The sequence below is a fragment of the Desulfovibrio sp. ZJ200 genome, from assembly GCF_011039095.1.
Classification (GTDB): Bacteria; Desulfobacterota; Desulfovibrionia; order Desulfovibrionales; family Desulfovibrionaceae; genus Desulfovibrio.
Window position 1 is genome coordinate 1 of record NZ_JAAKEH010000009.1, and the last position, 57671, is coordinate 57671.

Genomic DNA, 57671 nt, shown 5'->3' on the forward strand with positions numbered 1-57671 from the left:
ATATGCGGAGTGCCCGTCTTGCTGGTGGTGTAGCGCCACTCGCAGGCGTCAAAATCAATATCCGCCCACCTGGCCTGTTGGAGTTCGCCGGGACGCACAAAGACGTATGGAGCAATTTTCAGGGCGCTGGACACCACAAGGCTGCCGGGATAGGCGTCTATGGTTCTCAGAAGCCTGCCCACTTCTTTTGGGTCGGTCATGGTCACAAAATGTTTCGTCTTGTGCGCCCGCAGACAGCCGCGCACGGATGGCAAGGGGTCAATCTCGGCCCGGCCTGTCGCCACGGCAAAGCGCATGATCATTCCGCAGAGAATGACGATACGCTTGGCGGAGTAAAGCTGGCCTTGGGCCTCAACACCGCGCAACAGTTCGAGAAAATCCGGCCCCTTCATCTCGCCTATGGGCCTTTTGCCGATAATCGGGAAAACGAACTTGTCCAAAAGCACCTCATAGATGTGCATGGACTGCGCCTTGATTTTTGTGGAGTGAATCTCAATCCATTCCCGCGTTACGGCTTCAAAGGTATTGCGGGCGGATTTGACACGCTCCGCCTTTGCTTCCTGTCTGGCGATTCCCGGATCAATGCCAACCGCTTTCTGCGCTCTGGATTCGTCGCGCATTTTCCGCGCCTGCTCCAAAGAAATGGCCGGATAGCTGCCGAAAGTCAGCAAGCTTTCCTTACCGTCGTTTTTACGGTATTTCATTTTCCAGTGCTTGCCGCCGGACGGGTTGACCTGCAAAAACAATCCGCCGCCATCGAAAAGTTTGTACATCTTATCTTTTGGCTTGGCATTGTTCACCTGTGTGGCCGTCAGCGGTTTTATCAATCGTGCCAAGACGTTACCCTCCTCAAAACAAACTCCCACAAGAAACCCCTGAAAAATTTTCCATGACTCCGATATAAACCCCTATAAGGGGTTCATGTCAAGGGTTTTCCGTGGACTTCGCTGGACGGCTATTTTTTGAAATCTCTGTGCTATTACTGGATTTCAGGATATAGACGGATAAGAGTGGATGCCTTTGAGTTGGTCGAGGTAAGTTGCCCATTTCTGCATAAGCTGCCGACGTTCTTCCATGTATTCCGCACGATTGTAGGCCAGCCGCACGGTATCCGGCTCCTTGTGGGCAAGCTGCGCTTCAATAACATCCGCCCGGAAGCCAAGTTCATTGAGGCGTGTGCTGGCCATTGCCCGGAAGCCGTGCAGAGTCATGGTTTCCTTGCCGTAGCCCATGCGCCGTAACGCGGCCAGGGGAGCGGCATCGCTGATGGGAGTAGTGAGCGCGCGGGCGCTGGGAAACAGCAGTTCACCGTTGCCTGTGTAGGTGTGAAGTTCTTTCAGCAAGGCCAGCACCTGTTTTGACAGCGGCACCACATGCTCGCGCCGCATCTTCATGCGCGAAGCCGGAATGATCCAGACAGCGTTTTTGCAGTCAAACTCGCTCCAGTGCGCCAGTCGTAATTCCGAAGGGCGAGTAAAAACGTAGGGCAGGATCTTCAGGCAATAGACAACGGAGGTGTAGCCGACATAGGCATCAATATCCCGCAAAAGCTGGCCGATGTCGTCCGGCAGGGTGACGGCGGCAAAATGCGTTGTCTGCACGGGTGTCAGAGCCTCAGTCAATCCAGCGGCCACATCATATTTCACGCGGCCGGTGATACGGGCATAGCGCGTCACCTGTCCGCACAGACGCATGAGCTTGTGGGCTGTTTCGTGATGGCCGAGACGCTCCGAGGGCTGAACGATCTGCAAAAAGTCGGCAGGCTCAAGCCGGGTGACGGGTTTTCCACCAATGACCGGGAAAATCGTGCTTTCCAGATAACGCCGCAATTTTTGGGCGTGCTTTTCGGAGAGTGTCGGCTCGTACCTGGCGAACCACTCCCGCGCCACAAACTCGAAGGTATCCCGCTCCTCCCGTTCCTGGGCGAGCTTGGCTTCCCTGGCCTGCTTTTTCTCCTCGCCGGGGTCAAGCCCCCTGGCCAGCAGCTCCCTGGCTTCATCGCGCCGATGGCGGGCATCTTTCAGGGAAACGGCCGGATACGCGCCAAAGCTCAACAGTTTCTGCTTGCCCTCAAAGCGGTACGCAAGCCGCCACAATTTGCTGCCGGTTGCCGTCACATGCAGGTACAGGCCGCCGCCGTCAGAAAGTTTTTGCACCTTGCCGCTGGCCCTGGCGTTCCGCACAGCGGCATCGGAAAGCTTCATGTTGGTATCCTCCAAAACAGTCCGGAAATGTGCGGCGAAAACCGGAAAAATCTACCTCCATCCATTTGAATTCAAAGAAGATTTGTAGCGTGCTGGTATTTCGCCGCGCCGAAATGGCGTCGTGGTATTGGTACCTGCGAATCTACCAACGATTTTTGTGGGTGTCCACGTGGGTACTTGGATTTTGGTGGACAAAAAGAGAAGGCCGAAACCACGTTTTTCTTAGTGATTTCGGCCTTCTATGGACTATTTTGGACTTCTTTCTGGTGCCGAAGGGGAGACTCGAACTCCCACTCCCTTGCGAGAACTAGACCCTGAACCTAGCGTGTCTACCAATTCCACCACTTCGGCGTGGAGTGTTATCTAGCCTAAGGTCTGAGGCTTGGCAAGCTTTTTTTCAGGGATCTGGCAAATTTTTTATCTTCCAGCCGCGCCGCGTCCGGCCTGCGAGCTGCCCGGCAGTCTCCGGCCTGGGGCTGAGCTCTCGAACATGACAGGGGCTGCCCATGCGTTCTCTTTTGCCCGGCACGAGATGTCTTGCCGAGTCGTTTGCAACACTGAGCGCGCAAGGGGATCAGCTCGCTGAAAATCAATGCAGCGCCACGATGCAAGCTTGCGGTGGACGCCATTGTGGCATTGGCAAAAAGATTCATCTGCCTGAATATATTTTGAATACTACTTCATTATTTTTACGATAGCTGGTATTTTATATAGAATAAATGTATCATAAGTTTATTTATTATGAATAAAAGATAAAAATAGTTATGCCTAATTCCCAACAACAAATATGAACTTTTCTCTCAAGAGAGAAAATCTGAAAATAAGCCGGCATACCTATTGAAAGATGCGGTAAAGTAATATGCGCTATTTGTGGACTTGCCTGTTGAGCTTTCATCCCTATGGTATGCAGCAGGAGAAGGAGAGACTTTTTTGAGTTGAGCGGAGCCGCCATAGAGTCCGGGCCCGACCAGAAGCCGGATGAGAAGAACCCCGCAGGGAGAGTGGGCGCACAGGGCAGGGCGGGTCCTGTCTTTTCTTGCGGAAAAAACCTGATCTCCGCAGTACGCATCAGCAGCGGGTCTGGTTTTTACGTGGCAAAGGATCTACCCTGGAGTCCGTCGCAAAGGGCAGCTCGCCCCGCCGCACGACGCATCTGGCCAAAGCTGCGATGTCAGGGCTGACGCAGCGTATGCGTCAGCCCAGGCCGCGACGCTGTGGACCCGGGGCTTGCAAAAGCGAGCGGAATGCCTAGTATGCTGCCAGTCGTGCCGTGGACCGCGCACCAGCGGCAAAGCGGGCCTGTCTGTCGCGCGTTGCCTGAAACCGCATTTTTCGCGACGGCTTTTTTATGGCAAGGAGAACCATGCCCAGAGCGCTGAATGTCCTCTTCCTGATGGAAGATCTTTGTTTCGGCGGCACGCAGCGCCAGACGCTGGAGCTGGCTCGCCGTTTGGATCGCGCATGTTTTGTTCCGTCCATGCTCACGCTCACCGGCGAAACCGATCTGGACGCCCAAGCCCGCGAAGCCGGCATTGCGCTCAACCATCTGGGCACGTCGCGCCGCGTTGCGCCCTTCTTTTTTCTGCGTCTCGGGCGGGCGCTCTTGCGGGCAAAACCGGATATTCTGGTGCCCTGCACGGCCCTGCCCAATATCTGGGGACGGCTGTGGGGCAGGCAGGGGCGGAGCCGGAGGCCCGTCATTGTGGGAACCTGCCGGGGAGGCGGTTCTCTCAAGCGCCAGCATGAACGTTTTCTCTGGCGCTTGACCGATCATCTGATCTGCAATTCCCAAGCGCTGCAACAGTCTCTTTACGCTCTGGGCGTGCCAGCGCAGCGCGTGAGCTATATCCCCAACGGCGTGGATACCGGCTTTTTTACGCCGGGGCCGGACGCGCCTTCGCAACGGCAGCCGGTTATCCTCTGCGTGGCCCGGCTTGCTCGGGACAAGGATCATCTGACCTTGTTGCGGTCTTTTGAGCAAGTGCTGCGCGTGACGCCGCAGGCGCGGTTGCGTATTGTGGGGGACGGCCCGGAGGAATCGCGCTTGCGCCAGTGGGCCCGCAGCAGCGCCGCGGGCAGCCGGGTGGATTTTTTCCCGGGCGGGCCGGATATGCGGGAGCATTATGCCGCGGCCCGGATTTTCGCACTTTCCTCGTTGCGCGAAGGCCAGCCCAATGTCATTCTGGAAGCCATGGCCTGCGGGCTGCCTGTCTGCGCCACTGCCGTGGGCGGGATTCCTCGCCTGGTGGAGGAAAATGTGGACGGCCTGCTTTCCCCTGCCGGGGATGCCGGGATACTGGCGCGCAATTGCAGCGAGCTCCTCGCAAGCCCGCAGCGTTGCGACGCTTTTGGGCGCGCCGGGCGGGGCAAGGTTGAGAGGGATTTCGCGTTTCCCGTCATGGTGGAGGCGCATCAGCAACTTTTTCTCCGTCTGTGGGAGCGGAAAAGCGGCAATGCCCGGCGGAGCGCGGGTGCATAAATGAGGACTTGGTTGCGTTGTGTGCCTGCCGCCGTTTTCATGGTTGTCGCAGTGGCCGCCTGGATGTGCGCGGGATCGGCCTTTGCCGCGGCAGAGGCCGCGGACCGCGGCGCGCGCGCAAGCCACGCGCCCCTGGAGGCTTCAGGGGCTGCGGGTACGGCTGCGCCCGCAGCCGGAAAAGAGGGTCAGGCGCCAAGGCAGGCAGCGGCGGCTCCAGCGGCAAAGCCCAGTGAGGCCACGGAACTCTGGACAGGCTCCCTCTACAGCTCGACCTTCCGGGCAGCCCTTTGTTTTTCGGCTCAGGGCGCTGTGCGGGGCGTGCTGCATCTGCGTCTTGCCAACGGCAAGACAGATGTCTATCACATCGTGGGCACAGTGAAAAATAATGAGATTCAAGCTTCGCACTCTTCCGGCCATACCTTCAGGGGGCGTCTGCTTGCTTCAGACAAGGTCCAGGGTGTGATCAGCCTGAAAAACGGAATGAAGATCAAGGTTGACGGCAAGCGGCTTCAGGATGTGCCGGTGACGGAAGACTGCGCGCCTTTGCCGCAATAGGGCTGAGGCCGGGCGAGCCCCGCTCGTCTGCTGCTGTGCGCCGGGGGGCTTGCGCGTACCGGCAGCTCGGGCAGGTCTTTGGCCGGAGTGTACGCTCTGTTTTGGGCGCACAGTTGCTTTCCTGCGCCTGATCGGGTTCTGCGCGCGATGCAGTCGGATGGCTCTGTAAAAATGTGCGTTTCTGCAGAAGACGATCCCAAGGGGCTGGCGCGCAAAGAGGCGGGCGCCCGTCAGGGTGCACGGACCGGACGCCATCGCCGTTTTTTAGAGCGGTTTGCTGTTGAAAACGGCAACCGCTCTGGCGGTCGCGGGAGCGGACGCCCGCGCCGGCGGTAGCCGTTAGCAAGCTTTGCTTGCTTGCGCCAGCCGTTGGCGAGTCTGCGAGCCTTACGGATGGCGACAGCGGTTTCGTTGAATGTTTTTTGTGGTAACTCATTGCTGTCTTCATCCGTAGCTTCCTTCGTCGCAACGGCTGAAGCAATGAGCCTGAAAACCACGCTTTTCAGGCGCTTGTCCCGCTTGCGGGGGCTTGTCCCGCTTGCGGGGAAATGATGGCAGCGCCGCTTTTGAAATTGAATACTTTCAAAAGCAAAATGCTCTAGAAAACCGTGAGGTTGCGTGCGGCAGCGCGGACGCTGCGGCGACCGTAACGGCTGCCTGACCCGGTGGCAGATATATGCCGCCGCTGCCGTGCGATTCTGTACAGGTTTTTTGCGATAGCGGGATTCCGCGGAACAAAGAAGATGTGCTTTTTCGGCAAAAGCCTCTGCAAAGGGTGTTCAAGGAGCGATTATGATCTGGTTCTGGCTGCTGGCGGCAGGTGCGCAGTGCGGTCTTTTATACCTTCTGGCCCGTGCCGGCCGCGCGCTGCCGCAAAGAGAAGCAAGGCAGGCGGCTGAAAATTGTACCGTTCCTGATGAAAAGTGGCCCAAGGCGGCGTTGATCATTCCGGTTGCCGGCGAGCATCCCAATATGGCCGCGGCCCTGAAGAGCCTGCTGTGTCAGGATTATCCCCGTCTGCTGCCCATTCTGATCACGGCGACTGCCGAAGAACCGGCTGCCCGGCTGATCCGCGATTTGCAGAAGGAATATCCGGCCGCGCGGCATGTGGTGGCCGGCAAGGCGCAGCAGTGCGGCCAGAAAAATCACAACACGCTGCAGGGCGTGGCCGCGGCGGGCAAGGAGGCTGAGGTCTATGTTTTCTGCGACAGCACGCATCTGGCCCGCCCCGATTTCGTCCGTTGCCTGACGGGCCCCATTGTCCGGGGCGAGGCGGCGTTCAGCACCGGCTATCACATGGTGGACGCCAGGGATGAGCAGACCGTCACCCTGGCCTATGCGTTTTGCGTCCTGCTGCTGCGTCTTTTGCAGGCGCTTGCGGTTTTCACCCAGCCCTGGGGCGGGGCCATGGCCATGAGCCGGGCCGCCTTTCGGGAGTACGGCGTTGCCGAGCTCTGGGCGCGTAATGTGGTGGACGACTGCTCGCTTGCCGGATTGTTGCTGGGGCGCGGCGTGCATGTCTGCCTTTGCCCGGGCGCGCTGCTGCGCACCGAGGCTGCGGGCCATGCCTTGCCGGTCTGGCGGGACTGGATGGAACGGCAAGTGCTTTTTCTCAAGTTTTGCGTGCCCGGCCAGTGGCTGCTGCTGGGACTGCTTGCATTGCTCATGGCTTTGCCGCCGCTGTGCGCCGGTCTGGCCCTGCTCGGGGGCCTGCTGAATGTGGGCAGCGCCGCGGCGGTATTCACTGCCTTGCTTTACCTTGCCGCCTTGGCGGCCGTGCTGTATGTCTGGCGGGAATTTCTGCCCGCGCCTCCCCCTCTCTGGCGCTGGATATGGGCGTACTTCTGCGCGTCGGCCATGTTCGTCCGGGTTTATTGCCGCACTATTCCGGCTAGGGGCATTATCTGGCACGGGCTTTCCTATACTGTGGGGCAGGGGGGAACAGTGCTCCGCATGCAGCGCTGAGCGGCGCTGTCCTGTTTTTTTGACACTTGCCCCGGCCCGGAGTACATTTATACATGATACTTGCCGTCGATTGCGCAGGCTCCCGACGATCGCCCTGCGCGGCGGTTTATTGATGGGCAATTTTTCAATGGTAGCTTTATGATCGCCATGTCCGATCTTTTTCGCGTCAGCCTCAGACAGGTTGTGCGCCAACGCGGCTTCGGGGTAATTATATCCATTGCCCTGGGCATCACCGCCTTTATTGTCCTTTCCGTGCTGGGGCGCGAAATCCGCTATAAAGTCGGTCAGGATATGGTGCTCATGGGCGGGGTCAACGTGATTCAGGTCCTCATGGGCGACAGCCAGTACCCCGGCCAGCCCAGGCGCGAATTTTTTCCGGCAGCCGTGGAGGCCCTGCGCCGTCTTCCGGGCGTGGCTCTGGTCAGCCGCAATGTGCGCGAGGGCAAAAGGTTTGCCTTGCGCGGCGAAGGCGAACGCTCCCTGTCTGTGGGTTTTATCGGCGTGGATCAGTATTTCTCCGAGGTGTATTCGCTGACGCTGGCGGCCGGGCGTTTCTTCGACAGCGCAGATATTGAGGGGCGCCGCAGGGTCTGCATGCTGGGCAGAGAAGCGGCGAAAAACCTTTATTCCGAGCCTGAGCAGGCCATAGGCAAACTGCTTTTTCTGGAAAAAGACGTTTTTGAAGTGGTGGGCGTGGTCAGCGGCGTGATGCTGGGCAGTTGGGGGCAGGGCGGTTTTTTGCCGTACACCACCATGATCGATCGCAACTGGGGCGACGGCAAGGTGACGCGCCTCTTTGTCCGGGCCATCGGCTGGGAAGACGTCTCTCCGCTGGTCAGGCTGATTCCCACGGTGGTGCGCGAGCATCAGGCCGCGCCCTACCTGGTTGTGCGCACGCAGGAAGAACAGCTTGCCCGGATCAAGGGGACCTTCCTCTGGGTGGAGGCTTTGCTGTGGCTGGGCATTGCCGCATCGCTCATGCTGGGCGGCTTCGGGATCTGGTACGGCACTTTTGCAGCCGTGCGCGCCCGTACCCGCGAAGTGGGCCTCAAAAAAGCCATGGGCGGCTCGGACACCGACATTATGGCCCAGTTTCTGGCCGAAGCGCTTTGCAAATCCGTCGCCGGCGGCATTTTGGGCATTGTGATCGGCGTTGTGCTGGTTGAGGCGGGAGCCTGGGCTCTGGGCACAGGCATCTCTTATCCGTTGCTGATCGCCAGCAGCCTGGGCAGTATTGCTTTTTCCGCCGTCATTGGCGTGGCAGGCGGCTTGTATCCGGCCATTCAGGCCAGCCGCATGGATGTTGTTTCGGCCTTGCGCTTTGAATAGGCCGGCCCGGCGCAGCTCCGCAGCCCGGCGCGCCCAGGCCTTGAGGCAAGAGCCCCGCAAACGGCAGGCGCGGTTTTGCGTTTGCCGAAAGCCTGCATGCGGCCGGGGAGCGTCTCTGACCGCTGACGGCCCCGAAAAGAACTGCCGCCGCCGCGCTGAGGCAAAACAGGGCGGCGGATTGGAATGGTAATCTGTTTTTGAGAGCGTTTCGCTCATGAAATGAGCTAAACGCTCTGGCAGGGCGAAGCCATGCCCGCCCGCGAGCGTCAGCCGTTGGCGGCTGTGCCGCCTTACGGATGACGACAGCAGAGACAGGCGCAGGCGCAATTTACTTTTGTCGTGAAGCGCCGGAGCGAGCGCTTCAAAAGCAATATACTCTAGGATGCAGTATGGCTCCGGTTATCGTCGCCAAAGATTTATATAAATGCTATGCCGGTTTCGCGCCCGTGCTGCGTGGCGCAAGCATTGAGCTGGAAGCCGGCGAGCTTGCGGCCATCATGGGGCCGTCGGGCTGCGGCAAATCCACCATGCTGCACATTCTCGGCATGTTGCATGCCCCTGATGCGGGCTCGCTGGAGATCCTCGGCGCCAACGTGCTTGCCCTCAACCGGGAGCAGACCGCCGCCTTCCGGCGCGGCAACATGGGCTTTGTGATGCAGTCCAGCAATCTTTTCGAGCACTCCACCGTGTTTGAAAATGTTGAGTTTCCACTGATTTATGAAGGCGTGCCGCCCCAGGAGCGCTGGGAGAGGGTTATCCGCGCGCTGGAACTGGTGCGCCTTTCAGCCCGGGTGCATTATCGCAGCAACCGCCTCTCCGGCGGCGAGCAGCAGCGTGTGGCCATTGCCCGGGCCATGGTCAACAATCCGCGCATTTTGCTGGCCGATGAACCGACCGGAGCTCTGGACGCCCGCACCAGCCGGTTGATCATGGAAAATTTCTGCACCTTGTGCCATACGGGGCGCGTTTCCATGGTCATGGTCACCCATGATCCCAAAATGGCCGAGTATTGCGACAGCGTGTACACCCTGGAGGACGGCATCCTGCATCGCCGCAAGCGTGAGCTGGCGCCCATTGCGGCAGAGGAAGCGCACGATCTTTTGCAGGGTCCCCGGCCGGTGGTGCGCGGCGCGTTTGTGGCCCGGCGTTTTCCCGAAGTTTCCGGTCAAAATCTGATGGAAGAGGCGCACCGGCTGCATGCCGCCGGGCTGCTTTCGCGCATTTATGCCCTTCAGGGCAGCGGGCTTCTGGGCAATCCCGAGGGCTATGCGCTTCCCCTGGCGGTGCGCAGAATCGGAAAGTTGCGTTTTTTCAGCGTTTGCGCCGCGCTTTTCCGGCAGTTGCGCGGCACGTCGCACCCCCTTTGGGAGCTCTGGCACAAGCTGCCCGTGCGCTCTCGCTGGGGCAGGGAGCTTTTGAGTCATCTCTGGGCCTTTGGCTGCGGGGCCTTGCTTGCCCGCTGGGGCCTGGAAGAGAAGATTGAAATCTTTTATGCCGATGGCGGCCACAGCCCGGCTACGGCCAGTTGGGTGGCTGCGCGGCTTCTGGGCATTCCCTTTGCTTTTGCGGTGCGCTCGGCGGATTTGGCCCTCCCGGGCAAGGATTGGGCGCGTAAAGCCTCACAGGCCGCTTTTGTGCGTTGCGACACCGAGGCGGCCCTGCGCGCTCTGCGTCAGCTTTTGCCGGATCTGCCGGAAAACAAACTGGTTTTGCTGCGCGATCCTCTGACGCTCGCCCCGGCGGATGACGAGGCGGAAATGTCCCCTGCCTCAGGAAAAGCCGCGTCCACGCTTAACATCCTGGCCGTGGGCAGCATTTGCGCGCGCAAGGGCTATGACCTTCTGCTGCGGGCTTGCGCGCATCTGCGCGATAACGGGCTTGACTTTCATCTGAAAATTGTGGGCCAGGGGCCTGAACGACTTTATTTGCGCTGGCTCGCCTGGCGGCTGGGTTTGCGCAAAATGGTGGATTTTCCCGGTCAGGTGCCGCACGAGAATATGGCCGATCTGTATACAAAGAGCGATATTTTTGCGGCCCCGGGCCGCAGAACCAAACATGGCGATGAGGATGGCCTGCCTTCAGCCCTGGCGGAAGCCATGAGCTTCGGGCTGGCGGTGGTGGTCAGCGATTTGCCGGGTCAGACCGAGGCCGTGCAGAATCAGGAAAGCGGCCTGGTTGTGCCCCAGAACGATCCGGCCGCTCTGGCAAAGGCTCTGGAAACTCTTGCCGCCCGGCCGGAAGAGCGCCGCCGCCTTGGCAACAATGCCCGCTTGCGCATCCGCGATCTTTTGGATGAAAGCGCTGCCGAGGCCCGACTGCGCGAGCTCCTTGCGGCGGCCTGCCGAAAAGCCTGAAGTGGGACGGCGCTTGCCGCCGAGGCGCGTCTTTCGTTTGGCCCGGGGGATGTTATGGATTTTAACGGCATACGCGTGCTGGTTGTGGGCGATGTGATGCTTGATCACTACATTGCAAGCCGGGTGGAGCGTATCTCGCCGGAAGCGCCGGTGCCCGTGGCCCGCGTCGGAAAACGCTGGTCCGCTCCGGGCGGCGCGGCCAATGTGGCGCGCAATCTGGCGCGGCTCGGGGCGCAGGCGCGGCTTGCGGGTCTGGCCGGGCAGGATGAAGCGGGCAAGGCCTTGCGTCAGGAGCTGGCCGCCGAGGGCGTTGAGGAAGGCCTGACGCTTTCCGCCACGCGGCGCACCACATGCAAGACCAGAGTTATTGCCCAGGGCCAGCAATTACTGCGTCTTGACGACGAGCAGTGCGACGCCCTGCAGCCGGAGGAGAGCGCGGCCCTGCGGGAAAAGGCGCTGGCGTTGCTGCCCGGCTGCGGCGCGGTGGTTCTTTCCGATTACGGCAAGGGCGTTCTGCTCTCGCCCTCTGAGGGCGAGAGTCTGTGCGCCTTGCTGATCGCGGCGGCCAGGCGTGAGCATATTCCCGTGCTTGTGGACCCCAAGGGCGCGGACTGGGGGCGGTATGCCGGGGCGCAGTGCGTTACGCCCAACAGCGCCGAATTTGCGGCCATCTGCGGACGTGACCATCATGCGAGGCTCCCGCGTCGCGAACGTGAAGATCTGGCCGGCGAGGTGCGTGAGGAATATGGCTTTGAGCGGCTTTTGCTGACGCGCGGGGCCAGGGGAATGATCCTGTTTGAAAAAGACAAGCCGCCGTTTTACATACGCGCCGCAGTGCGTGAAGTGGCCGATGTCTCCGGCGCGGGCGACACCGTTGTGGCGACCCTTGCCGCCTGCGTCGCCAAGGGGCTGGATTGGGAGCGGAGCGCGCGCATCGCCAATGCCGCGGCCGGCGTGGCTGTTGGCAAAATGGGCACCGCGCCGGTCAGCCTGGCCGAACTTAATCAGGCCTTGCGCGAAGAGGCGGACAACCCCAAACTCTATGCCCGCCCCGCGCTTTTGGAGAAGATTGAAGACTGGCGGCGACGCAATGAGAGCATTGTTTTCACAAACGGCTGCTTTGATCTGCTGCATCCGGGCCATGTTTCATTGATCCGCCAATGCGCCTCTCTTGGCGATCGCTTGGTCGTGGGATTGAACAGCGATGCTTCAGTGCGCCGTCTCAAGGGCCCGGGCCGTCCAATTCAGAATGAAGAGAGCCGTGCCTTACTGCTGGCCGCGTTGCAGGGCGTGGATGCGGTCACGCTTTTTGACGAGGACACGCCCCTGGAGTTAATCCGCATGGTCCGGCCCGACGTCCTGGTTAAAGGCAGCGATTACACCGAAGATACGGTGGTGGGAGCGGATTTTGTGCGGGCCTGCGGCGGCCGCGTGCATCTGGCGGATCTGGTCAAGGGATGCAGCACCACCAATCTGGTGCGGAGCATGAATAACAACGAGGCTTGAGACAAGGCTTCTCTGTTTCAAAAGCCGCGGCTGCGGCCTGCCTTTGCCGTGCATGCCCAGCCTGACGGGCTGGCGGAAGCGTCTCGCCTCTCACTATATTTTTTCTGGAGGCCGTATGCAGCGCATACTTGCAGCCGATATAGGCGGCACCAACTGCCGCTTCGCCCGTTTCAGTCTGGAGAGTGAGCGCTTGACGCTGGAGCGCGTGGTCTGGATCAAAAGCGCCGGACTTTTGGACACGGATATGGTGCTCACGGCGCTGAGCCGCGAGCTGGAAACGCCCCTGGACACGGCTGACGCGTTCGTCCTGGGGCTGGCTGGCCCGGTGAGCGACGGTCTGCACGGCAAGCTGACCAACGGCTCGCTGGAGGTGGACTTTTCCGATCTCAAGGCCCGCTACGGCATTCCACGCTGTAGAGTGCTCAATGATTTTATGGCCGAAGCCTATGGCTGTCTGACAGAGATCGGCGATCAGGCGCGCTGCATCGTCACGCCGGCGTTGGAGGCCACTCCCCCGGCCACCGCAAGCCGGGGCGTGCTGGGCGCGGGCACGGGTCTGGGCACGGCCTCTCTGGTGCATGACGGTCGCGGCGGCTGGTTGCCTGTGCCGGCTGAAGGCGGCCACACCACCTTTCCCTTTGTGGGCGACGAGGAAAATGATTTTCATAAATTCGTCTGCAGCGAGCTGGGGTATCCCTATGCGCGCGGCGACGACATCCTCACCGGCAAGGGCCTTTCCCTGCTGCATCGGTATCTCACCGGCGAACGCCTTGAAGCGCGGGAAGTGGGCGAAAAGGCTCTGAGCCGCGACACGCCTACCTTGCGCTGGTATTCCCGCCTGTACGCGCGGGCTTGCCGCAACTGGATTTTGACCACGCTCTGCCGCCGGGGCCTGTGGATCGCCGGGGGCATAGCCAGCCGCAATCCCTTGAGCGTCACCAGCGAGTATTTTCTGGAAGAGTTTTACAGCACGCCGCATTTTGAAGCCTTGATACGCAGCGTGCCTGTGTACCTCATTGAAAACAAGAACAGCGGCCTTTGGGGCGCGGCTCAGGCCGGATTTGAGCTGTTGCGCCGCGAAGCCGCCTGAAGCGGGGCCGTCTCAGGCAAAATCCGCGCGAGACAGGCAAGGCCCTGCCGCATGTTTCGGCGGATCTCTGTCGGCTTGTGAAAATGTTGAATTTCTGAACTGCCAAAAGCGAATTGCCATGCAAGCCAGGCCACACGCCAGGAGCACGCCGCAACGCCCGCGTTTCTCGCCGGATTTTTCCCGGATTATCGGGGAAAATATTCCGGATGCTCTTCTTGTCTACCATCTCGCGCCAAACTATCAGATCTGCTATGCCAATGAAAAGTTCCTGAGTTTTCTCAACTGCGATTTCCAGGACTTTATGCGGCAAACCGGCGGCTGTCTTCTCAATGTGGTGCATCCTGAAGACAGGGAGCGCGTTCAGGCCGCACTTGAGGCCTTTTGCCGGCAGGGCGAGACCTGGTCCGTCGAATACAGAGCTTTGCAAAAAGACGGCGGCTTTCTGTGGCTGCGCGATGTGGGCAAAAAAACGCTTTCAGAGGACGGCACGCCCCTTGCCGTCAGTGTTTGCGCGGACATCACGGAGCTTGTCGGCTTGCGGCAGCAGGTAAAACCCGAAACCGTGCCGTTGCAGACCCTCATCGACTCTTTGCCGTGCGGGATCTGCAAGGTTAAGGCAAACGACGATCTGGAGCTTGTCCACGCCAATGCCTTTTTTTACGATATGCTGGGCTATACGCGCGCGGACGTGGAAAAACAAGGCTTCAACAACGTGAAAGCCTGCATCTATCCGGCTGATCTGGAGATGGTGCGGCAAGTGGTGCGCGAGAACGTGCAGCAGCGTTGCGCGTTTTTTGAACTGGAGCACAGGCTTTTTCATCAATCCGGCAAAGTGCTCTGGGGCCGGATCAGTTGCAGTTATGATCCCGCGGAACCGGATATGCTGACCTGCGCGCTTTTTGATATCACGCTGCGCAAAACTATGGAGGAAAAGCTGCGGATCAGCGAGGAAGAGAGCCGGATTGCCTTCCAGCACACCGACAAGGTCATGGTTATTTACGATCCCGGCGTCAGGGTGCTCTTTCAGCCGCAAGAAGCCGCAAGCGCGCTGGGGCTGCCCGCGGTGGTGCACGGGGTGCCGGAAAGCGTCGTGGCCAGGGGCATCGTGGCTGAGGAAAGCGTGGAAAACTATCTGAAATTTTTTCACGCCATGCAGCAGGGCATCCCGCACGGCAGCGCGACCCTGAAACTGAAGTGCAAGGGGACATTTGAATGGTTCAGCGGCCGGTACACCTTGATTTTCAGCAAGGAAGGCAAGCCGCAGCGCGGGATCATCTCTTATGAGAACGTGACGGAACAGCGTGAAAAAGAGCTGGCGTACCAGAAATGGATACAATCCTTCAAGGCGCAGCAGGAAAACAGCATCGGATACTATGAGTTCAACTTGTCCAAGAATACCTATGAGGGCAATGAGCGCCGCAATTCCGGAGCCCTGCCCCCGGATGTGAAATCCTTTTCAGGCATGGTGAACCATATTGCGCGCCATTATGTGTATGAGAAGGATTTGCCCGCCTATCTCAGCGTCTTTGACCGTGAAAAGCTTCTCGGCAAGTTTTACAGCGGCCAGTGCGAAACCCAGTTGGACCATCGTTTCATTGGCGCGCAGGGCGTAGTGTATTGGGTGGCGGCCAGGATTCAGCTTGTTCCCGATCCTTTCACCCAGGACGTCAAGGCTTTTATTCTGATCAGGAATATCGACGCGCAAAAGAAAAGAGAGCTGGAACTGCAAAGCCTCATTGAGCAGGACGATCTTACAGGCCTGCTGAACCGCGGGACCGTGGTCAAGCGGGTTTCCGAAACCCTGCGGCTGAGCGGCGCCGGCGCGTGGCATGGCCTGATTATGCTGGATGTGGACAATTTCAAGCTCGTCAACGACCGTCTCGGGCATCAGTACGGAGATCAGGTGCTCAGGGACATAGCCGATTCCCTGAAACAGGTCCTGCGCAAGAATGATTTGTGCGGCAGGCTGGGCGGCGATGAGTTTGTGGTTTTTTTAACGGATATTCCGCCCGAGCTGGCGCTGGAGAAAAAACTGGAAGTTCTGCGGCGGGCTGCCGCCAGGTACTGCCAGGCGGGTTTGAAAATTACCGCCAGTCTGGGGCTTGCACGCTACCCGCAAGACGGAAAAAGCTTCAGCGATCTCTATGAGAAAGCGGATATGGCGCTTTACGAGGCAAAACGGCTCGGACGCGATCGCTATGTGATCTACACTCCGGCTCTGGAAGCGCAGCGCGCAAGCGCCGGCCTTTTTACCCGGCCTTGAGTGCGAACCCGCTGTGCCGGCTCTTCTCCGGGCGGGCAGGGCTTCGCCCTGCCAAAAAAACGCGGTTTTCGGCGCGTTTCCGGCGGCTGTGCCGCCGCGTCAGGCTCTCGCCTGACGTTGCAAGTCATTTCATAAATGACTTCCAGTTTTTCAGACTGCTTTACCCGCAGCGCTCTCGGGTCTGGCCATGAGCCGGGGCTTTTGTTTTTTCGACCCTCTACCGGCGGAGAGAATATGGAACGGCAGCGGCAGACCTTGCAAGGCATTTTTGACGCCGCGCTGGCTGCCGTGTCCCCTGACGGCGCGCTGTTGCGGCATCTGCGTCTGGAGGGCGACAGCCTGGTGGCCGACGGCCGCCCCTGGAACATTGCCAAGCGCAGGATCAGCGTGCTCGGGGCCGGCAAAGGGGTCGCGCCCATGGCCCGGGCCCTGGAGGATATGCTCGGCGGGCGGCTGGATGCGGGCTTTATTGTGGTCAAGTATGATCATGGCCTGCCCCTGAAGCGCATCACTCAGGCCGAGGCCGCGCATCCCGTGCCCAATGCCGCCGGGGTGGAGGCGAGCCGCCGCTTGCTGGAAATGGCCCGCAAGGCAGGGGAGCGGGATCTGCTGATCTGTCTGCTCACGGGCGGGGCCAGCGCCCTGACGCCTGCGCCCGCGCCGGGCCTGAGCCTGGAGGATGTGCAGCGCGTCACGGATCTGCTTTTGCGCTGCGGCGCGACCATTCAGGAACTGAACGCGGTGCGCAAGCATCTTTCCGTGTTCGGAGGCGGGCAGCTCGCCCGGGCTGCCGCGCCCGCCGCAATGCTCAGCGTCATAGTCTCGGACGTGGTGGGCGATCCCCTGGACGTCATCGCCTCCGGGCCCACCGCGCCGGATGTGACCAGCTTTGAGGACTGCGTAAAAATTCTCGCGCGCCACGATCTGACAGAACGTCTGCCCCTGGCCGTGCGTCAGCGGCTGACAAACGGCTTGGCCGGACGCGTCGAGGAAACGCCCAAACCCGGCGATCCTCTGTTCTCGCGCGTGCAGAATATTTTGTCGGCCACCAATCGCCAGGCCCTGGACGCCGCGGCCCGGGCCGCCGAGCGCCTCGGCTGCGCGCCGTGCATCCTCACGGATCGGCTCATGGGCGAGGCCCGGCACAAGGCCGCGGAACTGGTGGAAGAAGCCCTGCGCCGCGCCTCGGCTCTGCTGCCCGGCGACAAGCCGCTCTGCCTCCTGGCAGGGGGGGAAACCACGGTGACCATCCGGGGCCGGGGAAAAGGCGGCCGCAATCAGGAAATGGCCCTGGCCGCGGCCCTTGCCCTGGAAAATACGCCCCATGTCTGCGGCTTGTTTGCCGGAACGGATGGCACGGACGGCCCCACCGAGGCCGCGGGCGGCTTTGCCTTTGCCGGCAGCGTGGCGCGCATGGGCGGCCGCCGGCAGGCCCTTGCCCTGCTGGAGGACAACAACAGCAACGCGGCTCTGGCCCGAAGCCGGGATCTGCTGATCACCGGGCCCACGCGCACCAATGTCATGGATCTGGCCGTGCTGCTGGTGGAGCGGCCGCGCTCGCCGCATAACATCATTCAAAAATGAGTATTTTATCACTTCTGAAATATTTTTTTCGCCCAGACTTTTTTCGGGCTTGACAGCGTTCCACGATAACAGTAATCTTTACTGAATTATGGAGGCGGCTATGGCTCAGGCTCAAACTCGAATGACACGGCAACGCGCCGTGATCCTGGAAGAATTGCGCAAAACCAAAAGCCATCCCACTGCGGACGAGCTTTACAGCATCGTGCGCGAGCGCCTGCCGCACATCAGTCTCGGCACGGTGTACCGCAATCTGGATTTTCTGGCGGACAGCGGCGAAATACGACGCCTGGAGGCCGCAGGCTCCACGAAACGCTTTGACGGCGATATTTCCTGGCATCAGCATGTGCGTTGCGTGCATTGCGGGCGCATCGGCGACGTCATGCAGCCCCTGGCCGCTCCGCCCGTGGACGGCATCCAGGTGCGCGGCTTTTCCGCCATTGTGGGGGCGCGCATTGAATTTGACGGCGTGTGCGAGGCCTGCGCGAGCCGCCGCGAGGCCGGGCAACAGGACTGATGCGACGCGAGTGAACTCTGCAAGTGGGCCGCAGAAGGCAGGCAGGGCGAACTTCGCGCACAGGCAAAAACGCTACATGCGTAAAAAACGGCGGACCGCGGAAAATTTTTACCGCGGCCCGGAACGCGGCTTGTTGTTTCAGGAAAATAAGGTTATCTACTTAAAAGTTTCCGGGCTTACCCCAAAAATCGCCAAGGAGTTTAGAACATGGCAGAGAATAAAGAAGATCGTAAGGCAAAAGTGATTGAAGTACTCAATAAGGCCCGCAGCAGGGAGCTGAACGCCATCCACCAGTATATGAATCAGCACTATAGCCTTTCCGACAAAGACTACGGCGAACTGGCCGCCAGCATGAAGCTGATCGCCATTGACGAAATGCGCCATGCCGAGGATTTTGCCGAACGCATCAAGGTTCTGGGCGGCGAGCCCACGATCCACAGGGAGGGCACTGTGGAGATGGGCCAGGAAGTTCCCGCCATTTACGAATGCGACGTGGATATGGAAGACAACACCATCGCGGCGTACAACGAGTTTATCAAAGTCTGCAACGAGAATGCCGACGTTGTGACCGCCCGCCTTTTTGAGCGGATCATTGATGAAGAGCAGGCTCATCTGAGCTATTACGAGAATATTTCCAGGCATCTGAAAACCCTGGGCGACACGTATCTGGCCAAAATCGCGGGCACGCCTTCCGATACCGGGCCTTCCAAGGGCTTTGTGACGCCCGAGCCCGCGGCTGACTAGAGCATATTGCTTTTGAAACGCTCGCTCCGGCGCTTAACGGCGAAAGTAAATTTCGCCTGCGCCTTCGCGGCGGGCATGGCTTCGCCCTGCCAGAGCGTTTAGCTAATTTCATTAGCAAAACGCTCTAGCGCGCGAACTGCACGGAGATTGTCATGTCCGACCCTGAGAATATCTGGCGCTGCCAGGTGACGAATTGCGGGTATATGTATGATCCCGATCGCGGCGACAAGCGGCACAAAATTCCGCCGGGAACCGCATTCGAGGATCTGCCGGAGGACTGGCGCTGCCCGGTCTGCGGAGCCGCGAAAAAGAGCTTCCGGCGTTTGAGTGATGAAAAATAGGCCTTGTTTCTGATGTGAGGCGCTTTGCCTTTCCGGCAGGGCAAACAGGCTTTTTGCGGGAAGAGTGCGCTCCGGCCTCAGCCGTTGGCGGCATAGCCGCCTTGCGGATGCGGGCAGAGAGTTATGGGCCGCTCCTTTTGCAAACAGCGCGGCCTGACCAGGCAGAAAGCAAAAGAATCCGTAAGCAAAGCCCCTAGAGCGGTTTGCTGTTTTCAACAGCAAACCGCTCTAGCTCATTTCATGAGCAAACCGCTCTAGAGCAGATTACCTTTGACTTTTTATGAAAGTCAAAGGTGGCATTCAGGCGAAAAACGCGGTTTTCGCCTGAATGTACGCCGCGTTGCGGCGGCTGCCGCTTTCGCGTCAGCAGAGCATTTTCAAAGTGAAAATGCTCTAAAAAAGCGCAGGGCAGCATTGGCGCGCATCCGCCGCAGGTCAGGGCTGAAATTTTTTTGATCGTAACTAACCTGTTGAAATAAAATATTCTTTTATTTTTATAGAAAAAAAATTAAAAAAAATCCGCCTTACCCCCTTTTCAAGATGCCAGATTGTCTTATTTGTATGCCGGTGCGGGGCCGTGCAACGGAACTATGCCCGCTGCGGCCCGACACGCGCAAGAGTATCGGCGCGCCTCACTGTTCGGCCGCCGCCTATGCCCCTGAGGGCAATAAAAACTTTTCCGGGAGGATTTGACGTTATGAAGCTGAAACCCCTTAACGATCGTGTGCTGGTCAAACGCCTTGAGTCTGAAGAAAAGACCGCCGGCGGTCTGTACATTCCTGACACGGCCAAAGAAAAGCCCTCCAAGGGCGAAGTTGTGGCCGTGGGTCCCGGCAAGATCGCGGAAAACGGCTCCCGCATCGAAATGGCGGTGAAAAAGGGCGAGCAAGTGCTCTTTAACAAGTACGCCGGCACGGAAATCAAGCTGGACGGCGTCGAACACCTGGTCATGCGCGAAGAGGACATCCTCGCCATCATCGACTAATGCGGGATCGTGTTCCGCCACGCGCCGGATGCCGTTTCCGGCCGTGCAGGCGGGCAACACCCGCGTACTGCCGACGCAGGAGCATGCATCAGGCGCTTTTGCAGCCTGCCGCTCCGAAGTAGCCGAATCACCACTCAGGAGGAAATCTGAAAATGTCTGCCAAAGAAATCTTGTTTGATGTTAAAGCCCGTGAAAAACTTGCCCGTGGCGTGGATAAGCTTGCCAATGCCGTTAAAGTGACTCTCGGCCCCAAGGGCCGCAATGTTGTGCTTGAAAAATCTTTTGGCGCGCCGGTCATTACCAAGGACGGCGTGACTGTGGCCAAAGAAATCGAACTGGACAACAAGTTTGAGAACATGGGCGCCCAGCTCGTCAAGGAAGTGGCCTCCAAGACTTCCGACGCCGCCGGCGACGGCACCACCACGGCCACCATCCTGGCCCAGGCCATTTATCATGAAGGCATCAAGCTGGTTGCCGCGGGCCGCAATCCCATGGCCATCAAGCGCGGCATCGACAAGGGCGTGGAATCCCTGATCAGCGAGCTGGCCAACCTTGCCAAGCCCACCCGCGATCAGAAGGAAATCGCCCAGATCGGCACTATTTCCGCCAATGCCGATGCCACCATCGGCAACATCATTGCCGAGGCCATGTCCAAAGTGGGCAAGGAAGGCGTGATCACGGTCGAAGAAGCCAAGGGCCTGGAAACCACCATGGACGTGGTGGAAGGCATGCGCTTTGACCGCGGCTACCTCTCCCCCTATTTCGTGACCAACGCGGAGAAGATGATCTGCGAGATGGACAATCCCTACATCCTGTGCACGGAAAAGAAAATTTCCAGCATGAAAGACATGCTGCCCGTGCTGGAGCAGGTCGCCAAGGTCAACCGTCCGCTGATGATCATTGCCGAGGATGTGGAAGGCGAAGCCCTGGCCACCCTGGTGGTGAATAAACTGCGCGGCGCTCTGCAGGTGGTGGCCGTCAAGGCTCCCGGCTTCGGCGACCGCCGCAAGGCCATGCTTCAGGATATCGCCGTGCTGACCGGCGGCCAGGTGGCTTCCGACGACACCGGCTCCAAACTTGAAAACATGACCCTTTCCGAGCTCGGCACTGCCAAGCGCGTGGTCATTGACAAGGAAAACACCACCATTGTGGACGGCGCCGGCAAGAGCGATGCCATCAAGGGCCGCGTGAAGCAGATCCGTGCCCAGATTGAAGACAGCACTTCCGACTACGACCGCGAGAAGCTTCAGGAACGCCTGGCCAAGCTGGTGGGCGGCGTGGCCGTGGTGCATGTGGGCGCTGCCACTGAAGTGGAAATGAAAGAAAAGAAGGATCGCGTCGAAGACGCCCTCAATGCCACCCGCGCCGCCGTGGAGGAAGGCATTGTGCCTGGTGGCGGCACCGCTCTGATCCGCGTGTCCAAGGTTCTTTCCGACATCAAGCCTGCTGACGACGACGAGCTTGCGGGTGTGAACATTATCCGCCGCGCCATTGAAGAGCCGCTGCGCCAGATCGCCCACAATGCGGGCTTTGAAGGTTCCATTGTGGTTGAGAAAGTGCGCCAGGGCAAAGACGGCTTTGGCTTCAACGCCGCCACCGGCGAATATGAAGATCTGATCAAAGCCGGCGTCATCGACCCCAAAAAGGTGACGCGCACGGCCCTGCAGAACGCCGCCTCCGTGGCGTCCCTGCTGCTGACCACCGAATGCGCCATTGTCGAAAAGCCCGAGCCCAAGAAAGACGCCCCGGCCATGCCCGATATGGGCGGCATGGGCGGCATGGGCGGCATGTACTAGAACCTGTTAACGCCATAGAATTTTTGCTCGCCTGTCAAGGAAGATAAGCTTGCTTTGAGAGTGTACTTTTCGTACTCGACCGAAAAAACAAGTGAATCTGACAGAGCAGGCGGGCAAAAAGGATAGCGTTCAGGCCGTAAGCCGTTTTACGCGCTCCAAGGCCGAAAGCGCCTTGGGCTGCCTTCTAAAAGCAAAGCCTCCGCGAAACCCGCGGAGGCTTTGCTTGCGTCAAGAGACAGGCGCAGGCGAAATGTGCTTACGCCGTTACGCGTCGGAGCGAGCGTTTTAAAAGCAATATGCGCGAAAGGAAGGAGACAAATATGCCTATCTGAGCACAATCGGCAATATTGCTATAAGGAGGGCGGTACAGGCAACCACAATGCCGCCAAGCCTGATAGTAAGACGCAATTCCAGCTCCTTAAGATCACGCTTGGTCTCTAAGGAATGTTCAATGACGCCGCGCAACGCAGTAGCCTGGATTTTGGCTTGCTCTTCCGGCACTCCAGCGGGCTTTAAGCTGTTCAAAATAATCAAGGCTGTCAAATGTGGTGGTGGTCATACGGCCTCCTGTTTTCACGAGTCATAGATAACCATTTTCCCGGCCTCTGTCCAACGGCCCGTCAATGGGAGAAATTCACGTTTTCAATGAAAGCGATATACTAGAGCATTTTCACTTTGACAATGCTCTGCTGACGCGGAAGCGGCAGCCGCCGCAACGCGGCGTACATTCAGGCGAAAACCGCGTTTTTCGCCTGAATGCCACCTTTGACTTTCATAAAAAGTCAAAGGTAATCTGCTCTAATTTCAACAGCAAACCGCTCTAAGATACTACTTAGAGAGATAGGATTTCTGTCAAAATCCGTTTGGATGCACCTTGTTGTGCAGGACAGTATTATCTATAAGCAGTTTTTTGTTTTCAAGCAAAAGATGCCGTCTGTCTTCTTCCATTTTGTCAATCAGCTTTTCCATCCACATGCAGTGTGGGCAGCCCGGTAACTGGATGGGCGGTCCATCACTGTCACGGGGAGGAACGTCGTCGGCTCTTTCTTCCACTCCCCCCTGATATTTGGCGCCTTCTCCCGTAAGGAGCCATTTGATTTCAATACGCTCCAATACGCAGATCGTCATCAGAATTTTTGCATTGGGCGAGCTTTTGTCATGTTCGTAGCTGACCAAGGTCCCTTTGCTGATACCCAAAAAATGGGCAAAGACGTTTTGAGAGCGGCTGCCACGAACAGCGCGAATGCGTTTTCCAAGAGTCGCCATATCATTTTCCTGTATTGGGGGTAATTCTCATGCGTCGCAGGGATGCGCCCACAGTATCCGTACTGCCTTCGCGGGAATAGAGCCTTTTCTCTTTGAAAATGCTCTACTGACGCGAAAGCGGCAGCCGCCGCAACGCGGCGTACATTCAGGCGAAAACCGCGTTTTTCGCCTGAATGCCACCTTTGACTTTCATAAAAAGTCAAAGGTAATCTGCTCTAGTTAAAAAAGAATGGTTCCAGTGTGCCAGGGAGCCTTGCGGCCCAAAAAATCCACAGTTAACATTGAATAAATATATTGTTTTTTAGTAACCACGTTAGTGCAAGATCATGAACAGAAAGACATTGTGCAGTGCTCAGTATCGTTGAATCGTAAGATGCTTGTTGTGTAATATCGTGAGCGCATTGGTTTTTCCATAATATATACGGCACGTCATCTGGATCACGGAGATCTTTATATACATCTGGCATGATAGGAACGTGATCGCCGTAAAAACAGAGGGAAACAGGGAGCGATAATTTATTAAATGTTGTATGCAGCATGGATAACATCGTATCTACATTTTTGAGATGATAAAGATACGTATCGAGATCGCTATATATTTTATCTGGGAGGGTTGAATAAAATTTTTCAATTTCCATGTCTGGTATATGATCAAGTTGCAACGGGCCATGATTTTCCATAGTAATCGCAAATATGAAAAGAGGCTCTGTAGATTCTTTCAGGAGAGCAAGCAGCTTTTTGGCTACTTCCATATCACTGATGTAGGCGCTTGTCCGCAATGCTTTCTGAAATGTTCCGATATCAAGAAAGGCGTCAAAGCCCAGACGTGGCAGAACACATGTCCGCCCATAAAAATTCCCCCAATAGGGATGGATACAGATAGTACGGTATCCCAGGCTTTTTAAGAACAGAGGCAGAGCGTCCACTGACCATCCGCGTAGTACGGCCCGGTAGGGGTTGAAGCGGTGGACGCCCAGAGACTGTGCGGCAATCCCGGTCAGAAAGGAAAATTCCGTGCGTATGGTGTTGGCGCCCCAGGCAGGTACATCCAGGGGGCCCTGACAGACAGCTTCCATGCGTAAGGCGTCAAAATTCTGCAAGACGTCAGACCGGATGCCCGCAAACAGGTTGCGGGCATCGAAAAAGGATTCGCTCTGTATGGCGATCAGGTGAGGAAGCGGACGCGTCGCCGCCGCGGTCGCGGCGGTAAAGGGCGATCGTGCGTGCGGCAATGTGCGTGAGGCCAGGGCATAGAGCCAAAGCGATGGCAGGAGCCCCAGGGCCTGTAGATTCTCTTTTGGGTCAAAGGCCGCAAGTGAAATATGATTGCGCTGGCGCCAGAGCAGAGTCGCTGCGCTCAGCAGCAGGAGAAGGGCGCCGCCGAGCTGGCTCTGAAGAGAAAAACGGGATGCGGGAGGCTCCTCACTCCAGAAGCCCAACAGCGCCAGAGCGAAAAACAAGGCCGCCAGACAGAACTTTTTTAGCCCGAGAAAGGGCAGAAAAAGGCGAGGAAAGCGCAATGCATCAAGAAAATAGTCATAGTCCTGGGCGATAAAAGGCTCTCGCAGATTTTTGTATTTGGCGTTGCTGACGATTGTCAGCGTTATCAGGATGGCCGATACCGCGACAAAGGCGCACCAGGGCCGGCCAAGAAGTATGACAAAAATCGCATAGCAGAGACTCCACAGGCAGATATGCAGCAACCATGCCTTGACAGGGCGAAAGAGCCGGGGCCTGGGATGTAAAAATCGCTCTATTGCAACAGAAAGAAGAAGTCCCGCAAGGCCTGTCGCCCACACCTGCAGGAAGGCACGATCAACGATCATAACCAAAGATCCTCGCCAGGGGCATGGCCAGGCAGGCAGGCAGGAGGGCAAGCCCCCATATCCCGAGGTTGAGTGGGAAGGGAAAAGAGATTCGCGCGCGATCGAGGGCAAGACCACGCCTGATATGCCGGGCAGCGCGTTTCGGTTGCCAGAGGAAGGGTTTTGGACCCGGCATGGCGGAACACATGGGTGAGGCCACATATCCCGGCAGAATGACATTGACGTGGATGTTCTCAGAACGGAGCCAGCCGCGCAGGGAGTTGCCATAGGCTTTCAGGCCAGCCTTGGTAGCGCAATAGGTGGGCGTTGCGGGCAGACCATAGTAGGCGGCAAGGGAGCTCACGATGGCCAGCTGGCCGCCGCCTTTTTTGCGGAAGGCAGGCAGGGCGCTGTCCACCAGGGCCATGACAGAGAGCAGGTTGACTTCTACCAGGCTTCTGACATCCTCAAAAGGTTCTCCCTCGCCACGGGGGCCGATATTGGCGTTCAGGCCCGCATTGGCGATGATGAGATCCGGGGTCTGCTCCGTACAGCAGGCGGCCATCCACTGCCGCACGTCGTCGGCCTTGCGCAGATCCATGCAACAGGTCTGGACATCGCTCCCCCTGGCCCGGCAGCGCGCGGCAAGGTCTTCCAGAGCATCCTCTCGCCGCCCGAGCAGCACAAGCCGCATACCGGGAGATGCATACTCCAGGGCCAGCGCCGTGCCCAATGCCCCGGTCGCCCCGGTGATGAGCACGCTCCCGGGCTGAAAGCGCTTCCGCTGGTCACTCCATGAAAAGAAGAGCGTGAGGGAAAAGCCGGAGAAGGCAAGACCGCTGTAGAGGGAGATCCAGTAGTTTTCATTCCACAGTCCGGCACTGAAAGAGGCAAGCGCATAGCACAAAGAAAATACTTCCAGCCAGACGAGCCGTCTGTTGATGGCGGGGTGACGTATCTTTTGGCGACCGCAGCCCTTGGGGGTCCGGTGGAACGCGCCGTCGATCCCCGCGGCTACCTGGACGGCGGCACTGAAGTAGTAAAGGGAAAGGGGGAAGTGCATGATGACATAGCCGAAGGCGCTGCCAAGACGCCGGATCAAGGACGCCCCCTGGCTGCCGTTGGCAGTATTATACCAGGCCCAGACAAGGGCCGCCCCCAGGAAGAGACTGCAGCAGAGGTGGAAGAACGGACCAGGCTCGAACAGCAGGCCCACCGGCAGGCACAGCAGCAGAATGCAAAAGAATGCGGCCAGGAGCAGCGCGGAAAACATGAGCGAGCACGCGTACAGCCGTGCCAGCAGGGGCATGGGCGTCGCGAACATGCGCCGGATATGTCTTGCGGCATTCTGGATCAGGCCCCGGGCCCAGCGCTGCCGCTGTACGCGGAACGCTGCCATGGACTCCGGGAATTCGGCCCTGGAGGTCACATCGCCCAGCCAGATATATTTCCAGTTTTTCAGTTGGGCCGAGTAGCCCATATCCACATCTTCCGTAATGGTGGCGGCGCTGATGCCTCCGATGGCGTCGATACAGCTCCTGCGCCAGACACAGGACGACCCGGTCAGCGAGGCCATGAGGCCCTCCCGGGAAAGTCCGGACGTCACATCTTCCTTGTGGCCGGCTTCCATGGCCTGAAAACGCGTCAGGAAGCTCGCATCCCGGTTGACATGTTCGATGCCTGTCTGCAGAAAGCCCACCTTGTCATCCTCAAAACAGGGCATGACTTTGAGCAGGAAGTCGGCAGGGGGCAGGCAGTCGGCATCGAAAATGGCGATGAAATCTCCCCTGGCCAATGTCAGGCCGAAGGCAAGGTTACCGGCCTTGTAGCCGATACGCCTGTTCCGCCGGGCGTGTCTGACGGGGACGCCCGGCGCTTTGTACCGGGCGAGATGACGGTCAGCCAGCGCGCAGGTCTCGTCTGTGGAGTCGTCCAGCAGCAGGATATCCAGACGTTCCCGGGGATATTGCAGGGCGCAGGCGGCGTCGATGATCTTATGGACAATCCGTTTTTCGTTGTAGACAGGCAAAAGCACGCTGACCATAGGCCACTCTGTGGTGTCTGGAGCAGGGGAGGAAAACATGGTGATAAAGCGCACTGCCTGATCCTTGCCGGCATTGCGCACGGAGCGGGCCTCAAGAAGCGCATGGAGGAGGAACAGGACTGCCAGAAGAGCGAGAACTGCCTGCACGATCAGAAAAAACATGTCTGTACCTGAAAAATTTTAAAAGTTGACTGTGTCTGCCAGCTGTTCAAGTCTGTGCTGCCAGGTATGGCGGCTGCGGACGTAGGCCGCGCCAGCCGCTGCCCGCTCTTTGTCTTCATGGGCAGGGCCCGCGGCCAGTCGGGCAAGAAGCTCCCGCGCCTGGGGGGCATCGCGCACGATATGGCAAAAATCCCGAAAAGATCGCTCCACGACCGGGCTGCTGTTGGTGACAAGGATGCCGCCGCAGGCAAGGATCTCCAGCAGGCGCCGTGAGTACATGGTCTCGGAATCCGTGATGGAATTGACATTGAGCGAGATCGCGTAGCGCTTGTACACCGCTCCTGTTTCCGTATAGGGCACTTGCGGATGCAGATGCAGACCGGCATCGGCGGGAAAGCGGAACTCAAGAAAATGGGACAGCCTGTTGCTGTTTCTGTCATACACATGCAAGGGCAGAGTGATGCTTTTGCATGCCTCGAAGATCATGCCCAGGAACTGACGCCTTTCATTGAGGATGTGCCGGTAATAGCTGCCGACGAAACAGGCCTCGTTCCTGACAAAGGAAAAGCCCGTGAAGTGGTGGAATGCCGGTTGATAGGGCATGGACAGGAGGCCGACCGTCGTATCGGAGGGAACTTCCTGCCGGTAGCGTGGCAAGCATCTGCTGTCGGTTGTAAAGACATACTGAAAATTGCGCGCCACATCGATAAAGGCATCAAAAAAAGCGCCGTCATCCTTGTTCCAGAAGAGCGTGGGGAGCCCCCGATCCCGGGCATACCTGACCAGGGCGAAGATGGCGCCGGGCCTGTGCCAGTTGATAGAGCGGGGCTGTTTGGCAAGCATGTAGCGCCATTCCCCCCCGACGCCATGAAAGGCGGACTCCACGAAGACAAGGTCAGGACGCCAGTTGCGGAGGATATCCTTGTAGTTCCGCGGTGTCATGCAGCGGACACGGGCATCGGCAGACAGGCTGACGGCCGTAAAGAAATCCGTCACAAGCGCGATTTTGAGGCGGCCGAAGGGACCTGTGCGGGGGGTGTCCTGCGGGACGGCAGGGGGCTGATAGACAAAATGCCCTATGGTACGGATCAACGCGCCAAGCATGTCTTTTCTCCGAGGATGGACGGGACAAAGTGTTGCCACTGGCGGCATGAGACGATCCGCTCCCTTCCCTTATGCGCCATAGCTGCGCAGCGGGCAGGAGCCGCGAATGCGGCGGCCAGCACTTGGGCCAGATGGGCCGCGTCCCCGGAGCGGAAGAACCAGCCGGCAGATCCGGCCTCGTCACGAAAGACCGGCAGATCCGGCACGATAACAGGTTTTTCCAGAGCCATGGCTTCCGCCAGCTTGAGCGGCGGGACGATTTCGCAGACAGTGAACGGCTTGCGCGGGATGCAGATCAGGCTGCAACGGGCCAGGCGGGCGCGGGCCTCTTCTGGCGAGAGCCTGCCGCCAAAACGCACGGCGGCATCAAGGTCAAGCTCCGTTGTCAGGCGTTGCAGCTCTTCGCGGGCTTCCCCGTGTCCCGTGATCTCCAGACGCGCCGCCATGCCGGACTGCCGCAGCAGTCGCAGGGCATGGAGCAGGGTATCCAGCCCCTCATAGTTGATGAGCGAACCGGCATAACCGATGGTGAGCGGCTGTGCGGGCAGATGCGCGGGGCAGATGCGCCCGGCATCCACGCAGTTGGGCAGCAGATGCAGGCGGTCTTCGGGTATGCCCCAATGTTCCCGGGCATAGCGGCCGAGCTGGGCGGAAATGACGAAAACCCTGTCGGCATGGGCCGCCACAAAGCCTTCCAGCGCGAGGCCGAGCCTGAAGTTGCGCGACTGCGCAAAAGCCGGTTGCCGGGCAATACGGGTCAGCTCCCACAGGCCGCGCATTTCGTACTGGAAGGGGATGCCCAGACGCCGGGCGGCCAGAAGGGCGGGCAGGGCGTTGACATGGTTGGATGCGGCATGGATGCGGGCCACGCCCTCCTGCCGGGCATAACGCTCCAGGACAGTGGCCGCCTGCGCCGCATAGATCGCCGTGAAGCGGTTGTTGCGCGGGGCGGGGGCATGGACGTATGTCACCCCGTCCAGCAGGGTGCATTCCCCTTCGGGCAGGCAGAGACTGTCGCGCCTGTCCCGGGGATAGCCTGTACGGGTGGCGGCACGCAAATCCGCGCCACTGTTTTTCAGGGCATGCAAAAGTTCCTGGGTGCGCGACGTATAGCCGCTCACATGGTAGGGCAGACAACTGGCCGCCACATAGAGGATGCGCCCGGGCACAGCTGTCACAGGACGCCCTGGCTTTGCCCTGTGCAGCAGCAGCTGGAGCAAGCGCTCTGTCAGGCAACTGTGCAGCCGTGCGAAGGGGTTTTGCATAATATCAGGCCTTGTTGCCTGCCGGGAGTTCGGCTTTGGCCATGGACTCGGTATGCGTGAGGGCAATTTTGCCGCTATGGATCAGATCCAGCAGTTCCGCCGTGGTGATGACGTCACAGTCCTTTGTCAGGCGCTTCAAAAAACTGCGGTAGCCTTCGATGCGCGCGTCATCCTTGTAGACGCCGTGGCCGTTCTCGTCCCAGTACATCAGTGACCAGGAGTGCAGCAGAAAGACCATGAACGGCGTCCGCCGGCTGACGCTGCCCGGCAGAAAAGACGCCCACCACGGACGGTAGCGAAAGAACTTCGACTGCGGATACTGGAGCCTTGCCCACCAGTTCTTTTGCAGGCGGGGCAGGATGTATTTTTCCGACATGGGGATTTCTATCACGCCGTTTTCCCAGCGGAAGGGGGCATTGGTGGGCAGACTGTGCAGACACTGCGCATTGGAGACAGCGCACATGGAGTTGTTGAAGGACAGGGGGATCTTGTGCTTTGCCAGCGCGCGGAGGGTCCCGGCGTTCCAGCGGAAGGAGCCGGCGCGGAACGCCCGCAGGGGCCTGCCGAGGATAGCGGCAAGCATGCCGCCAAAATAGTCTATGACAAAGTCATCCTTGTCGTCCGCATACTGGTTCATGAAGCGCGGACGATAGTTGAACTGGAATTCGGGCCAGAAGTCTTCCGGCAGGTACTCGGGATGCGCGTGCATTTCCACATCCTGGCCGTCATGATCAAGCCAGCGCACGACGTCCTCCACTTCATCCCGACGCGCATACGCCCCGCACATGTCCACAAAAAAGACATGCTTGATGCCGAACTCGTTGCCCACGGCGCACATCTCACGCATACCGGCCGTACCGTTGGCATGTTCGCCCCAGATCAGACGGCGCACATGGTCCGTTTCCGCCCGGTTGGGCAGGGCTTCTGCATCGACTGTCAGGATGGCATATCTGTCTTTGCGCATATCAATCCGCTCGCTATCGCGCTCTATATTCTTATAATCGCGCCGGTCTCGGGCCAGGGCAGCAGGCCGGACGTTCCGGCGCGGATACTTCAAAAAAAAGGAGCAGGAGCAACCCGTTATGACGGGACAAGCCGCGCAAAGTCTTCCGCACCGCACAAACCGGCCGACAGTGGGACGGCCACAGCGTCACGGTAGCGCCAGGCAAGATAGCGCCGTTTCCGCCCGGCATACTCCGGGCCCGTACCGGGAATCTCCGGCAGGTATTCCACCAGCCAGCCCAAACGGGAATAGAAGGCGAAATCCGCCAGCGGCGTCACCAGCACGGGTATATAGGCCGGGCGTGCGGCCAGCAGACCTTGCAGGCCGCGGCAGGCCGCGCGGGAGGCGACTTTATCCGGCACATCCGACCAAATGAGCAGAATTTTGTTCCCGGCGGCAGGCGCATGCGTGAGGCCTGCCTGCCAGACCTGCTTTTGATAGCGGGCGCGGCTCAGGCCCAGGACCCGCAAAAGACGCCCCAGCTTTTGCAAACAGCGTTTGCGAAGCTCTGGCGCGGGCTTTTGCGGCAGCAGCTCGTAGCGCACCAGCAGGGCCCATTCCGGGGCGACTGCCCACTGCCGCAGACGGCGGCGCAGTTTTTCTGTTGCGTGCGGCAGTGTCATGGCCTCCTCACTGCTGCGCCAGTTGCCAGATAGCTTCGGCGGCAAGATCTGCCCCGTTGAGGGCAAGGGCGCAGGAAGCCTTGTTTTTCTGTTCCGCGCGCGCCAGCAGCTGCCGGACCGCCGTTTGGGCATCCGCGTCCGTCTCGCACGGGCTGACCACCACCGGCGCATGTGCCGCCAGCATGCGCGCCCGCGCCGTCTGATCATCCGTCAGCAGGGTGTTGGGGACGATCAGGCTGGGGATTTGCGCCTGCGCCACTTCGCAGCAGGTATTGTAGCCCGCTGCCCCCACAAAAATATCAAACGCCCGCAGATAGCGCGCCAACGGACAGACGGCCAGCGGCTGCACCGTGGCGGGCAGTTCCACATCCCGCACGGAAATGGGCGCACAGGCCCAGACCACGGTAAAACCGGCGTCCTGAACTTCCCGCACAAGGCGCAGGCCCGGCCCGCTCACGTCCTTGAGGTTGCCCGGTCCGAGGGAGAACAGGGCATAACGCCCTTCCAGCCGCAGACCCAGCTGTTCCCGGGCCGTCGTCCGCGGCAGAATGTCGTCATCATCCAGCAACAGCACCGGAGGCACATGCAGCTGGCGGACGCCCTCCGGCGTGCGTTCCTCCCCGGGCGTGCCGCCCAGTTCGCCGGGCCGGATCAGCAGGTCAAAGAGGCTTTTGTCCACCGGGACGGTTTTGGCGTTTTTTTTCAGCAAGCCCCGGTTTGACCAGACCAGCCTGAGCGGATGCCCATAGCCCCGACAGGCCGCCAGAAAGCCCTGAAAGGGCCATGTGCCGTCAAAGACCACCACATCCGGCCGGGTGCGCTCCAACATCATGCCGAAACGCGCGGCCAGCTCGCAGTTCCAGTCGTATGTGGCATTGACAGACCAAAGGGGCGAAACAAAATAGTCCCCTGCAAAACCCATCTCTTCCACCACTTCCATAGCTGACGACAGGGAAAAAAAGACACAGTCGGCTTTGTCCCGTAAACGGCGGGCATAGGCCAGACAGCGCGTCAGATGCCCCATGCCCGAGCCGTTGACGGGGAAGAAAAGAAAAAGTGGGCTAAGATTACACAAATTTTAATTCATTTAATTAATAGATTTTTGTTGGCTGATGATTTTTTGCAACGCATAATAATCTCTCATACTATGTATAAAGGCATCAATAATTTCAATTTTTTTGTGTGAAATTTCCATTCCTCCCCATTCTTCATGCATAAGTTGTTCAATAATTCGCACTATATATGGTAATGGAAGAACTAGATGCTTGTCTACGCCATCTAACTCTACAATAATAAACCATATATTATTGATTTTTTGTAATCCAAGACAATATTTTTTGTTATTCATTCTAAACAATGAATCAATTTGTATTTTGTCAGATGGAGATTGTATATTAGAATAAATACATATTTTTGATTTTTCTTCTTTTAAAATATCATATAGATAAAATCGATTGGCTAAAGAACTATCATCAAAATTTATACTCAAAGCAGACTCAAATTTTTTTCTTACATCTCTTCTTATATTTTGAAGGTATAATGGTATATCGAACTGAGGATTAAAAGCAAGGCATGTCGAGCCAGGAAATTTTCGAGTACACCACAAAGCTGCAAATCCACCATTGGACGATGAAATAATAGTTAAATCATTATATGAAATATTATATATCTCTAAAAATTTATTTATAATATCACATAATAAGTCAAGATAGTTAGTTTGCTTTTGGCCAAAGAAATAAGTTGGGGCAATTCCTGTTTCGTGTCTAGTTGGATCATCAATGCATAAAAACATACCATCAAATGTATTATACCAAGATACCCTATGAAAAATAGGATATGGTCTATTGCAAACACCAATAGCCGAAAGAGAAACATACAATTTTCTATATTGAGATGGTATAAAAAAAACTTCAAAAGATGTATTTTTTACTGATATGGACAGTCTATAAGTATCCTCTTTTGACAAATTAGCCAAACTCAGCTTTTTCGGTGACGCTGATAGAAGTACTTTCAACTCGGTATTATTCATATATATCTCCGATTGTATCCCTCAAACATGTTTATTTGACTGGAATCAATCAGTTTTATTATAACTTGATATATTTTTATAAACATTGCTTTGTTAAAAATCTGTAATCTTTACCCACATGCTATTGATCTGATTATTCTATATTTATATTTTTACATCATAAAATCAATATAGCATATTGTTTTGCGTACAGATGACAGCCTTTCCAGAATTTTTTGCAATTTCCATGGCTTGCTTCTCTTCAGACTCGACAAAAAGACAAAGATCATCCCTATATTTATAGTGTTCCCATTTAATTTTTGCGTGTGCATTTTGGATAATCCTTTCTTTTTTTGATGGCAAATTAAGCATTATAAGATGATTATACTTAACATTATTATTCATTAACCATGCCTCTGTCTGAGGTCTATATTTTTCAAGCCTCGATGTAATAATTGCACCTATAGTATAATTAGGAATAAATAACGGTTTTGCATTTATCAAGAAATTAATATAGTTATCTCCATCATCATTTTCTTCTTCCGTTGGATCAACACAGAGAACACCATCTATATCAAAGGCCCAGTGAATACAATGCGGGTGATTTAAATAATTCCATTCAAATATTCGAGGCATAGTTGTCTCATCAAAGTAAAAATCTACTAATAATTTTGATTTTTGTGTTGCGTATACAGCTGAATATACATAGTCTTCATGTAAATTATATTGTAGAAGCATATTCTTTGCTTTTTCTATAGATTTCCCGGATAGTATCGAATCGTCAATAACCATTATTTTACCTTTACGCGTTTCTATATTTCTCCCTGTCAATGTATTTTTTATCTTACATACAAATTCATTTATACTATATACTGGGATATTTAAAAAATTACCAATAATATATGCAGGAATCATTCCGCTACGTGGAATTCCAACGACCGAAGTAATATTTAATTCTCTCAATTCTGCTATTTTACTTTTGATTATGCCTATAAGATCATTATATGTTTTAAAATAATAATTTTGTCTATTTTTAAATTTTTTTATTTTTAACCATCCGTCAACGAGGTCTAACAATTTATCTTCGAAAGTTGAGATCGTCCCTTTTTGCAAAAAAACATTTCTAGCATTTTTTCCCATGATATAAGGGAGATCTCTATGGTCTAAAATATATTCAAGTATATTTTGAAGCGCATTACAATCTTCGTTGTCGAATACAAAAGAGCAACTGTTGTCCAATATTTCTTTTGCACCGACGTTTGTAGATACGATAACAAGTTTACCATGCATTAGGCCTTCTAATGCAACATTAGAAAATGATTCATCACGCGATGGAATAACAAAAATATTCATCTCGCTGAATAACTTCGTTTTTTTATCTTCATCACTAACTTCACCATGATCAATAATCCATGGTCTATTTAGCATATCTGCCAGACTATCTAAATATTTTCTAAAACAATTAAGTTTACGACCTACGATATGAATCTCGATATTTTTTTTATGTTTATCACTAAGATGATCGACTGCATTGAGTAAAATGTCCAGTCCTTTTCTAGCAGATATCGTTCCACAAAATAATATTTTTACTTTTTCTTTGATCAGATTTTCTTCTCCTGAATATTTATCTATAACAAAGTTTCTTAATTCTTGAACATATGGAGTATAATTTTTCCGAATAAAGTCTGCGGCATAATTACTAACACAAACTGTGAATGGATAGTTCATCAATTCTTTTTGTCTTCCAATGTGATATCCCGTAATATTTTGTGCCTCACGAATATACCATATCGTCGTTGCATATTTCTTTATTCTTTTTACAAAACATGATAAAGCAATAGTATTTGCAATAATAAGATCAAATGATTTAAAATAGTTCGAATTTTCTGTATTGTCTATTGTTTCTTGATCAATAATTTTTATTGTTATTCCGTTTTTTTCTATTTCTTTTCTGTAGTCCCCATCTACAGGAGATACTATTTCCACATGGTAAAAATTATTTAAGCAACTAGCCATCCTTAAAGAGCTACCAGGAGCCCCCGTATAGGTTAATTCATGTGTTATAATACAAATGCGTTTTTGATAATTAGGTTCTATTAAACTGTTAGAATTAATCTTATTTTTACATAATAGCACATTAGTACGATATATATTAAATCCAATTTTATCAGAAAGCATCTCATAGATAGCAAGAGATTCTTTGTAATTTCTATTTTTAAAAAGTTTAAAGGCTTTCTGTGAACTTAAATTATTTTCCATATTTTCCTCCTTATATTAATCTAAATTTAATATAGATAGCTTCTGGCCTGGTAGCGAATACGCTCAGGATCTTCATGGCCTTTTCTCGCAGGTACTATTGCTCGCGCTACTTGCCGGACGCCGTGCCCATGACAATACGCATCACCCGCGACAGCACCGCCGTATCAGGTTCAAACTGCGTCAGCATGTTTTTCAGCATCAGGGCTGTCCGCAGGGCAAGGGCGTCGGATTCCTTTTTTTGCGCATCCATCCGGCCTTGCAGAGCGGCCTGCGCTTCACGCGCCCGGGCTGCCTCCTGCCGGGCCTGGTCAGCCGCTTTTTGCAGCTCGGCTATCCGCTTATCGCGTTGCGTCAGCTCTTGTTTGCGTTCGCTACGCTCTTTGTTCAGCTGCGCTGTGGCGGCTTCCTGCTGCTTTTTGCTCTCCTCGGCGGCTTGTTTGAGCTTTGTCATGGTCGCCCGCAGTTGCCCGGCCTCATTCTGCGAGGCTTTCATCGTTTCCCGGGCCTGCCGGGCGCGCTCCTGTTTTGCTTCCTGCCGGAGGCGCGCAGCCTGTCGCTCTTCCGAATCACTCAGGCTGCTACCGGCAGGCAGCATGTCCAGCAGGGCTTCGGCGTTGAGGGCATCGCCGGCATCATACAGACGGAAGATCAGCCATTTGAGCCGGTAGGGCTGCGGGTCCGTCTCCCAGGCCAGGCGCGCAAGCTCGGCGGTCTGGCGGGCATCGGTCAGCATTATCTGCCGGGCCAGTGCCGTGTAGGCATTGGCCCGCATCACAGGGGAAAGAAAGACGGAGTCCAGCAGTTTTTCCACGGCTTCGGCACCGCCGGCGGCATGGGCGTCCAGCACCTTCTGGAAGCTCCTGCCCCCCAGCGCGGCCGGGGGCACGGTCTGGTCCAGGGCCTTCCACATTCTGCGCAGCCTGACCGGCAGGGCGATAAACGAGCCTGCGGAGCTGACCCCCGTGATGAGCATCCTGCCCAGACGGGCGGCAAGGCTGTTTGTGCCTTCCACCTGCAGAGCCGCCTGCTGTTGCGCCACCAGGGCGCGCAATTTCAGGTTTTCCGCCAGGGCTTCGCCGGCCTGGGGCGGGATGACCACAACAGAGCCGCCGGCGTCCGCGCCGCTGCCTTTGCGCTGCTCGCAGTCCTTGAGTTTGTGATAGTATTTTTCCAGCTCTTCCTGGACCACATGCAGCTGCTCGAACAAAAGCGCGTTTTCTTCCGTCAGTTCCTTGATGCGGGCGTCTTTGGCGTCAGCGCTTTGCGTTGTTTCCTGTGCGGCCATGACCTTTCTCCTTTGAGCATTTTGCTTTTGAAATTATTCAATTTCAAAAGCGGCGCTGCCATCATTTCGCCTGAAAAGCGTGGTTTTCAGGCTCATTCGGCGCGGGCGCCAGCTAACGCTGTCGCCAGAGCGGTTTAGCTCATTTCATCAGCAAACCGCTCTAGTCCACATGGTCCAGAATAACGGCTTTCAAAAGACCCACGATACCGAGCACAAGCAGCGTGATGCACAGGGTCGCGACCACGCCATAAATGCGCCGCGGCTGCCAGGCGTATTCCGCCAGGACAGGAACCTGCAACACGGAGACCTGTTTCAGGGCGCGGGCGGCGTCCATCCTGCCTTTTTCCAGCGCCACGAGCGATGTCTTGTAAAGATCCTGCTTGAAGTTCAGATCCAGCTGTAACAACTGCTCCTCTTCCATGAGCGAGTTGAGCGGTCTGCCGCTCGTGGAGGCCAGCTTGGCCTGTTCTTGCGCGATCTGCCGCTCCACGGCGGCAAGGGATTGTTGCAGGGATCTCCGGGTCGGATGGTTGCGATCCAGAGTGCGGGGCAGGGAAGCCAGCTGGGTCTGAAGATCGGTACGTTGCCCTTCCAGCTTGCCAATGATGGTGTGGATGCTCTCCACTGTGGCCCTGGGAGAAACAAGGCCCTTCTGGTTCTGGAAATCCAGCAGGGCCCTGCTGGCCTGCAACACCTGGGCGTGCGCCAGCGCTACCTGTTTTTCCAGAAACGCCACTTGCGTCCTGGCCAGGGCGTGGCTCATCTCATTCATGAAGCGCTCGCCCTCGTTGACCAGCATGTCGGCAATGGCCTTGGCCGTCCCGGCATCATAGGCCTGGGCGCTGATGCGCAGGACTCCCGCATAGTCATCGTATCCCACGGAAACGCGCGAGAGGTAGTGCCGATGAAACCATTCGATGGAGGCATCCCTGAACCAGAGGCGTGAGGCGAAATCCCGGCGCGAGTCGCTGTAGTGGGAGCGCAGATCCAGGGCCGCGTCCAGCTTGTTGAGCATGTCGACAGAGAGCAGATGCTCGCGCAGCAGCAGCTGGTCCGAGCTGTTGGCCTTGCCGATGCCGCCCAGCATGGTCGTCAGGTCAAAACCGGGGGCGGAAATCTGCTCCGTATTCTGGACGATAACGATGCCTTCCGACACATAGCGGTCAGAAGAAAACAGCCAGAAGCATGTGCTCAGCAGGCTCAGGAGCAGGATAGAACGCGCCAGCCAGCGGAAGAGCACGTTCACACGCAGCGCGCTTTGCCCCTCCTGTTCCCCTGCCTGGGGGAGAGACGTCATATTGGCATTATCTGTCATCTTCATAACTTTCTGTATAGGCAAGGAGGGCATCATCCAGCTTGTCGAACCAGGTCGCCTTGCCGTCCTTGAGCAGGATGCCGGATTCACAGAAGGCTTTCAGGGTAGCGTCATTGTGGGCCACCATGATGATGCTGGCCTTATGCGCCAGGTTTTGAAAGGCCTGCCTGGCCTTTTTGCTAAAGGCCGCGTCACCGGCGGCCGTGACTTCGTCAGAGATGTACACGTCGAAATCAAAAGCCAGGGAAAGCGCGAACTGCAGGCGGGACCGCATGCCGGAGGAATAGGTCTGGATGGGATCGTCAAAGGCCTTTCCCAGTTCGGCAAAGTCCTCAATGCGCGCGATGCGCTCGGGCAATTCCTTTTGAAAGCCGTGGATGCGACAGACGAACCTGGCATTCTGGCGGCCGGTGAGCGTGCCTTCCAGGCCGCCGTTGGCCATGGGCCAGGAGACACGGCAGTAACGGCGCACCCGACCCCGGGTAGGGTAGTCGGCTCCGCCGATGATGCGCAGCAATGTTGACTTGCCCGCGCCATTGACGCCCACCAGCCCGACGCTGCGCCCTGTGGGGATGACCATATTCACCCCGCGCAGAACCCAGTCACCGGCGCCACGTCGCGTCGTATAGCGTTTATGCACGTTTTCAATGGAGATCATTGCATCACCAGTCGGGTCTCAAGCCCGCGATACAGGGGCAGCCCCAGCGCAATGCTGCCCAGGACCCAGGCGTACAGATAGCCGAAACTGACATCCAGCGTATGGTAGTTGCTGAAAAAGCCCATGCGCACAAGCTCCAGTCCATGCACCAGCGGATTCCAGAGCAGCCACTCGCGATAGGGGAGAGGGATAAATGTTACAGGCACAATGACACCGGAGATCAGGTACAGGGGCATCATCACTATCTGGAAAATATGCCCGGAATCCGGGACAAGCCGCATGCTGACCGAGGTCACCAGCCCGTAGCCCAGGCCGAACAGCCACAGACCGGCCAGAGCCGCCAGCGCCGTGAGCGGATCGTCCGGCAGGGCATCCAGCCCCAGCAGGGCCGCCGCCCCAAGGATGCACAGGGAGATGAAGAACATGGAAAAGGCTTCCACTCCGGCCCGCACCAGAGCCACATCAAAAGGGCGCACCTGACGGAAGGCGAAAAAGGCCTTGTTGCAGTCCAGGGCGTGCAGGGTTTGCACACCTGTGCGCCGGAAAAGGAAGAAGGACAGCATCCCCAGGATGATCCACATGGAAACGTCAATCCCTCCCATGCTGTTTCTGCGCATCATCCCCCAGACAGCACTCATGAAGCCGATATGCATGGCCGGTTCTATGATGAGCCAGCTCCAGGCCGCCCGGCTGCCGAAAAAGCGATCCAGGGCCTCACGCAGGAAGAGCGCCTGCCAGACTGTGATGGTATTGGTGAAAGGGCCGTTCATGCTATTCCGAAACCTGTACTTGATAGCGTCCCAGATTAAGGGCAGGCGTCAGCACCATGCCCACCATGCGCAGGAGTTTCTCGAGCTCCGCAGAAGGCATGTTGGCGACATACAGCACATCCTTGTCCTGCATGGGAAAGTTTTGCGTGACGAAAAACGCTCCGGGATCGTTGAAATTGACCTGGTAGACCACAGGGATCTTGCCGTTGGCGGCAGAAGGCGCATCCACCAGGGACGCGTCTTCAAAACGGAAAACGAAAACCCCGCCGGGATCGGCGCGATTGTCGTTCAGGCCGCCGGACCGGGCCAGCGCCTGGGCCAGGGAGATGCCCCGGGCCTCAAAGGGGAGCTCCTGGTTGCGTCCTGTGGCCCCCAGCACAGAGATGGTCCAGGGCTGATACAGGGCCGTGAGAACGTCACCCGGTTGCAGGGGGATGTTCTGTTTGGGCTCGTGGACGATGGTATCCAGCGGCATGGTGGCCGAGACGCCCGCGCGCGTCAGCTGCAGGGAGACCCTGGTCACCGGCTGGGTCACCCCGCCCACGCTGGCCAGAGCATCCAGCAGGCGCTCTCCCTTGGGGGTCAGGGGCATGTTGGCGCTCCTGGCCACATCGCCGATGATGACCACCTGCGACGTGGGGCTGCCGGACACGCGCACCATGACCTGCGGGTTGTTGGCCTTGCCTTGCAGGCGGCCTGTGATCTCTTTTTCCACGGCCCGCACGGAACGCCCGGCGACCTTGATGCGCCCGGCAAAAGGAATGTTCACTGTGCCGTCGTCCATGACCATCTGGGGCGGCAGGGCCTCGGCACTGGCGCTCAGCGCGCCTGCCGGGGAAGCTGTCAGGGCATTGCTGCCGAACAGGATGCTGGGCGGCGTTTCCCAGATGCTGATGACGATGCTGTCACCCGCGCCGATCAGATATTCCCGGGGCCTGGCATCACCGAAAACATCCGCGAAGGCCTTGGAGCGCTTTTCGGCGCTCAGCTTGCGCGCCAGGGCAGCATCGACCTCTTTTACCAGGACCCCGGCAAGATTTTTGGACGATGCCGCCCGCTGCACCTGCATGCGGCTGGCGCCGGAGTTGGGCATGATCCCGCAGCCGCTGAGCAGGATAGCCAGCAGGCCGCAAATCAGTCCGGGGATCATGGGATGTTTTTGGGGCATCAGTGGGTTCCTTTTAGAGCATTTTGCTTTTGAAATTATTCAATTTCAAAAGCGGCGCTGCCATCATTTCGCGCCCAGGCTTCAGCCGTTGCGACGAAGGAAGCTACGGATGAAGACAGCAACTGGTTACTGCGGCAGCCAGCCAACGCAACCGCTGTCGCTATCCGTAAGCAAGCAAAGCTTGCTAACGGCTACCGCAACGCGGTCTGGACGCTCATTCGGCGCGGGCGTCCGCTCCCGCGGCCGCCAGAGCAATTTCAAAGTGAAATTGCTCTAGTGAACCATCCGCGCCAGCGAGCGGCAGACCTGTTCAATATCGCGTTCACTGTGCAGGGCAGACACGAAAAAGCGCAAACGTGCCGCTTTTTCCTCTACCGCGGGGTGGATGACGGGCTGTACATTGATGCCCTCCGCAAAAAGCTGATTGGACAACGCAATGGCCTTGCGTGAGCTGCCCAGGATGACGGGGATGACGGCGTAACCCCGGGCAGTGCCCGCGTTAAGACCGGCCTTGCTGGCCAGACGCAGGAAGAAGGCGCTGCGATCCTGCAACCGGCGGACACGTTCAGGCTCCCCCCGCATGATGCGCAGGGCCGTCAGGGCCGCGGCGGCCAGAGGCGGGGCAATGCCGACGCTGTAAACGAAACCGGGCGCGGCCGATTTCAGAATGTCCACCAGATCCCGGGAGCCGGCGATGTAACCGCCGCAGCCGGCAAGGGTCTTGCTCAAGGTCCCCATCCAGATATCAATATCGGTCCCGGCGATACCGTGATGTTCCGCGCTGCCGCGGCCTGTGGCGCCGAGGACGCCCAGCGCATGCGCCTCGTCCACCATGAGCAGGGCGCCGTGACGGCGCTTGATCGCCACCAGGGCGGGCAGATCGGGCATGTCCCCGTCCATGCTGTACAGACCTTCGACCACGATGAGGACACGTTTGTACTGAAGACGGGAGGACGCCAAAAGCGCGTCAAGAGCTTTCAGATCGTTGTGGGGGAAGGCCCGGCGTGTGGCGCCGGACAAGCGGATGCCCTCCAGCGCGCTGTTATGGATCAGGCTGTCATGCAGGATGAGATCGCCAGAGCTGAACAGGGTGCTGATGGTGCTGACATTGGTGGCATGGCCGCTGACAAAGACGATGCAATCCTCCGCGTCATAGACGGCGGCAAGCTGCTTTTCCAGTTCCCTCTGGATGGGGCGCTCCCCGGCGACCAGGCGGCTGGCGCCCACAGAGGTCCCGTAGCGGGCGATGGCCTCCAGGGCGGCCCTGTTCACTTGCGGGTGGCCGTTGAGCCCCAGATAGTTGTAGTGGGAGAAGTTCAGGTATTCTTTCCCCTCGATCCTGGTCACAGCCCCCCCGCTGCCTTCGTGTACCTTGAAAAAAGGATTGCCTATGCCGAGGCGTTCGGCCGCAGCGGTCAGCATGCGCAACTTCACCAGCGCAGGATGGCTGGCAAAGCCGGTCAGATCAGGATCGACCACAGGGGGCGTTGCACCATGCGGACGCGCCTGTCTGGCATCGCCGGCCTTGTGAGCCTTCCGTTGCAGGATGCTGCTGATGAGTGTGAAAGAAGAACTCATGCCTTCCGGGCCCCCTCGGCAACTGCGCCATTCAGGATAGTGGCCGTTTCATTTTCATTGAGATCGACGGCGTGCCGGCGGGCCAGATCGGCAAGCAGGGCGTCTTCACTGACATTTTCGTCCACAGTCCCGGTCAGGCGGGCGACGATGCGTTCCGCGATCTGGTCCACTGTGGGGGAATCCTGAAGCATCATGGCAGACAGGCGGACGCCGGTCCGCTGCTCAAGGCCGACGGCAAGTTCGACCGCCATGAGGGAATCCAGGCCCATGGACTGCATCCCGCGGTCCGTGGCGACCTGCTCCGTGGCAAGGCCCAGAACCTGCGCCACTTCGTCGATGCTGAGACGACGTATGATGTCCAGAACTTCCGCAGGGGATTTTTCGGCCAGGAGCTGCCGGATATCCGGCGTGTCCTGAAGCGCGGCCGGATCTTCGCTGTGGGTCACCAGGCCAAAGCGGGGACTGCTTTCAGGGAACATCTGCATGACTGTCTGCCAGTTAATGTTCGCCAGAATGTGCAGGCCGCTCTCGTCGAAGACCCTGTCCAGCGCGTTCATGGCTTCGGATGTCGTGAGCGGGGCCTTGCCGAGATGCTGCGTCAGACTTTTCTTCACAGTGTCGTGGCGCGTAAGATAGCCTGCATCGCCGACAGGGCCCCAGGCGATGCAGAGCGCGGGCAGGCCCAGGGCAAGGCGCAGCCGCGTCAGCCCTTCAAGACCGGCATTGGCGGCGACATAGTTGGCCTGGCCGGGGTTCCCCAGGGCCACGCTTATGGAGGAGTACAGCACGAAATGCGTCAGGGGCAGATGGCGTGTGGCTTCATGCAGGTTCCAGGCGCCGCGCAATTTGGGAGAGATCACCTTGTCCAGGCTTTCCCTGTCCATCTGCGCCAGCCATCTGTCATCAAAGACGGCAGCCGCATGTATGACGCCTCCCAGGGGCGGCATGGTCGCCGTCACCTGCCCGATCAGACTGCGCACGGCAGCGGGATTCGTCACGTCACAGGCTTCGGCCCGTGCGTTGACGTCCCGGGTCCGGAATTCTTCCAGAAGTTCTTCCACACCCGGCGTCGACATGCCGCGACGTCCCACCAGTACCAGATTCCTGATGCCGCGCCTGACCAGATGCCGCGCCGTTGCCAGACCGAAGCCGCCAAGGCCGCCGCTTACCAGCCAGGTGCGCGCGCTGTCCGGAGCTTCCGGGGCGGTCTGTCCGGCATGGACCGGCGGCAGGGCGCTCATATCGACGACGATCTTGCCGATATGCTGTGCCTGCTGCATGGCCCGGAAGGCAGCTATGGTCTGATCTGCCGGGAAAGAGCGGCAGGGCGGCGGGACGAGGTCTTTCGAGCGCAGCAGCTGCATGACTTCCTGGAAGAGCCGGGCCGCGATCTCCGGCCGGGCTGTGAGCAGCTGGTCAACATCAATGGCAAAGTAACTGATGTTTTCCCTGAACGGGCGCAAGCCGATGCCGGTATTTTCCACGAAGTCACGTTTTCCCAGCTCCAGGAAGCGCCCAAAGGGCTTGAGCAGGCTGATGCTCCTGCGCATGGCCTCACCGGCCAGTGAATTGAGCACCGCATCCACGCCCTGCCCGCCCGTAGCGGACAGAACATCATCGGCAAAGGAAAGGCTGCGGGAGTCAAAAATGTGCGCAACGCCCATGAGCCGCAGAAAATCGCGCTTTTCATCGCTTCCCGCCGTGGCAAAGACCGTTGCCCCCAGAAAACGCGCGATCTGGATGGCCGCGATCCCCACGCCGCCGGCCGCGCCATGGATGAGGACGCTCTCGCCGGGCTGGAGGCGGGCCAGATGCCTGAGGGCGTACCATGCGGTGAAGAAGACGGTCGGGATCGTGGCAGCCGTTTCAAAGGGCCAGTCCCCGGGGATGCGCGTCACGGCATGCGCGGGGGGAGTAACATGGCTTGCGAAGCAGTTGGAGGCAAAGCCCGCCACATGGTCGCCGGCGCGGAGATCCTGGACGCCTTCGCCCACACGCGTGATTATGCCGGAGAATTCAAGCCCGAGGCAGGGACCGGCAAAGCCGTTTTCCACGGCTTCATCGGTCAGCAGGCCCATGGTGAGCATGACATCACGAAAGTTGAGCCCCACGGCCATGACACGGGCTTCAACCTGCCCCGCTTCAGGCTCCCGGGCCGTATCCGGCTGCCAGCAGAGGTTGTTCAGTCTGCCCGGCACGGTAAAGTCCAGACGGCAACGTTGTTCCGTGACGGCCCGGACAGCCTTTTGGGGCATGCTGTCCACCCTGAGCACATAGCGCGCCTGCTGCGTCAGCAGGATCTCGTCGCTCTCCGTGCTGGTGAGGAATTCCCTGCCAAGACGTGCGACCAGATCGGGGCAAGTCCCTGTCGCGGGGATATCCACGAGCGTGCAGCGCAAGCCGCCGTACTCCTGCATGATGACGCGGCCGAGGCCGGTGACGGCGCACTGGGCGGGGCAGGCAGTGTGATCGTCCGGCAGGACGGCCGCCAGAGAGCCGCCCCGCGTCAGGACCCACAATCTGGGCGGGCAGGCTGCCTGCCGCATGCAGAGGTGAGCGCAATGACGCAGGCGGTCGAGGGTATCCGTCACCTTGTCCGTGCTGTCGCCATGACCGAGCATGAAGATGACATGGTCGACCGGGGCAGCGGCAATGTCTGCCGCATCGCAGGAGCAGACGGCCTGCTGGCTGTGTGCCAGAAGATAGCGGCTCACGTTTTCGGCCAGGGGGGCCGAGATGGCATCTGTCAGAAGGAACCAGACAGCGGGCTGTTTTTCTTCCGTGTCCGCCGCATCCCTGTCGGCAGGGGCAGCGGCAAGAAGCAGGAACGCTCCTTCAGCCAGGTCATCTGCCGCAGGCTCACGGAAGATGCGGCAGGCGCCGAAGCCGTGAGTTTCAAGGATGCCCTGCCAGGCTTGTGGACCTGACAGCGAAGAGAGAGCCCGGCCGCTGTGCGGAGCCGTGTGCCACCAGGCAGGCTCCAGACCTTCCACAAGATCCGTGCTCCAGTCGGGATAACGCTCCGCGACCAGCAGGAGGCCTCCGTCAGCCAGCAGGGTGCGGATATGGCGCAGCATGGCGTCATAATCCGGGAAGCTGTGCAGGGTATGGCGGAACAGGACGATGTCGAAACTCCGGGGAGCGGGCTCCCCTTGCAGGCCGTCCGTCGTAACGACCCTGATGGCCGGATGCTGGCCATAACGGCCTTTGGCCTGCGCCAGCGCGGCATCATCCGGCAGGGCCAGCAGATAGCTGAAGCTGTCCTTCTGGAGCAGCATGTCCAGGGTCTCCGGCAGGGCGCCGGGGGCAGCGGCCACTTCAAGGATGCGCAGGGGCCTGTGTGCCGGCCAGAGAGTGGCCAGGTGGCGGATAATGGCGGTGATCGCCGTATCCGTGCCCTGGACCGCGGGATCCAGATGCCGGCTTTCACGGGTGACGACAGCCTCCCGGATGCGCTTGAGGAGGGATTTTCCGTCCAGGTCTCCTCGCAGGACATCGCCCAGGCGTCGGCAGACACGTCCCAGGGGCAGGAGAGCAGGCAAGAACTGCGGCGCAAGACGGAAGGCTTCGGACCACAGCTCAGGGAACGTCGGGAGCCCGGCCCCGGGCGCGGGAGCAGCGGTTCCGTCCGCATCAGTTTTGGGGAGCAGGCCTTCCCGGGCAAGGAGGTCACGCAGCCAGCCTTCACAGGCGGCGGATTGTTGTCCGTTGTCCGGCAGTTCCTTCAGGCAGTGGGCAGCCGCCGAGAGCGTCATGGCTTCCATGAGCGGCAGGACCTGTTTGAACCAGACCTCGCGTTGTGGAGCGCAGCCGGCAAGGGCCTTTGCGGCAACAGCGCACAGCTCTTCCAGGGGCGGCAGGGGGGCGGGGATGCGCGTGGCCAGGGGAGCCAGCCAGGGGCGTATGGTCCAGGCAGCCACGCGCTCCAGCCCCGCGCGGGCCAGCGGCACGGCACGGAAACGGCAGTTGCGGACTCTCGCAACCGGTCGGGCCGCATCGTCCAGCAACAGGAATCCCGCTGTCAGGGAACGGCGGCCGCACCGGCGTGAACGGCCGATGATCCGGCATACGGGCCTGGCGCTGCAGACAGTGATGCTGCCTGTGCCGATAGGGAGGAAGGCGAGGGCGGCCCCGGCATCCCGGACCGCATGGACCCCTGCCAGTGAATGGAAGCAGGCATCCAGTACTGCCGGGGGCAGGATAGAGTTCTGCTCATGCTCCCGTGAAGGGATGAGGTCGGCTTCAAAACAGCCTTCCGTCATGCGCAGTTCGTCCACGACACGGAACGTGGCGCCATAGTCCAGCCCCAGCTTTGCGGTCAGGGCATACAGGGCCTCATGGCTCATGACCCGGGGCGTGCCGTCCGGCAGCGTTATGTCGGCCGATTCCGTATTTTCAGGCAGGACGATGGCGCGCGCCCGCGCATGCCGGGTCCAGTCGCCGGTTCCGAGGCGGGGACGGCTGTATATGCGGATAGAGCCGTCTTCAGTATCCAGACTGCACCGGACACACTGGGCATGGCCGTTCTCAAACACAAGAGGTGTCGTGATATCGAGAAATTCGAGCGTGATCTGTTCCTTGCCCAGCCCGAAACGTGCCGCGGCAAGAGCGATCTCCACATATCCGGCGCCAGGGAAGACAATGACCCCGCCTACTTTGTGATCTGCCAGCCATCCATCCCTGGCGGGATCGAGGATATTTTCCCAGGTGGGGCAGGCCGCGTCCAGCGGCCAGCCGAGCAGTGGATGCCGGCGTTTCCGGGCAGGGCGGCATTCGCTGGTGCGCGGATGCCAACAGCGCTGCTTCTGCCAGGGATAGTGGGGCAGGCTGACCGTATCTGCCTTGCGGGGAAACAGGGCATGCAGATCGGTCTGTTCGCTCAGGAGGTGGAGACGCGCGGCCAGATGCGCGAGACGGGCCTGATGGTCATCATCGCGGGACAGGCTGGAAAGGATGCGTCCCTTGACGCCAACGGCCGTCAGGTTTTCCCGGATATAGCGCTGGAGGATGGGATGCGGTCCGATCTCCACAAAGATACGGAAACCGCGCCGGCCCAGTTCCTGGACAGCAGCGGCGAAATCGACCGGCTGGCGGACGTTCTGCCACCAGTACTCCCGGTTGAGGGTGCTGCCCGGCCGGGGCCTTCCAGTCACGGTGGAGACAAAAAGGACATCCGTATCCCGGGACGGCGCGAGTCTCTGGAGTTTCAGGACGAGTTCGTCCCGGACAGGCTCCATCCGGCGGCTGTGGAAGGCATAGTCGAGCGCAAGATGGCGGAAGAAAATGCCGTGCTGCCGCATCTGTTCCCCGAAGCGGGACAGGGCCTCAGGGCTTCCGGAAAGGGTGATGTCGCCCGGGGCGTTGATCCCCGCGATCTCCAGATCGTTTTCCAGACCATACTGCGCCATGATTTTCCTGGCAGCCTGCACGGAGACGGCGGCCGCGGCCATGCGCCCCATGCCCCGGGTCTTCCCCTGGGTACAGCTGCGCGCATGAATGATCTGTACCGCCTGCTCAAGGGAAAGGGCTCCGGCAGCCCAGGCCGCCGCGATCTCCCCGACGCTGTGCCCTGCGACGGCCTGGGGTCTGATCCCCTGTTCCTGCAGCAGACTGGTGATGCCCAACTGTATGGCAAAAAGGAGCGGCTGGCTGATTGTCGTGTCGTCCAGACAGCCTTTCTCGCCATGCAGGAGCATGCGGACAGGCGAAAAACCTGCCAGCGGCAGCAGACACCGGTCCAACTCGTCCAGCATCTGACGGAACACAGGGGATTCTGCATAGAGGTTGCGCCCCATGCCAGTCCACTGGGAACCGTTGCCTGTATAGACGAAGACAATGCCATTCCCGCTGTCCGGGACCCCTTCCGTGACGATGGACGGAGGATGCCCGCCTTCCGCAAAGGCGCGCAGGGCAGGGGCGGCCTCTTCAGGGCTGCTGACGGAAAGGGCAAGGCGTTTTTCCCAGCGTTCCCGGTGGAAGGCCGCCGTATAGGCCATATCGTAAAAGGCCGGGTCCGCGTTCTCCCAGTATCCGGCATAGCGCGCCGCAAGCTCCCGCAGGGCTTCATCCGTGCGCGCACTCAGGAATAAGGGAGGAAGCGCGGAGGCATCCTGCCTGTCCTCCCTGACGGGGCGTTTCATGCTCTGCACGATGAGATGGGCATTCACCCCGCCAAAGCCGAAGGAGTTGATAGCGGCGGCATGCACGGCCCTGTCTTGCAGGGGCATGCCCGATGCCGCGCAGACGACATGCAGTTTCTGGAAGTCAATATGCGGGTTGGGAGTGAACTCCAGCGGCATCGGAGGCAGCTCGGCCCGCTTCAGGGCAAGGATGGCCTTGACCAGGCCCGCCATGCCGGACGCCGGTTCCAGATGCCCGAAGTTCGCTTTGGCAGAGCTGATGGGAATGGGCTGCTGCCGTCCCGCGCCGTAGACAGTACCGATGGAGGCTGCTTCAACAGGGTCCCCCACGGGCGTCCCTGTGCCGTGTGCCTCAATGAAATCAATGTGTTCCGGAGTGAGTCCACTGCGGTCAAGGACGTCACGCATCAACTCCGCCTGTGCCTCGGCACTGGGGATGGTCAGGCCCGATTTGCGGGAACCATCCGCATTGACCCCACTGGCCAGGATGACCGCATGGATATGGTCCCCATCCTTTTGCGCCTGTGCGAGAGGCTTGAGCAGAAGAACAGCGCCCCCCTCACCGCGCACATAGCCATCGGCCGCCGCATCAAAAGGACGGCACTGTCCGCTGGCCGACAGCATGGACGCATGGCTGAAACCAATAAAGGAATAGGGGTGCATGAGCAGGCTCACGCCACCGGCCAGCGCTATGGGGATCTCGCCATGACGCAAGGCCTGACAGGCCTGGTGCAGGGCGACCAGCGAGGAGGAGCAGGCGGTATCCACCGCCATGGAGGGACCACGCAGATCAAAAACATAGGAAAGACGGTTGGCTGCGATACTGAGGGTATTCCCTGTCATGGAATGCGCCGTCATACTGGCCAGGTCCGCCAGAGCATGCTGGCCGTACTCCATCCCGGAGATGCCGATATAGACGCCGCACTGGCTCCCGGCCAGGGCGGTCGACCTTAGCCCGGCATCCTCCATAGCTTCATAGGCCATTTCCAGTAAAAGCCGCTGCTGGGGATCAAGCCAGGCAGCTTCGCGGGGCGAAATACCAAAAAAACCGGCATCGAACTGATCTGCCTCGGGCAGGATACCCGCGGCGAACGTGACGCTTCGCCCAGGTTCGCTGCGCTTGGGGTGCTGCAATTCCTCCACAGGCCAGCGATCCGCCGGGATACGAGAGATGCCGCGCTTGCCCCTGCTGAGCATGCGCCACATGCTGCTCTCGTCGTCCACGCCGCCAGGAAAACGAAAGGCCATGCCTGTGATGGCAATCGCAGTAGGATGTTGAGGCGAATTCATGAAAGTCGTTGCCCCATAGGTTTACCGACAGACGCACTGTTGGTGGCTCCTGGAGCATATTGCTTTTGAAACGCTCGCTTAGGCGTTTATCTCTGCTGTCGTCATTCGTAAGGCGGCACAGCCGCCACCGGCTGACGCGCGCGGCGGGCATGGCTTCGACCTGCCAGAGCGTTTTAGCTACTTTCATTAGCAAAACGCTCTAAAAAATCGCTTGGAGTGTATGACTTTTAGAGCGAGAAGTGATAAAAAAGTGTTATCCGTGCATGGCAAGGAGGCAATATGGAGCCAACATGCATAAAGTATGGTTCAACCGCATGTGTCAAAAATGGGTTTCTTCATGGCAAACAACGCGATAACTGCGAGGAATGCTTGTATCAGTTCACAAAAATGACCCCAGGGGGAAGATCAGAACGAGATAAGATATTAGCATTATTGTTTTATCTGTCTGGCATTTCTCTGCGAATGACGGGTAAAATTATTTGTGTGATCACTCAAACAATACTGCGATGGATTAAAATGGTTATTATAACTATGTAAAAGAACATGAAGAATTGGTAAAAAAAGTTAAATTTGAAGAAATTGATGAAATGCACCATTTTATTAGTAAAAAAACACCAAATTTGGAGATGGAAAGTTGTTGACCATACAAGCAAAGTTTTTATCGGGGGGATATGTGGTGATCGCAGTACCCAAACCCTGCTGAAACTCAGTAAAAAATCAATATACTGAAAACAAAACGTATTTTTACGGATAAATACGCATGCTATGCTGAAGCGACAGGTTCCCGATCACTGTGCCAGGGAAGAGCCAATACCTGCCAGGTGGAACAGAATAACTTTTTGCAAAGGCATTGACTGGCGGGATTCCATCGTCGTACTTGTGTTGTCAGTCGCTCTCAGAAAATGGTGGACATGAGTTTGGCTTTGTTTGCCAGGTTCAGGGTCAATGGAAGTATTGATGAGCTTTTATCGCTCCTAAAGTGTCCACTCTAGCAACAGGTTGCACCCAAAAGCTATCTAGGGTATATTTTTCCCAAGCAATTATCGACAGTGCGTCTGTTGATGATATCATGATTTTTCGCGGTATTATAATTTTTTGGTGAAGTGCCGCGTATGTGACCGCCTGGAACATTTTTCCTGTGCGGTAATTTTTTTTCTCCTTGACAGGAAAGATGGCGGCGGGAGTCGGGGAGGCTGGCGAAATGGTGGTCCAGATGCCTCCAACAGCTTGCGGCTGGCGGGGATGCGGTTCGTGCCCAGGGGCCACTTTTTTCTGGGGCGCGAAGGTGATACGGCAGGCGTACTCCCGAGGAGTGTGCCTATGGTGCCCGCGGCTGCCAGCAGGGAATCGTGCCCCATGTGGGCATAGCGCATGGTCGTGCGCGGATCACAGTGCCCGAGCAGGCGTTGTACCTCATAGAGCGAGTGGCCCGCATTGACCAGGATGCTGGCAAAGGTATGTCGCAGGTCATGGATACGCACATCGGCAAAATGCAGCTGTCGGCGCAACTGGTTCCAGAACAGGTAAATGTCAGCGAGCGGCCTGCCCGCTGTGCGCCCGGGAAAGAGCCAGGGGCAGTCAGGACGGCGTGGTAAATGGCGGATAATCGCTACGGCCTCGTCGGAAAGGACAATATGGCGTGGGCGGTTCGACTTGGAAAGGGGTACCGTCAGCAGATGTTGCTCGAGGTGGATATGCTCCCAGCGGGCCTTGAGGATCTCGCTCTTGCGCGCGCCGGTCAGCAGCAGGAGCTGCAGGGCCTTGGCCTCCAGGCGCGGGGAGTCATGCAGGGCCTGCAAGAGCCTTCGTGCCTCATGCCGCGCCAGGTATCGCTCCCGCAGTTGCCGGATTGGGAACGGAGCGATGCCCATGCACGGCGAAACAGGCAGCACTCCCCGGATGACCGCCAGCGAACAGACGCTCTTGAAAACGCTCAGGATGCGGTTGCAGGTGGCTGGCGCAAGCCCCTTGGCAGCCAGGGAGCCCAACCAGGCCGCGACGTCATTGCGCGAGATATCTTGCAGCGGATGCCGGGCAAAGATCGGCAGGATATGCTGCCGCAGTATGCGCTCATCGACTTGCCAGCTGCGCTTGCGCATGCGGATATAAGGGACATAAAGCGACAGGATAATATCCTCCAGCCTCTGTGTGCCTGCTGCATGTCCTGCACGGTTCTTTCGCCTATGGGCGGATGGTGATGGAGTATTTGCAGCGGCAAAGAGCGGATGGTATGCCATAGAGCGCCTCCTGATCGGTAAGAGGAGTGACAGGCCATGGTCTGACGGCATACTGCTGCCGCTATGGGCGTCAGCTCCATTTGGGTGGGTTGAAGCAGGAAGGGGGAGCCCCCTCTTTTCTGTGCCAGTTTAGGTTCAGAACTCGGTAATTGCCAAGGTTATTCTGTCAGTGCACTCATAGCGCGAGGTAATTTATGAGTGCACTGGTTTTCTCTTTCCCCCGAGCAGATGGCGCGTAGCAAACCCTGTTTCCCTCTTTCTCACGGGGTTCCCGGAGTGGACGACACGCGTGCCGTCAGCGGGATCATCTACGTCATCAAGCACGGACTGCGATGGAAAGATGCCCCATGTGAGTATGGGCCATAGAAAACTCTTTATACCCGCTTTATCCGGTGGAGCCGGTTGGGAATATGCAACAAAATTTTTGCTGAACTCGTTGAGCAAAACGGTTCCACAACACGATTGATGATTGACGCCATCCATCTCAAAGCGCACAGAACGGCGGCGAGCTTGCTCAAAAAAGGCCTCTTTCCCGCTGTATCGGGCGAACAAGAGGGGGGCTGAACGCAAAACTGCATGCCGTTTGCAATGCCTCCGGCCAGCCCATAGCGTTCCATCTGACCGGCGGTCAGGTGAGCGATGACAAGGGTGCCGCCGCCCTGCTCGACAAAGGAATCACTTCATGCATTCCGGGCAGACAGAGTCGCAAAAAGCCGATTCCCTATGATGAAGAGCTTTATAAACAACGCCATAAGAGAGAAATCATGTTTGGCAGCCGCAAAGACTGGCGTAGAATCGCCACACGCTCTGATCGGTGTGCCCATACCTTTTTCTCCGCCATTTGTATCGCCGCCATTGTCATTTTTTACCTTTACTGAGTCCTGAATTTAGGGTCAGCCCTCATTAGAGCAGATTACCTTTGACTTTTTCTAAAAGTCAAAGGTGGCATTCAGGCGAAAAACGCGGTTTTCGCCTGAATGTACGCCGCGTTGCGGCGGCTGACGCGAGATCGTTTAGCTAATTTCATTAGCAAAACGATCTAAACGAACTCAATCGACGTGGGCCACGTCATGGAAGGTATCAAGGGCTTGGGGAGTAGGTATCGACAGTCAGTCAGGTAACGAAGTACCCATAAATTTTTCAAAATCTGTGGGGCAGAGCGTGGGGCAGATTTGCCCCACATACGAAAAAAGGGCTACATTTTCATGTAACCCTTTGATTTCTTTTGGCGTCCCCAAGGGGATTTGAACCCCTGTCGACGGCGTGAAAGGCCGTTGTCCTGGGCCGGCTAGACGATGGGGACGCATGTGTGGCTGGGCTGCAAGGACTCGAACCTTGATTAGCGGAGCCAGAATCCGCCGTCCTGCCAATTGAACGACAGCCCAACATGTGAGGGGAACAAATAAATGAAGAGCGGCAGCTTGTCAAGTTTTTTGGCTGCGCAGGCCAAAGGTTTTCGAAAATCGGCTGAAGAGCCCGCCAGAGGCGTCTTGGGCAACAGTTACAGGCCAAAACGGACAGGTTCGAGCAGCGCAGTTCTGTTCATAGCGCCCGCGCAAGCGGGAAAACAGGTGCGTATCTCGATGCCCATACGCGCAATAAAACATAGCGCCCGCGCAAGCGGGAAAACAGGCCTTGCAGGGCTGACGCATTTTATGCGGCAGCCTTGGCGGCGATGCGCCAGCATCGCCCGAAGCCGCAGGCTTCGTGCGAGCGAAGTGCGGCTCCGCCGCCGAAGCGGCTCTTCCCAGAGCTTATGATAACATAGTAAAATTATTGCACTTAATATTTAGATGCGCCTGCCCTGGCAGGCCTTGCGTGAATAGTGAAAGTTGTATAGTATCCATCCCACACAAAAACTGAAAACCCTAATTAATTTAGAGGGGGATGTATGACTTCTGACAGTCCTGACATTGTTGTGGACCGCTCCAAGGCGCAATGGTCTGATCTGTGGCTGAAAGAGGATTATTGGGCAATCTGGATCGGGCTTATATTGCTCTTGGTGGGGACTGCCCTTGTGTTCAGCAACAAGGGCGAACTGGAAAGCAAATATGAGAGCTACGCCGCAATACTGCGCGCCGAGTCGGACAAGCCTTTTAAAACCGTTGAATACTATCAGGCTGCGGCGGCGCAAAAAGCCTTGCAGGGGCAGAATCTTTCCCCTGCCAAGGACTTTATCAATTATTTGAAAACGCCTGCGCGCTGGCAGTCCAATCCGCTGGATGCCCTGTTCATGACGCAGGCTGCCGCTGATGAGGCCAACAAGGCCCTGAAGCCCAAGGTTGATGCGGCCCGGCAGGCGGCAAGCGAGGCTCTGGCCCGGGCCAAGGAGGCGCAATCCGCTGCTGCCGCGGCTTCCTTCGGCGACGCGGGCCTTAATGATGCGGCAACAAAAGCCATCGGCGAATGGCAGGCCGCGCAAAAAAAAGCCGCCAAAGTTGCCAAAGGCCTGGTTAAGCCGTTCAACCGCATCCCCACGCTCATAGTGCTGGGGCTTGTGCTCACCGCGCTGACCGCCGTGGGCATCAAGTTCATGGGCGGCAATGTGGGTAAATACATGGCGGCTTTTCTGGTGATCTTCGCTCTGTGCCTTCTGGCCAACATTCTCGGTAATCACAAAGGCATGCGGCTTTACGGCCTCAACGCCGAAATCTGGTCCATTGCCCTGGGCATGCTGATCGCCAATACAATAGGCACGCCCAAATGGATCAAGGACGGCGCGCTGGTGGAATACTTCATCAAGACCGGCCTTGTGCTGCTGGGCGCGGAAGTGCTTTTCCACAAGATTCTGGCCATCGGCATCCCCGGCATTTTTGTGGCCTGGGTTGTGACGCCCATTGTGCTGATCAGCACATATATCTTCGGCCAGAAAGTGCTGAAGATGCCCTCCAAAACCCTGAACATCGTCATTTCCGCGGACATGTCCGTCTGCGGCACCTCGGCGGCCATTGCCACGGCGGCCGCGGCCCGCGCCAAAAAGGAGGAACTGACGCTCTCCATCGGTTTATCCCTGACCTTCACGGCCATCATGATGATCGCCTTGCCCGCGTTTATCAAGTGGGTGGGCATGCCTGAAGTGCTGGGCGGCGCATGGATTGGCGGCACGGTGGACGCCACCGGCGCTGTGGCCGCGGCCGGGGCATTTGTGGGAGAGAAAGCCATGCAGGTGGCGGCCACGGTCAAGATGATCCAGAATGTGCTCATCGGCGTGACGGCTTTTTGCGTGGCCATGTACTGGTGCACCAAGGTGGATGTGCAGAGCGGCGAACGCGTGGGCGTCATGGAAATTTGGAACCGCTTCCCCAAGTTCGTCCTGGGCTTCCTGGCAGTCTCGATCATTTATTCGCTTATCAGCACAACGCTGGGCGCGGACTTCGGCAAGATGCTGGTGGATAACGGCGTGAACAAGGTGTCCGTGCCGTTGCGCGGCTGGTTCTTTGCTCTGGCCTTTGTGTCCATCGGTCTGACCACTGATTTCCGCGAGCTGGGCAAATATTTCAAGGGCGGCAAGCCGATTATTTTGTATGTCTGCGGGCAATCCTTGAATCTGGCTCTGACGCTGCTCATGGCCTGGATTATGTTCTACAAGGTCTTCCCGGAAATTACCGCCAAAATCTAACTGGTCCACACAGGGAGGCGGCTGCGGAGAATCCGCAGCCGCCTCTGCGGTAAGCAAATCATGTCGCGAACATTGCAAAACCGGCTGAAACTGTTTGCCTGGGCCGTGGCGCTCTGGTTTTTTTTCGCTGTGCTCACGCCAAGGCTGGTAGCTCTTGTCCCGGCCTGGCAACGCTACGACGCGGTGCAGGAACAATATGATCTGGACAGCGGCGCGCTGTATTATACAAATGTGCCCATCACCCAAGAGGCCGAGGCGGCCGTACGCGCCGCCGTGCGTCAGGGGATGGAAGATCGCCGCATGGCTGCGGAAGCCGCTGGTACGCAGGATCAGATCCGGTGAGAAAGCCATATTATGTGGTCAGCGCCTGCCTGGCTGGAACGGCCTGCCGTTACGACGGCGGCAGCAATCCCTGCCCGGAAGTGCTGCAACTGGTCCGGGAAGGTCTGGCCGTGCCCGCATGCCCTGAAGCGTTGGCCGGGCTGCCTGTGCCGAGGCCGGCGTGCGAGCTGAAAAACGGTCGCGTGCTCAGCCGGGACGGGCGGGATATGACCACGGCTTTTCTGCGCGGCGCGCAACGCGCTCTGAAAATTGCGCAACAGCACGGCTGCACGGCGGCCGTTCTGAAAAGCCGTTCTCCCTCCTGCGGCTTCGGCCAAATCTATGACGGATCGTTCAAGCGCAGGCTGTGCTCCGGCCAAGGCCTTTGGGCGCAGTTGTTGCGGCAAGCGGGCCTTACGCTCTACAGCGAGGAAAGCCTGCCGCCCAGGCCGGACCGCATTGACGCGCCCTGAATGCGCCTTGGCAGGGCACGCTCTTTCAAGCCTTTTGCTCCTGAAATCAGCTCAACGCTCTGGCAGGGCGAAGCCATGCCCGCCGCGTGTTAGAGCATTTTCTCTTTGAAAATGCTCTGCTGACGCGAAAGCGGCAGCCGCCGCAACGCGGCGTACATTCAGGCGAAAACCGCGTTTTTCGCCTGAATGCCACCTTTGACTTTCATAAAAAGTCAAAGGTAATCTGCTCTAGGATAGTTGCGCTTTGGGCTGCGCGGCAATGCCGCGTCGGGCCAGCTCTTCCACGGCCTTGCGGCAGAATTGCGGCAATAAGGCCTGGGCTTCGGGGCTTAAGCCCACCTGCATGGTGTGGTACTCAAAAGGCTGCATGCCGATGACCAGCGCTTTGGGCCTGTGCCCGGCCAGTTCGCAGGTGATCAGGGTATCGAGCAAATCCGTCTGATGCATGGAATCGCGGAAGCTCAGGCTTTTGCGCAAATCTTCGCCTTCCAGCAGATATACAGTGCCCGGCCTTTCCGGCCCAAGCACCACATCCAGCACCACCAGCAGACCACAATCCAGGATCTCGGGCATGAGCATCAGGCCCTGGGTGCCGCCGTCCATCAGGCGTACCTGCGCGGGCCATGTGAAATGCTCTTCCAGATATTCCACGGCCCGCACGCCAAAGCCTTCGTCGGTCAGCAGAATATTGCCCACACCGAGAATCAGCACCTTTTCGTGGTTCACGGCAAATCCCCCAGGAGTTTGGATGCATCCGGGCACAAAAAGGGCGGGGAGGACCCCCGCCCTTGACAGTCTGATGCAGCAAGCACGGTATTTTCCCGGCAGTTGCCTGTTCTCTCAATCCGCGGATTGACCGGAAAGGAGATCTGCGCGGAAAAGACGCGTTTCAACCTGCTGCGGTCTGCGCCGCCGCACCCGGCTTTGGCCCGGCATGGCGGCGCGCTCATCCCGCGCGTGCGCGAGACGCTCTAGAGCATTTCGCTTTTGAAATTATTCAATTTCAAAAGCGGCGCTGCCGTCATCTCGCCTGAAAAACGTGGTTTTCAGGCTCATTCGGCGCGGGCGTCCGCTCCCGCGGTCGCCAGAGCGGTTGCCGTTTTCAACAGCAAACCGCTCTACAGCACCTTGAACTTGTGCACTTCGTTGGTTTCCCCGTCAATGACATGCACGGCGCAGGCAATGCAGGGGTCAAAGGCGTGGATGGTGCGCAATATTTCCACCGGACGCTTGGGATCGGCAACCGGCGTGCCAACGAGGGCTTCTTCGGCCGCGCCGGGCACGTTCTTGGCGTCGCGCGGTCCAAGGTTCCAGGTGGTGGGCACCACCAACTGGAAGTTGCCGATTTTGCCGTCCTCAATGCGCAGCCAGTGCGAAAGGCCGCCGCGCGGCGCATTCACAAAGCCCACACCCTTGGCGGATTTGGGCGTTTCGTAATTCTCCACGATCAGCTTGTCTTTGGCGATATTGTTTTCGTACTCGTCCAGCCAGTGCTCGATCTGCCGGGCAATGGCCAGCGTTTCCACGCCGCGCGCGGCCGTGCGCCCAAGTGTGGAGAAGAGCGCTTCC

The 57671-nt window shown here is 57.8% G+C and carries 43 protein-coding genes, 3 tRNA genes and 1 pseudogene (1 of these 47 running past the window's edge); 21 read left to right on the forward strand and 26 right to left on the reverse strand.

What is annotated here, in order from left to right:
* The 3 genes from G7Y52_RS04195 to G7Y52_RS04205 all read right to left on the reverse strand — a co-directional run.
* The coding region (locus G7Y52_RS04195; RefSeq protein WP_165066572.1) for an integrase arm-type DNA-binding domain-containing protein at positions 1–836 on the reverse strand (836 nt) is incomplete at its 3' end.
* 153 nt (positions 837–989) lie between these two features.
* Positions 990–2204 carry an integrase arm-type DNA-binding domain-containing protein gene (locus G7Y52_RS04200; protein ID WP_165066575.1) on the reverse strand — a complete coding sequence of 405 codons (1215 nt, stop codon included), beginning with the start codon at positions 2202–2204 and terminating at the stop codon, positions 990–992.
* 264 nt (positions 2205–2468) lie between these two features.
* Positions 2469–2555: transfer RNA gene (locus tag G7Y52_RS04205), tRNA-Leu, on the reverse strand.
* A gap of 155 nt (positions 2556–2710) precedes the next feature.
* Between G7Y52_RS04205 and G7Y52_RS04210 the strand changes: the two genes are divergently transcribed.
* The 13 genes from G7Y52_RS04210 (at position 2711) to G7Y52_RS04270 (ending at position 18928) form a co-directional block, all read left to right on the forward strand.
* A complete protein-coding gene (locus G7Y52_RS04210; RefSeq protein ID WP_165066578.1) occupies positions 2711–2902 on the forward strand; it encodes a hypothetical protein in 192 nt (63 codons plus the stop codon).
* Positions 2903–3567: 665 nt separating this feature from the next.
* Positions 3568–4683 (forward strand): glycosyltransferase, encoded by a 1116-nt coding sequence (locus tag G7Y52_RS04215; RefSeq protein WP_165066581.1) that lies wholly within the window; start codon positions 3568–3570, stop codon positions 4681–4683.
* Between the two features lie 21 nt (positions 4684–4704).
* A complete protein-coding gene (locus G7Y52_RS04220) occupies positions 4705–5238 on the forward strand; it encodes a hypothetical protein (protein ID WP_241159585.1) in 534 nt (177 codons plus the stop codon).
* A 792-nt stretch (positions 5239–6030) separates the two neighbouring features.
* On the forward strand, positions 6031–7203 hold the full coding sequence (locus G7Y52_RS04225; protein WP_165066584.1) for a glycosyltransferase: 1173 nt from the start codon (positions 6031–6033) through the stop codon (positions 7201–7203).
* A gap of 138 nt (positions 7204–7341) precedes the next feature.
* Positions 7342–8532: an ABC transporter permease gene (locus tag G7Y52_RS04230; protein ID WP_165066587.1), complete on the forward strand. Its 1191-nt coding sequence runs from the start codon at positions 7342–7344 to the stop codon at positions 8530–8532.
* A gap of 389 nt (positions 8533–8921) precedes the next feature.
* The gene (locus tag G7Y52_RS04235) at positions 8922–10886 is read left to right on the forward strand and encodes a glycosyltransferase (protein WP_165066590.1); all 1965 of its coding nucleotides are present in this window, start codon (positions 8922–8924) and stop codon (positions 10884–10886) included.
* Between the two features lie 54 nt (positions 10887–10940).
* Positions 10941–12392 (forward strand): D-glycero-beta-D-manno-heptose-7-phosphate kinase, encoded by a 1452-nt coding sequence (rfaE1, locus tag G7Y52_RS04240; protein ID WP_165066594.1) that lies wholly within the window; start codon positions 10941–10943, stop codon positions 12390–12392.
* A gap of 115 nt (positions 12393–12507) precedes the next feature.
* A complete protein-coding gene (locus G7Y52_RS04245) occupies positions 12508–13482 on the forward strand; it encodes a glucokinase (RefSeq protein WP_165066597.1) in 975 nt (324 codons plus the stop codon).
* A gap of 118 nt (positions 13483–13600) precedes the next feature.
* Positions 13601–15745 (forward strand): diguanylate cyclase, encoded by a 2145-nt coding sequence (locus G7Y52_RS04250; protein WP_165066600.1) that lies wholly within the window; start codon positions 13601–13603, stop codon positions 15743–15745.
* Between the two features lie 234 nt (positions 15746–15979).
* Positions 15980–17329: a DUF4147 domain-containing protein gene (locus tag G7Y52_RS04255; protein ID WP_165066603.1), complete on the forward strand. Its 1350-nt coding sequence runs from the start codon at positions 15980–15982 to the stop codon at positions 17327–17329.
* 100 nt (positions 17330–17429) lie between these two features.
* Complete coding sequence (locus G7Y52_RS04260; protein ID WP_165066606.1) at positions 17430–17843, forward strand: transcriptional repressor; 414 nt, start codon at positions 17430–17432, stop codon at positions 17841–17843.
* A gap of 207 nt (positions 17844–18050) precedes the next feature.
* On the forward strand, positions 18051–18587 hold the full coding sequence (locus G7Y52_RS04265; RefSeq protein WP_165066609.1) for a bacterioferritin: 537 nt from the start codon (positions 18051–18053) through the stop codon (positions 18585–18587).
* Between the two features lie 152 nt (positions 18588–18739).
* On the forward strand, positions 18740–18928 hold the full coding sequence (locus tag G7Y52_RS04270; protein WP_165066612.1) for a rubredoxin: 189 nt from the start codon (positions 18740–18742) through the stop codon (positions 18926–18928).
* Positions 18929–19166: 238 nt separating this feature from the next.
* On the opposite strand, the gene G7Y52_RS04275 is transcribed toward G7Y52_RS04270, so the two are convergent.
* Positions 19167–19343, reverse strand: a complete 177-nt coding sequence (locus G7Y52_RS04275; RefSeq protein ID WP_165066617.1) for a hypothetical protein — start codon at positions 19341–19343, stop codon at positions 19167–19169.
* A 282-nt stretch (positions 19344–19625) separates the two neighbouring features.
* Here G7Y52_RS04275 and groES point away from each other — a divergent pair, with 282 nt between their 5' ends.
* From groES to G7Y52_RS04290, 3 genes are all read left to right on the forward strand, one after another.
* Positions 19626–19913 (forward strand): co-chaperone GroES, encoded by a 288-nt coding sequence (gene groES / locus G7Y52_RS04280; protein ID WP_165066622.1) that lies wholly within the window; start codon positions 19626–19628, stop codon positions 19911–19913.
* Positions 19914–20065: 152 nt separating this feature from the next.
* Positions 20066–21709, forward strand: a complete 1644-nt coding sequence (gene groL / locus G7Y52_RS04285) for a chaperonin GroEL (RefSeq protein WP_165066628.1) — start codon at positions 20066–20068, stop codon at positions 21707–21709.
* Between the two features lie 623 nt (positions 21710–22332).
* Complete coding sequence (locus G7Y52_RS04290) at positions 22333–22533, forward strand: hypothetical protein (RefSeq protein ID WP_165066633.1); 201 nt, start codon at positions 22333–22335, stop codon at positions 22531–22533.
* A gap of 28 nt (positions 22534–22561) precedes the next feature.
* Here the strand turns inward: G7Y52_RS04290 and G7Y52_RS04295 are convergent, their stop codons facing one another.
* On the reverse strand, positions 22562–22975 hold the full coding sequence (locus tag G7Y52_RS04295) for a helix-turn-helix transcriptional regulator (RefSeq protein WP_165066638.1): 414 nt from the start codon (positions 22973–22975) through the stop codon (positions 22562–22564).
* Here G7Y52_RS04295 and G7Y52_RS04300 point away from each other — a divergent pair.
* Positions 22953–23198 carry a hypothetical protein gene (locus G7Y52_RS04300; RefSeq protein ID WP_165066643.1) on the forward strand — a complete coding sequence of 82 codons (246 nt, stop codon included), beginning with the start codon at positions 22953–22955 and terminating at the stop codon, positions 23196–23198. The genes G7Y52_RS04295 and G7Y52_RS04300 overlap by 23 nt on opposite strands.
* Before the next feature lie 52 nt (positions 23199–23250).
* On the opposite strand, the gene G7Y52_RS04305 is transcribed toward G7Y52_RS04300, so the two are convergent.
* The 17 genes from G7Y52_RS04305 to G7Y52_RS04385 form a co-directional block, all read right to left on the reverse strand.
* On the reverse strand, positions 23251–24801 hold the full coding sequence (locus G7Y52_RS04305) for an LTA synthase family protein (protein ID WP_165066646.1): 1551 nt from the start codon (positions 24799–24801) through the stop codon (positions 23251–23253).
* Positions 24791–26986 (reverse strand): SDR family NAD(P)-dependent oxidoreductase, encoded by a 2196-nt coding sequence (locus G7Y52_RS04310; protein WP_165066650.1) that lies wholly within the window; start codon positions 26984–26986, stop codon positions 24791–24793. The genes G7Y52_RS04305 and G7Y52_RS04310 overlap by 11 nt, the downstream gene beginning before the upstream one ends.
* A gap of 18 nt (positions 26987–27004) precedes the next feature.
* Positions 27005–28090 carry a glycosyltransferase gene (locus G7Y52_RS04315; protein ID WP_165066654.1) on the reverse strand — a complete coding sequence of 362 codons (1086 nt, stop codon included), beginning with the start codon at positions 28088–28090 and terminating at the stop codon, positions 27005–27007.
* Entirely contained in the window at positions 28075–29268 is a 1194-nt protein-coding gene (locus tag G7Y52_RS04320) for a glycosyltransferase (RefSeq protein ID WP_206215184.1), read from the reverse strand. The genes G7Y52_RS04315 and G7Y52_RS04320 overlap by 16 nt, the downstream gene beginning before the upstream one ends.
* 91 nt (positions 29269–29359) lie before the next feature.
* Entirely contained in the window at positions 29360–30319 is a 960-nt protein-coding gene (locus tag G7Y52_RS04325; protein WP_165066660.1) for a polysaccharide deacetylase, read from the reverse strand.
* Positions 30320–30435: 116 nt separating this feature from the next.
* On the reverse strand, positions 30436–30981 hold the full coding sequence (locus G7Y52_RS04330; protein ID WP_165066663.1) for a hypothetical protein: 546 nt from the start codon (positions 30979–30981) through the stop codon (positions 30436–30438).
* Between the two features lie 7 nt (positions 30982–30988).
* A complete protein-coding gene (locus G7Y52_RS04335) occupies positions 30989–32056 on the reverse strand; it encodes a glycosyltransferase (RefSeq protein WP_206215185.1) in 1068 nt (355 codons plus the stop codon).
* A 12-nt stretch (positions 32057–32068) separates the two neighbouring features.
* A complete protein-coding gene (locus G7Y52_RS04340; RefSeq protein WP_165066666.1) occupies positions 32069–33010 on the reverse strand; it encodes a hypothetical protein in 942 nt (313 codons plus the stop codon).
* Positions 33011–33175: 165 nt separating this feature from the next.
* Positions 33176–35248, reverse strand: a complete 2073-nt coding sequence (locus G7Y52_RS04345) for a glycosyltransferase (RefSeq protein ID WP_165066669.1) — start codon at positions 35246–35248, stop codon at positions 33176–33178.
* Between the two features lie 106 nt (positions 35249–35354).
* Complete coding sequence (locus G7Y52_RS04350; RefSeq protein ID WP_165066672.1) at positions 35355–36533, reverse strand: hypothetical protein; 1179 nt, start codon at positions 36531–36533, stop codon at positions 35355–35357.
* A 160-nt stretch (positions 36534–36693) separates the two neighbouring features.
* A complete protein-coding gene (locus G7Y52_RS04355; RefSeq protein WP_206215186.1) occupies positions 36694–37830 on the reverse strand; it encodes a hypothetical protein in 1137 nt (378 codons plus the stop codon).
* Positions 37831–37837: 7 nt separating this feature from the next.
* The gene (locus tag G7Y52_RS04360; protein WP_165066675.1) at positions 37838–38506 is read right to left on the reverse strand and encodes an ABC transporter ATP-binding protein; all 669 of its coding nucleotides are present in this window, start codon (positions 38504–38506) and stop codon (positions 37838–37840) included.
* Entirely contained in the window at positions 38503–39276 is a 774-nt protein-coding gene (locus tag G7Y52_RS04365) for an ABC transporter permease (RefSeq protein WP_165066678.1), read from the reverse strand. Before G7Y52_RS04365 ends, G7Y52_RS04360 begins: the two co-directional genes overlap by 4 nt.
* A 1-nt stretch (position 39277) precedes the next feature.
* Positions 39278–40444: a polysaccharide biosynthesis/export family protein gene (locus tag G7Y52_RS04370; protein WP_206215187.1), complete on the reverse strand. Its 1167-nt coding sequence runs from the start codon at positions 40442–40444 to the stop codon at positions 39278–39280.
* Positions 40445–40717: 273 nt separating this feature from the next.
* The gene (locus G7Y52_RS04375; RefSeq protein WP_165066681.1) at positions 40718–42022 is read right to left on the reverse strand and encodes an aminotransferase class I/II-fold pyridoxal phosphate-dependent enzyme; all 1305 of its coding nucleotides are present in this window, start codon (positions 42020–42022) and stop codon (positions 40718–40720) included.
* Positions 42019–49452, reverse strand: a complete 7434-nt coding sequence (locus tag G7Y52_RS04380; RefSeq protein WP_165066684.1) for a type I polyketide synthase — start codon at positions 49450–49452, stop codon at positions 42019–42021. Before G7Y52_RS04380 ends, G7Y52_RS04375 begins: the two co-directional genes overlap by 4 nt.
* Positions 49453–50537: 1085 nt before the next feature.
* On the reverse strand, positions 50538–51551 hold the full coding sequence (locus G7Y52_RS04385) for a site-specific integrase (protein WP_241159586.1): 1014 nt from the start codon (positions 51549–51551) through the stop codon (positions 50538–50540).
* Positions 51552–51917: 366 nt separating this feature from the next.
* Here G7Y52_RS04385 and G7Y52_RS04390 point away from each other — a divergent pair.
* A pseudogene (locus G7Y52_RS04390) lies at positions 51918–52567 on the forward strand (IS5 family transposase).
* 348 nt (positions 52568–52915) lie between these two features.
* Here the strand turns inward: G7Y52_RS04390 and G7Y52_RS04395 are convergent.
* Positions 52916–52992: transfer RNA gene (locus tag G7Y52_RS04395), tRNA-Glu, on the reverse strand.
* Between the two features lie 7 nt (positions 52993–52999).
* Positions 53000–53074: transfer RNA gene (locus G7Y52_RS04400), tRNA-Gln, on the reverse strand.
* Between the two features lie 506 nt (positions 53075–53580).
* On the opposite strand from G7Y52_RS04400, the gene G7Y52_RS04405 reads away from it, so the two are divergent.
* The 3 genes from G7Y52_RS04405 to G7Y52_RS04415 are packed head-to-tail and all read left to right on the forward strand — an operon-like array spanning position 53581 to position 56102.
* Positions 53581–55308 (forward strand): putative sulfate exporter family transporter, encoded by a 1728-nt coding sequence (locus G7Y52_RS04405; RefSeq protein WP_165066690.1) that lies wholly within the window; start codon positions 53581–53583, stop codon positions 55306–55308.
* 60 nt (positions 55309–55368) lie between these two features.
* Positions 55369–55650 (forward strand): hypothetical protein, encoded by a 282-nt coding sequence (locus tag G7Y52_RS04410; protein WP_165066693.1) that lies wholly within the window; start codon positions 55369–55371, stop codon positions 55648–55650.
* Positions 55647–56102 carry a DUF523 domain-containing protein gene (locus tag G7Y52_RS04415; RefSeq protein WP_165066696.1) on the forward strand — a complete coding sequence of 152 codons (456 nt, stop codon included), beginning with the start codon at positions 55647–55649 and terminating at the stop codon, positions 56100–56102. The genes G7Y52_RS04410 and G7Y52_RS04415 overlap by 4 nt, the downstream gene beginning before the upstream one ends.
* A gap of 228 nt (positions 56103–56330) precedes the next feature.
* On the opposite strand, the gene G7Y52_RS04420 is transcribed toward G7Y52_RS04415, so the two are convergent.
* Both G7Y52_RS04420 and G7Y52_RS04425 read right to left on the reverse strand, forming a co-directional pair.
* Entirely contained in the window at positions 56331–56828 is a 498-nt protein-coding gene (locus G7Y52_RS04420; RefSeq protein WP_165066699.1) for a HyaD/HybD family hydrogenase maturation endopeptidase, read from the reverse strand.
* A gap of 392 nt (positions 56829–57220) precedes the next feature.
* Positions 57221–57671 carry the end of a nickel-dependent hydrogenase large subunit gene (locus G7Y52_RS04425; RefSeq protein ID WP_165066702.1) on the reverse strand. Its footprint extends 1229 nt past the window's final position, so 451 of the gene's 1680 nt are visible here — the last part of the coding sequence; its start codon lies beyond the right edge, outside the window — the gene reads right to left on this strand; it ends in the stop codon at positions 57221–57223.

Coding starts and splice junctions, on each gene's coding strand:
- G7Y52_RS04200 (WP_165066575.1), bottom strand. CDS start 2,204: ATGAAGCTTTCCGATGCCGCTGTGCGGAACGCCAGGGCCAGCGGCAAG.
- G7Y52_RS04210 (WP_165066578.1), top strand. CDS start 2,711: ATGCGTTCTCTTTTGCCCGGCACGAGATGTCTTGCCGAGTCGTTTGCA.
- G7Y52_RS04215 (WP_165066581.1), top strand. CDS start 3,568: ATGCCCAGAGCGCTGAATGTCCTCTTCCTGATGGAAGATCTTTGTTTC.
- G7Y52_RS04225 (WP_165066584.1), top strand. CDS start 6,031: ATGATCTGGTTCTGGCTGCTGGCGGCAGGTGCGCAGTGCGGTCTTTTA.
- G7Y52_RS04230 (WP_165066587.1), top strand. CDS start 7,342: ATGATCGCCATGTCCGATCTTTTTCGCGTCAGCCTCAGACAGGTTGTG.
- G7Y52_RS04235 (WP_165066590.1), top strand. CDS start 8,922: ATGGCTCCGGTTATCGTCGCCAAAGATTTATATAAATGCTATGCCGGT.
- rfaE1 (WP_165066594.1), top strand. CDS start 10,941: ATGGATTTTAACGGCATACGCGTGCTGGTTGTGGGCGATGTGATGCTT.
- G7Y52_RS04245 (WP_165066597.1), top strand. CDS start 12,508: ATGCAGCGCATACTTGCAGCCGATATAGGCGGCACCAACTGCCGCTTC.
- G7Y52_RS04250 (WP_165066600.1), top strand. CDS start 13,601: ATGCAAGCCAGGCCACACGCCAGGAGCACGCCGCAACGCCCGCGTTTC.
- G7Y52_RS04255 (WP_165066603.1), top strand. CDS start 15,980: ATGGAACGGCAGCGGCAGACCTTGCAAGGCATTTTTGACGCCGCGCTG.
- G7Y52_RS04260 (WP_165066606.1), top strand. CDS start 17,430: ATGGCTCAGGCTCAAACTCGAATGACACGGCAACGCGCCGTGATCCTG.
- G7Y52_RS04265 (WP_165066609.1), top strand. CDS start 18,051: ATGGCAGAGAATAAAGAAGATCGTAAGGCAAAAGTGATTGAAGTACTC.
- G7Y52_RS04270 (WP_165066612.1), top strand. CDS start 18,740: ATGTCCGACCCTGAGAATATCTGGCGCTGCCAGGTGACGAATTGCGGG.
- G7Y52_RS04275 (WP_165066617.1), bottom strand. CDS start 19,343: ATGCTGCCCTGCGCTTTTTTAGAGCATTTTCACTTTGAAAATGCTCTG.
- groES (WP_165066622.1), top strand. CDS start 19,626: ATGAAGCTGAAACCCCTTAACGATCGTGTGCTGGTCAAACGCCTTGAG.
- groL (WP_165066628.1), top strand. CDS start 20,066: ATGTCTGCCAAAGAAATCTTGTTTGATGTTAAAGCCCGTGAAAAACTT.
- G7Y52_RS04290 (WP_165066633.1), top strand. CDS start 22,333: ATGGGAGAAATTCACGTTTTCAATGAAAGCGATATACTAGAGCATTTT.
- G7Y52_RS04300 (WP_165066643.1), top strand. CDS start 22,953: ATGCGTTTTCCAAGAGTCGCCATATCATTTTCCTGTATTGGGGGTAAT.
- G7Y52_RS04295 (WP_165066638.1), bottom strand. CDS start 22,975: ATGGCGACTCTTGGAAAACGCATTCGCGCTGTTCGTGGCAGCCGCTCT.
- G7Y52_RS04305 (WP_165066646.1), bottom strand. CDS start 24,801: ATGATCGTTGATCGTGCCTTCCTGCAGGTGTGGGCGACAGGCCTTGCG.
- G7Y52_RS04310 (WP_165066650.1), bottom strand. CDS start 26,986: ATGTTTTTTCTGATCGTGCAGGCAGTTCTCGCTCTTCTGGCAGTCCTG.
- G7Y52_RS04315 (WP_165066654.1), bottom strand. CDS start 28,090: ATGCTTGGCGCGTTGATCCGTACCATAGGGCATTTTGTCTATCAGCCC.
- G7Y52_RS04325 (WP_165066660.1), bottom strand. CDS start 30,319: ATGCGCAAAGACAGATATGCCATCCTGACAGTCGATGCAGAAGCCCTG.
- G7Y52_RS04330 (WP_165066663.1), bottom strand. CDS start 30,981: ATGACACTGCCGCACGCAACAGAAAAACTGCGCCGCCGTCTGCGGCAG.
- G7Y52_RS04340 (WP_165066666.1), bottom strand. CDS start 33,010: ATGAATAATACCGAGTTGAAAGTACTTCTATCAGCGTCACCGAAAAAG.
- G7Y52_RS04345 (WP_165066669.1), bottom strand. CDS start 35,248: ATGGAAAATAATTTAAGTTCACAGAAAGCCTTTAAACTTTTTAAAAAT.
- G7Y52_RS04350 (WP_165066672.1), bottom strand. CDS start 36,533: ATGGCCGCACAGGAAACAACGCAAAGCGCTGACGCCAAAGACGCCCGC.
- G7Y52_RS04355 (WP_206215186.1), bottom strand. CDS start 37,830: ATGACGTCTCTCCCCCAGGCAGGGGAACAGGAGGGGCAAAGCGCGCTG.
- G7Y52_RS04360 (WP_165066675.1), bottom strand. CDS start 38,506: ATGATCTCCATTGAAAACGTGCATAAACGCTATACGACGCGACGTGGC.
- G7Y52_RS04365 (WP_165066678.1), bottom strand. CDS start 39,276: ATGAACGGCCCTTTCACCAATACCATCACAGTCTGGCAGGCGCTCTTC.
- G7Y52_RS04370 (WP_206215187.1), bottom strand. CDS start 40,444: ATGCCCCAAAAACATCCCATGATCCCCGGACTGATTTGCGGCCTGCTG.
- G7Y52_RS04375 (WP_165066681.1), bottom strand. CDS start 42,022: ATGAGTTCTTCTTTCACACTCATCAGCAGCATCCTGCAACGGAAGGCT.
- G7Y52_RS04380 (WP_165066684.1), bottom strand. CDS start 49,452: ATGAATTCGCCTCAACATCCTACTGCGATTGCCATCACAGGCATGGCC.
- G7Y52_RS04385 (WP_241159586.1), bottom strand. CDS start 51,551: ATGCGCAAGCGCAGCTGGCAAGTCGATGAGCGCATACTGCGGCAGCAT.
- G7Y52_RS04405 (WP_165066690.1), top strand. CDS start 53,581: ATGACTTCTGACAGTCCTGACATTGTTGTGGACCGCTCCAAGGCGCAA.
- G7Y52_RS04410 (WP_165066693.1), top strand. CDS start 55,369: ATGTCGCGAACATTGCAAAACCGGCTGAAACTGTTTGCCTGGGCCGTG.